Raw genomic sequence first — 56,876 nt, 5'->3', positions numbered from 1 at the left:
GTGACTCCCCGGGTACGGATGCATTGGCCGCTGCCTGCTGCGGCAGGGCACTGGCCAGCAGCGTGTTATGCGTGCCGGTAATGCCAATGCCCTGCGTATCCAGCGTCAGCGTGGCCGGGGCGCTACCGCTTGCGGCACCCGCCAGATGCAGGTGCGCGCGACGGAAGGACAGTTTTGTCTGACCACTGGTCAGCAGGCCGCCCTGCCATGTCAGGTCATAACTGTGGCCCGCACGCAGCCCTTCCATGATCGGGGTGGCGGCGGATACGAAATAATCCTGCGAACATCCCTGTGAATGATGACCCGTCAGCGTCGCCAGCATGACGAGAGAGGCCACATCCTCCATATCCCGCAGCGCCTGCGGGGGCAGCCCGGTGCCACTGGCCGCAATGTCGGTGGCATGGAATGTCTGGTCCGCATCCCCAGCCAGCGACAGGTCGTAGCCGTGCCCCGCAAGGGCACCATTGCCATGGGGCTGACTGCTGCCCACCTGCACATGGCCGCATGTGGCTGGCAGGGCCGTGGCCCCGGCCGGCCCGATGCAGGACAGGACGGCGAGGGCGGTAGTGATGAATAATGTCTTCATTTGCGGCACAAGTTGGCGTGATTACGCGCCGGATGCAATCGGGTATGATATGCCCACCGCCATGATGAAACAGCCATGCCCACGCCGCCATGCTGCGCCGGATTGATTCCTTCCTTGCCTGCCTGCTGACCACCGTAGCGCTGGCAAGCGTGCTGCCCTGTCGCGGGGATGGGGTCAGGGTCTTCAATATCCTTGCCATCATCATGATCGCGAACATGTTTTTCCTGCAGGGCGCGCGCCTGTCCCGTCGCGCGGTCATGGAGGGAATGCTGGGGTGGCGACTCCATCTTGCCATCCTGTCATGCACGTTTGTCATGTTTCCCCTGCTGGGCATGGCGCTGCATGCGGCACTGCCGGGCATGCTGGATGCGCCCATGTGGACGGGCGTGCTGTTCCTGTGCTGCCTGCCATCAACAGTGCAGTCCTCCATCGCCTTTACCTCGATTGCACGGGGCAATGTGGCCGCCGCCATCTGTTCGGCCACCCTGTCCAACATACTGGGCATTTTCCTGACGCCACTTCTGGTAGGGATCGTGTTTGGCCGGCATGGCACGGGTAGTGGCGGCGGGATCATGCCCATCGTGCTGCAGCTGCTGGTCCCCTTCATCGCGGGGCAGGTGGCCCAGCCATGGATCGGGGCATGGGCGCACAGGCACAAAAAGCTGCTGTCCTTTTCCGACAGGGGATCGATCCTCGTGGTGGTCTATACCGCCTTCAGCGAAGCCGTGACGCAAGGACTGTGGCACCGACTGCCGCCGCTGCAGCTTGGTCGGGTGGGAGTGGTGGATGCCGGACTGCTGGCAATCGTGCTGGGGCTGACCATGATGGCGGGGCGACTGTGCCGTTTTCCCCGCGCCGACCGGATTGCCATCATATTCTGCGGGTCCAAGAAATCGCTGGCATCGGGCGTGCCGATTGCCAGCGTGCTGTTTTCACCCCGCGATGTCGGGCTGATTGTCATGCCGCTCATGATCTACCATCAGGTCCAGCTTTTCGTATGCGCCACCCTGGCGCGACGCACGGGTGCGGAAGGGGATGGAGACTGATTGCATCCTTTCCCCCTCGCGCCCACACGCGCGGCCCGGTATGTAGGGCACGCCAGACAGGCCAGACGGGCCTTGCAACCGCAGGATATGGTGGAGAGAGATGACAGGACTGGATCCGGACAACTGGGATGGGCTGCGCGCCCTGGGCCATCAGATGGTGGATGATATGATCGACCGCCTGTCCACCCTGCGCGACCGCCCGGTCTGGCAGCCTATGCCCGACGCCCTGCGTGCGCGGCTTCGCACCGGTCTGCCGCATGATCCGACCCCGCCGGAAGAGCTGTACGCCCGTTTTCGCGAACTGGTCGAACCCTATTCCACCGGCAATGTGCATCCCGGTTTCATGGGCTGGGTGCATGGCGGCGGCACTGCGGTCGGCATGCTGTCGGAACTGCTGGTTGGCGGGCTGAACGCGAATTGCGGTGGCCGCGACCACGCCCCGATCGAGGTCGAGCGCGAAGTCATCCGCTGGGCTGCGGAAATGTGCGGCTTTCCCGACACCACCACGGGACTGCTGGTGACCGGGTCATCCATGGCGAACATGATTGCCGTCATTACCGCCAGCCGTGCCGTGCCCGACGGGCTGGACATGCGCGCCAAGGGCGTGGGCACGCGCAGGCTGGTGGGATATGCCGCCGCGACCGCACATGGCTGTATTTCACGGGCGTTCGACCTGACCGGCCTTGGCACCGATGCCCTGCGCGTCATTCCGGTGGATGCGGACAACTGCATGATCCTGCCCGAACTGGAGCGCGCCATTGCCCGCGACCGCGCGGCGGGGCTGGAACCGTTCATGGTGATCGGCACGGCAGGCACTGTGGATACCGGGGCGATCGACGACCTGAACACCCTGGCCGATATCGCGGCACGTGAAAACATCTGGTTCCATGTCGATGGCGCATTCGGCGCGCTGGCCATGCTGTCCGATACGCTGCGGCCCGGCCTGCGGGGACTGGAACGCGCGGACAGCGTGGCCTTCGATTTCCATAAATGGGCGCAGGTGCAGTACGACGCGGGCTGCATCCTTGTCCGTCGCCCCGGTGCGCAGGCCGCAGCCTTCGCGCAGTCGCGCGCCTACCTTGCGCGTGAGGACCGCGGACTTGCCACCAATGCGCCATGGTACTGCGACCTTGGCCCCGACCTGTCACGCGGGTTCCGCGCGCTGAAGGTGTGGATGACGCTGGGCACCTATGGTGCGGATGGCATGGGCCGGATGATCGCCAACTGCTGCGCCATCGCCCGGCACCTTGCCGCACGTGTCGAGGCCAATGCGCGCCTGGAACTGCTGGCCCCGGTTACGCTGAATATCGTGTGCTTCCGCATCATCGCCCCCGTGGAGGACCTTGACCATTTCAACGGGGAGGTGGTGAAGGACCTGCATGAAAGCGGGATCGCGGCCCCTTCGACCACCATCATCAACGGGCGCAAGGCCATCCGTGCGGCCATCGTCAACCACCGCACCACCAATGCTGATGTGGACCATATGCTGGATGCGCTGCTGGACCTTGCGGACCGCAGGCTGACGGCGGACTAAAACGCTGTTGAGAGAAAATTAAAGAAGTTTCTGGGGCCGCTTTTTTCAGGAAGGCGGTGTTTTTTGAAGCTTTTTGCAAAAAAGCTTCACCAAACACTTCTTATGCCGCAGTTAGGTTAAAAAAAGCCCCGCTCCATACGCCGGAGTGGGGCAGGGGCCTAACCGCCGCGCCTGCGACCGCGCGTGGCTTCTTCCTCAAACAGTTCAGACAGCTTCTTCATCATCGTGCCGCCCAGTTCCTCGGGGTCGGTAATGGTCACGGCGCGGCGGTAATACCGCGTCACGTCATGACCGATGCCAATGGCCAGCAGTTCGGTACTGGTGCGGTTTTCGATATGGGCAATGACCTCGCGCAGGTGATTTTCCAGATATGATCCCGGATTGGCCGACAGCGTACTGTCATCCACGGGCGCGCCATCGGAAATCACCATGAGGATACGCCTGCCTTCCGCACGTGTGGCAAGACGCCGCTGCGCCCACAGCAGGGCCTCCCCATCAATGTTTTCCTTCAGCAGCCCCTCGCGCAGCATCAGGCCAAGATTGCGCCGCGCGCGCCGCCACGGCATGTCGGCGGCCTTGTAGATGATATGGCGCAGGTCATTCAGCCGCCCGGGATTTTCGGGCTTGCCTTCCTGCGTCCACAGTTCGCGACTGCGGCCCCCTTTCCATGCACGGGTGGTAAAGCCCAGCACTTCCACTTTCACCGCGCAGCGTTCCAGCGTACGGGCAAGGATGTCACCACACATGGCGGCCACTGAAATCGGCCGCCCGCGCATGGACCCTGAATTGTCGATCAGCAGGGTGACGACCGTATCGCGGAAATCGGTATCGCGTTCGCGCTTGTACGACAGGGACAGCATGGGATTGACCACGATGCGCGACAGGCGACCCGCGTCGAGCATCCCTTCCTCAAGGTCGAATTCCCACGCCCGTGTCTGCTGCGCCATGAGCTTGCGCTGCAACCGGTTGGCCAGCTTGGACACCACACCCTGCATGCTGACAAGCTGCTGGTCCAGCGTCTGCCGCAGGCGGAACAGTTCTTCCGCATCGCACAGATCTTCGGCGGCGATTTCCTCGTCATACACAGTGGTGAATGCGTGATAGGACGGGAGAACATCTTCCTCTTCCGCCGCGTCCTCACCCGGGCCGCCTGCTTCTTCCGACCCGCTGGCCGATCCGCCCTGTTCCCCGTCATCGGGGTCCTCATCACCTGCACCTGTGCCCTGGGACATCTGCATGGGCAGGGAATTGTCATCTTCCTCCGGCCCTTCGTCCTGGGGCTCGGGCGTTGCGTCGTCCGTCTGCTCCTCGTCATCGCTGCTGGCGGCCTCGGCTTCGGCCGTGCCATCGTCGGCCGCCTCATCGGGCGTGGTTTCCTGCTGCATCAGGTCGCACGCCATAAGCAGCCTGCGCGCGGCCTGCGCGAAATCATGCTGGCTGTCCTGCCGCTCCACCATTTCATCCAGCGCGCGCAGGGCGGCTGGTGGCAGATCATCGGACCACGCCTTCATAAGGGTACGCATGGATGCAGGCAGGGGACGGCCGGACATCCGCTCACGCGCCAGCAGGCCAAGGGCAAGCGGCGTTGGCAGCTTTGTATGGCTGGACAGGCGATCCAGCCCCATATCCGCGCATTCCTGCGCCAGACGGGCATCAAGGTTGGCGGCAACACCCGCCATGTGCCGCGCCCCAAGGCTTTCGACACGCGCCTGTTCCAGCGCGTCATATACCTCGCGCGCTTCGCCTGCAGGGGGCATGGCGCTGGCATGCAGCGCCACGTCATGGTGACGCAGGCGCAGGGCAGCGGAATCGGCCGCGCCACGCATGCGGGTCATGTCCGCATCCGTCATCTGCCGCGAGGGCTGGGGCAGGCGGACATGCGTGCCGGTAACCGACGCCCCGGACGGCACCGGCCCGTTGAGGAACGAGACCTCGGCCTGCGCCTGACCGCCCAGCGCGCGTACTGCGCCTACCGTCGCACGCTTGAAGCCTTCGGCCCGACGGGCATCCTGCCCGTCCTGAGGGGTGGGAGGTTTTTTCCGGTTTTCACGCATGCCGTGCCTGCCCTGTCATCAGCCCCTGGGCGCCAGCGGACTGGCGTTGAAGCAGCGCTGGTAATATTCCGCCACCGTCGGGCGTTCCGCCTCGTCACATTTGTTGAGGAAAGTAACGCGGAACGCGAAGGCAAGATCGTTGAAGATACGATAGTTCTCGGCCCAGCTTATGACCGTGCGCGGTGACATGACGGTGGAAATATCCCCCGCGATAAAGCCCGAACGCGTCAGATCCGCCAGTGCGACCATGCTTTCCACCCGCCTGCGCCCGGCTTCGTCCTTTTTGGGATCAATGCCCATCTTGCCCATCACGATGGCCGTTTCCTGCGCATGGGGCAGGTAATTCAGCGTGGTGACGATGTTCCAGCGGTCCATCTGGCCCTGGTTGATCTGCTGCGTGCCATGGTACAGCCCCGTGGTATCGCCCAGACCGACCGTATTGGCAGTCGCGAACAGGCGGAAGAACGGATGGGGACGGATCACGCGGTTCTGGTCCAGAAGGGTCAGGTGCCCCTCGATTTCCAGAACGCGCTGGATCACGAACATCACGTCGGGACGGCCGGCATCGTATTCGTCAAACACCAGCGCGCAGGGGTGCTGCAGGCCCCACGGCAGCAGACCTTCGCGGAATTCGGTGATCTGCTGGCCATCCTTCAGCACGATCGCGTCCTTGCCGATCAGGTCGATACGCGAGATGTGGCTGTCGAGGTTGATGCGCACGCTGGGCCAGTTCAGCCGGGCCGCAACCTGCTCGATATGGGACGACTTGCCCGTGCCGTGATAACCCTGAACCATGACGCGGCGGTTAAAGGCAAACCCTGCGAGGATGGCCAGCGTGGTGTCATGGTCGAATTTGTAGGACGGGTCGATATCGGGCACATGATCGGTCCGGACCGAGAAGGCGGGAACCTTCATGTCGCTGTCGATACCGAACACGTCCCGCGCCGAAACCTGCAGGTCGGGTGCGGACACGGCCGAAATATCGGGAAGCGGCGTGCCATTGGCGTCCGCTGCGGCGGTTATCAGGTCTGCGGGTTCGTTCATCTGCTTTTTCTCGTCCGTCGCTTCATCTGTTCTGGCCCGCCATGACAGCGCAGGGCGCGGCATATCGGGTCATGGAGTTATAGGCTGACATGTAACGATCAGCCAGTGCACGGTTTCCGTGGGCAGCCCGTCAGGCGCTGCGGGCCATGCCATCGCGCCCGGCAGTGGCGACAAGATGGGCGCGCACCGTGGCATAGGCGATATTGATGCCCTTGAACCGTTCTTCCGCCTTGCGGTCCCCCCCATTGGTGTCGGGGTGATGTCGGCGCGCAAGGTCCTTGTACCGGGACTTGAGTTCATCCATGGATACCGGCCAGCCAAGGTCCAGCACGCCCAGCGGGTATTTCAGCGCCTGTGGTGCCTCCGCCCGGCTGTCTTCTTCGCGCCGCTGGCGCGCGCGGCTTCGTGCACGCGCCTTTGCAGCCCCCTTCAGCAGGTCGAGCGGGTCAAGCACCTCCTCCTCGCTGAAGGCATGGGCGGCGTTGCCCTGTCCCAGTTTCCATGACGGCCGGTTCCAGGACGCATCGGCACGGATATGCGCCTCGATCTGGCCGGGGGTCATGCCGCGGTAGAAGTCCCAGTTTGCGTTGTATTCCCGGACATGCTGAAGGCAGAACCAGAAATACTTGTTCAACGCATCGCGCGAACGCGGGGCGCGGTAACCCGCCGGCTGGTCGCAGCCATGCATGTCACAGCAGCGATCAGGCGCGTCGGGTTCGGGGTCAAAGGCGCGGTGCCGGGTGTTCCTTCTCTTCATCATTGTCGTTATGTGCGCCTGTTCATGCTTCGTGCAAGAGCGAAGCTGTGCAATGAATGATCCCGCTATCATGGAGCCGCCAATGGAACAGCAAGCAACCGGCCGGGCCGGACGGATCGAACGCATCATACGCGAACATCTCGCCCCCGTGGAACTGCGCATACATGACGACAGCGCCCGCCACGCCCATCACGTCCACGTGCGCGATAATGGCGTACAGGCAGGGGAAAGCCACTACAACGTGCTGATTGTCAGCCCTGCATTCGACCAGATGGGCCGGGTGCAGCGATCGCGCGTGGTGCATGACCTGCTGGCGGACGAGTTCGCGGGCGGCATGCATGCCCTGTCGCTCGTGCTGCGCACGCCACAGGAACAGGCGCGGATGGACGCGGCATGAAGCCCGCCTTTCCCTTCGCCACGCGGCGGTTGATGATGGGCGGCCTGCTGACCCTGCTGGCCGCATGCGCCGGAACGCCCGTCCAGCAGGCACCCGACCAGCAGGCGGACATCGCGCGGGTCGAGGCCTATCTCAATACATCAAACGGGCTGCAGGCCAATTTCGTGCAGACCTGGCCCGATGGCGGAAAGGGGCAGGGGGTCATGCATTACGATCCGGGCCGCCTGCGGCTGGATTACGAAACACCGGGATCAATGAAGCTGGTTGCGGCCAGTGGGCACCTTCTGTTCGTGGACCACCGCCGCGAATCGGTCACCCGCATGTCGCTAGGCCACCAGCCGCTTGGCCTGCTGCTGGAACAGCCCGTGCACCTGTCGGGACAGATCGCGGTAACAGCGGTGCAGCATGGGCAGAACAGCCTGCAGGTTTCGCTGGCGCGACGCGACAGCGAATCACAAGGGATTCTGACGCTTGGCTTTTCCGATATCGGCGGCAGGCTGTCGCTGCTGGTGATCGAGATGACGGATGTGGAACGCCAGCACATCCGCCTCGACCTGACGGACACCACCGTCAGCGGCCAGCCATGGCCTGACGCAATGTTTACCCTGTTGGCCAGCAACTAGACGTTACCCGGCGCGTGGGGCGCCCTCCTGCGTGCCGGGAATCGGGCCGAAGCATTCGGGCCACGTGGCCGCAAGGGCCGCGTCCACTTCGTCCATACTGACAGCCTTGCCCAGCTTCGCCAGGCTGGTGACACCGTATTCGCTAATGCCGCAGGGCACGATTCCACCAAAATCGCTGAGGTCTGGGGCGACGTTGATCGCGATTCCATGCCAGCTGACCCAGCGCGAGACACGTACGCCAATGGCCGCGATCTTTTCCTCGCGCCCCGTGGCGGGATCGACCACCCAGACCCCGATGCGGTCCGCGCGGCGTTCGCCCACCACGTCAAAATGGCGCAATGTGCGGATGATCCATTCCTCCAGCGTATGGACATAGGCCCGCAGGTCACGCGCTGGCGCCATGCCGTGCGCCCGGGTCAGGTCCAGCATGGCATAGGCCACCCGCTGCCCCGGCCCGTGATACGTCCACTGCCCGCCGCGCCCGGCAGGATAGGTAGGATAGCCGCGCGGATTGAACAGGTCCGAATCCTTTGCTGATGTCCCGGCGGTATAGGTGGGGGGATGTTCCAGCAGCCAGACGCGTTCAGGTGCGCTGCCGGCGCGTATGCCACGGGCCTGGGCCTCCATTTCCGCAAGCGCGGTGGGGTAGGGCACCAGATTTGCCGCCCTATGCCATAAAAACTCGTTTTCAGTCATTGCCCACGCGCCCTCCATCGGTTATACGCCCCTTCATCGTCATGACGGTATCGCCCAGTCGATCATCGTTGTCACGTTGCGGCCATGGCGGAATGGTAGACGCGCAAGCTTGAGGTGCTTGTGGGGGAAACCCCGTGGAAGTTCGAGTCTTCTTGGCCGCACCAACCTGATTTTCCTGAAAACTGACGAAACGCTCCACATCTCCCCATCGGGGTAGGGTGTCTGCACGCGCCTGCGTCCGTGGACGGCAGGTATCCCGCGGCCGAAATTGGCCTGTTTCGCACATGTGGCATGCAGGGGCGGCATGGAGCGGGATGCTTCATGTCATAAAAAAGTCACAATATTTCCGCACAAACGGCAGGTATTTATCTCAGATGGTATGAACATCCACAGGCAACCTGACGCGCCGCGCGAATGGTTACAAAAGGTGTCATATCGGCAGCGGGTGCTGGCGTGCTGGAGGAATCGTGATTTAAATCATGTTTGGTCCTGATAAAGCACGCTACATCATTGCCATCTGGTAACACCCTGTTACCTGTTTTCATTATGGAAACGGGGCATCAGTCGGTATTGCCTGTTTCTGTCATGCATCTTGAGGTAAATATTAGTGATTAAGCCCCTTAAAAAAGCCGTATTGCCGGTTGCCGGTCTTGGAACGCGCTTTCTGCCCGCAACCAAGTGCGTGCCCAAGGAAATGCTGACCGTCGTCGACCGTCCGCTGATCCAGTATGCAATCGATGAAGCACGCGAAGCAGGGATCGAGGAATTCTGCCTCGTTTCCAGCCGGGGCAAGGATTCCCTGATCGACTATTTCGATATCTCCTACGAGCTGGAAGACACGCTGAAGGCCCGCAAGAAGGCCTCCGCGCTGAAGGCGCTGGAAGCCACCCGCGTCACCCCGGGCTCCATGCTGTCCGTGCGCCAGCAGGAACCGCTGGGCCTGGGCCATGCCATCTGGTGCGCGCGCGAATTCATTGGCAACGACCCGTTCGCCATCCTGCTGCCTGATGACGTGGTGCAGAGCAAGAAGTCGTGCATCGGCCAGCTGGTTGAAGTCTACAACAAGACCGGCGGCAACGTTCTGGCCGTGACCGAAGTCCCGCGTGAACAGACCGGCAGCTACGGTATCCTTGACGTTGGCAAGGATGATGGCAAGACCGTCGAGGTCAAGGGCCTGGTTGAAAAGCCCGACCCGAAGGACGCACCGTCCACCCTGTCCGTCATTGGCCGTTACGTGCTGACCGCCGACGTGCTGAAGCACCTTGCCAAGCTGGAAAAGGGTGCCGGTGGCGAAGTGCAGCTGACCGATGCCATGGCCAAGACAATCGGCCACGTGCCGTTCCACGGCTATCGCTACGAAGGCAAGCGTTTCGACTGCGGCAGCAAGATCGGCTTCCTGGAAGCGCAGATCGCATTCGCGCTGGAGCGTGAAGAACTGGCGCCGGGCGTGCGTGAATTCCTTACGAAATACAAGTGATCTTCCGGCACCGTTTTGATCCGACCAGCCTGCGGGAATATGACATCCGCGGGACGGTCGGCAGGACGATCGGCCCGGAAGACGCCTATGCCATCGGCCGCACGTTCGGTAACGTCGTGGCCGGTGATGGCGGCAGCACTGTCGTCATCGGATATGACGGACGCCTCTCGTCCCCCTCTCTCGAACGTGCCCTGGTGGAGGGGGCCATGGCGTCCGGCATGGACGTGGTCCGCATTGGCTGCGGTCCCACACCCATGCTGTATTTTGCCTCTGCCCAGCTAAATGCGGACGGGGCGATCATGGTTACGGGCAGCCATAACCCGCCTGATCATAACGGTTTCAAGCTCGTCCTGGCCAACAGGCCATTCTTCGGCCCGCAGATCCAGATGCTGGGGCAGATGGCCGCCACGGGCAATATCGGGGCACATAAGCCCGGCACGACCCGCACGCTGGAAGTAAAAGGCGCGTATATCGACCGGCTGCTGCGCGACCGTAGGGGCGATACCCGCCCGCTAAATGTCATATGGGATTGTGGCAACGGGGCCGCGGGCGATGTGCTGTCGCTTCTGGTAAGGCGCCTGCCGGGACGCCACCGCGTGCTGAATGCCGCGATTGACGGCCATTTCCCTGCCCATCATCCTGACCCGACCATCCCCGCAAACCTGCAGCAGATGATTGCGGCCGTCCGTCAGGACAGGGCCGACCTTGGCATTGCCTTTGACGGGGATGCGGACCGTCTGGGCGTGGTGGACGATACGGGCGAAATCCTGTTGGCGGACCAGCTTCTGATGATCCTCGCACGCGACATGCTGCGTGACCACCCCGGTGCAACCATCATTGCCGACATCAAGACCAGTCAGGTGGTGTTTGATGAAATCACGCGTAGCGGCGGCCAGCCCTGCATGTGGAAATCCGGCCATTCGCAGATGAAGACAAGGATGGCCGAAACCGGCGCATTGCTGGCAGGCGAGATGTCGGGGCATATTTTCTTTGCCGACAGGTGGTACGGATTTGACGACGCGCTATATGCCGCGCTCCGGCTGCTGGATGTCGTCTCCCGGCTGGACGGTCCGCTATCGGCAGTACGGCGTGCATTACCCCATACCGTTTCCACCCCCGAACTGCGTTTTCCCTGTCCCGATATGCGCAAATTCGACGTGATTGCGGAAGTCGCCACCCGGCTGGAACAGGCTGGCGCCACTGTATGCGATATTGATGGCGTGCGTGTCAGCACGCCGGATGGCTGGTGGCTGCTACGCGCGTCCAATACGCAGGCATCCCTTGTCGCACGGGCGGAAGGAACGACACAGGCCGCGCTGGACCGGCTGACGGCAGCACTTTCGGCGCAACTGGCGCGATCTGGCGTGACGCTGCCCGATTTTTCCCACCACGCCACTCCCCATTGAAACTGCCCTGACCAGAAACGTCCGTCTTATACGCTTGATGCTCCGTGGCCGGGCTGGGTATGTCCAGCGCAGGCGGTTTTTTTGTTGAATGCCGGGCCATGGGGTTTAATAAGACCCGCACCGGTCCGATATGCCGGTCATGACCCCCATGCAGGAACCGCGCGATATAATGGCCACCCCTTCCTTCCGTTCATTTCTTGTGCCGGGGCAACTCGTAAGCCACCCCGATCACCCGGAATGGGGCGAAGGGCAGGTGCAGTCCGCCATCGGGCACCGGGTAACGGTCATGTTTCCCCATGCCGGCAAGATTTTGGTTGATGCCACGGTCGTGCAACTGACCGTGCTATCGTAAGGGAGGGCTGCATGAATCCCGCATTGCTGGCTGCCCCGTTACCTGATTCCTACGGTCGCCTGCTGACCTACCTGCGCGTATCGGTCACGGACCGGTGCGACATGCGCTGCATCTACTGCATGTCCGAAGACATGACATTCCTGCCAAAGGCCGAGATCCTGTCGCTGGATGAACTGGCCCGGCTGTGCGCATCCTTCATCCGGCACGGCGTGCGCAGGCTGCGCGTGACGGGGGGCGAGCCGCTGGTGCGGCGCGATGTCATGGGTTTTTTCCGTGAAATGGGTGGATGGCTGGGCCGGCCGGACGGGCAGGCGGGGCTGGATGAACTGACCCTGACCACAAATGCCAGCCGCCTGGCCGGATTTGCCGACGGGCTGCGCGCATGCGGCGTGCGGCGGGTCAATGTCAGCCTGGATTCCCTTGATCCCGACCGGTTCGCGCGCATTACCCGACGCGGCAACCTTGCCCGTACGCTGGACGGTATTCGCGCCGCACGGGAGGCGGGACTGGATATCCGCATCAATACCGTGGCCATGGCGGGGATAAACGCGGATGAATTTGACACCCTGATTGCATGGTGTGGCGAAATCGGCGCGGATCTGTGCCTGATCGAAACCATGCCCATGGGCGAGACGGGCGAGGACCGGACCGACCATTACCTGCCTTTGTCAGATGTGCGTCGCGACCTGCAGCAGCGCTGGACGCTGGAACCGCTGTCCTACCGCACCGGCGGCCCCGCACGGTATGCCCGCATTGCCGAAACGGGGCGCAGGATCGGCTTCATCACGCCCATGACCCACAATTTCTGCGAAAGCTGCAACCGTGTCCGCCTGTCCTGCACGGGGCGGCTGTATACCTGCCTCGGGCATGAGGGCTCGACCGACCTGCGCGCGCCGCTCCGCGCCGGGGCGGATGACGTGGACATGATGGATCACGTCCGCGCCGCCATCCTGCGCAAGCCGCGCGGGCATGATTTCCTGATCGGCCGCAATGCCGATGATCCCGCCCGGGTCACACGGCACATGAGTGTCACGGGCGGATAAGGGCACACGCCATGTCACGGCGTCCCGCGCAGCGCATCCTCCAGGCTTACGCTAAACTGCCCCGGGCGCAGGGGCTGTGGCTGCGTCGGGGCAGGGGACCAGCCCGTCATGACCGCCATATGCAGGTCCTGCTCCAGGTTCCCGTCCTCATCCACAGGCAGGTGCTCCAGCGCCCTGGCCAGCAGGGCCGGATGCGTCAGCCCGCGCGTGCGTTCGCGCAGGGCGTTCGTCTCCCCACCGTGGCGCAGGTCGTGCAGCAGACCCAGTGGCGTGCGATAGGACAGATGGATCACATCAGCGTCCACCACGGGCAGGGCAAACCCCGCGCGCTGCAGCAGCCCCGCGCAGTCACGTACCCCCGGAAAGGGGGAAACGCGCGGCGAAACCCCGCCACGCTGTGCCATTTCGGCGTCCATCAGCGTACGCCGCAGGCCAGCCAGCGTAGGCAGTACCGGCATGCAGGCCAGAAACAGTCCGTCCGGGGCCAGTATGCTGCGCACCTGCGCCAGCAGGCCCGGCAGGTCATTGACCCAGTGCAGCGACAGGCAGGCCACCACAAGGTCGAAGCTGTCAGGAGCGAAAGGCAGCCATTCCGCATCCATGCATACCGCGGGCCCACTGTCTTCCGCGCACATGGACCACGACAGGTCGGTGGTGACGGTGGGGATGTGACGTGCCCGCAGGGCGGGTGCGACAACGCCCCGCCCGCCAATGTCCAGCGCCGCGCCAAAATGACGTGTGACATCATCCAGCCGGTCCAGCAGCCGGTCCGCCGCTTCCGCCAGCACGGGCCGGACATGGCCGACAGTGGCGGCCGCGCGGTCGCGGTGCAGGCGCACGGCATGACGGTCAAATATCTGCGGCACATCCATCGTTCCGATGTGCCCTCATGCCCTGCCGCTGCCAAGCCCACGATCGTGTGAAGGCATGAACCACCGCGCATCCCCCTGGTGGCGACGGGCCGGCACGCGCATGCTGGACACGCTGTTTCCGCCCCGTTGCCTTGGCTGCGGGGCCGATGTCATGCAGGCAGGGCTGTTATGTGGGACATGCGTCAGCCAGCTGCACCTGATCACATCCCCGTATTGCCACCGCTGCGCGCTGCCGTTTCCCTCCCGCGCCGCAGGCGGACCGACGCTGACCTGCACCACATGCGCCGAAACCCCGCCGCCATGGCACGAAGGGCGCGCCGCAATGGTCTATGACGACGTGCCACGTCGCCTGATCCTGCCGCTGAAATATGCAGACCGGACGGAAAACGCAGTGCTGCTGGCGCGTTACATGGCGGCAGCAGCCACCGGTCTGGTGCACAAGGATAGCATTTTCATACCCGTGCCCCTGCACCGGCTGCGCCTGTTTGCCCGGCGGTACAACCAGGCGGCGCTACTGGCATGCGCGCTGGCGCGACGGACAGGGGCCATGGCCCTGCCCGACGGGCTGGAACGCCTGCGGGCCACGCCCACGCTGAAGGGGAAGGGCAGGGCGCGGCGGCAGGACATCATGCAGGGCGCGATTGGCGTGCGCGCCCACAGGGGTCGTGACATTGCGGGACGGCATGTCATCGTGGTGGATGATGTCATGACCACGGGCGCAACCCTTGCGGCATGCGCCCGCAGCCTGCGCGACGCAGGTGCGGCACGGGTTGATGTGCTGGCCGCCGCCCGTGCCTGTGGCCAGCATGAACAACAATAGGGTAAACTGCACACCCAGACCCACCCGCCACAATGGTGGCGGACACACACCAGACCAAGCGAAGGTTCAATGCCGTCTATTGACATCTATACCCAGCCCGGCTGCCCATACTGCATCCGCGCGGTCCGTCTGCTGGCGCACAAGGGCGTGCCCTTCAACGAGATCAATGCCCCGCACGGCACGCCGGAACGCGCGGATTCGATCCGCCGTTCGGGTGGGCGTACCACCGTGCCGCAGATATTCATCGACAATACGCCCCTTGGTGGCTGTGATGACCTGATGGCGCTGGACCGGTCGGGCAAACTCGATACCCTTCTGGGCAAGGGCTGACACAGGGCACACGGACGGAGAGGGCATGATCCGGTACCAGCTACGATGTCGTGCAGGCCATGAATTTGAAGGATGGTTTCCCGGCAGCAGCGCATTCGAACACCAGGCGGCGCACGGCCTTCTGTCGTGCCCGCAGTGTGGAACAGCGGATATCAGCCGCGCGCTCATGGCGCCAGCGGTCCATACCGCAGCCCCCCGGCAGGAGACGGAAGCGCCACAGCCTCCCGCTGTCACGCCACCCGGCCATGCGTCAGCGGGAGTGCCCGATGCCGTGATCGCTCTGTTACAGAAAATACGCCACACGGTAGAGGAACATTGTGACGACGTGGGGGACCGCTTTGCCAGCGAGGCCTTGGACATGCACCGGGGCAAGAGCGAGGCCCGTGGCATCTATGGCAGCATGACGCCACAGGAACAGGCCGAACTTGATGAGGAAGGGGTGGACGTCCATGCCATCCCATGGGTCCGCCGGGCCGACAGCTAGAGGGAACACGCAAGCGCGCGGCATGCACCGCCGTGCCACGCGCCATGTGGGGGAACGATTGGAAATGCACGACAGCAAAAGCCACACAGGTACGCGCCAGACCGGACACCGCATGGGGGGCGGCCTTGCGCGCTGGCTGGCCAGGGGCGCCATTGCCGCCTTATGCGCGGTGGCGGTCGGGGCCACCGACCTGCCCACGGCCCATGCCGAGGGGAGCGAGCCGAACATTATCGGCCGGTGGATGACGAAGGACCACGATGGCGTGTTTGAGATTTCCCATTGCGGGAATGAAATCTGCGGACGGCTGGCTGGCGTGCGCTACACGACCGAAATGCCGCGCGACAAGCGTGGTGAGCCGGAATGCAACCTGCCCATGCTGAACGGGTTTACGCCTGACCCGAAGGAAGCAGGACACTGGAACGGCCACGTGACCGATCCCGACACGGGGCATGTCTATCATGCCAAGCTATGGGTGTCCCAGTCGGGGGATCTCAAGCTGCGTGGTTTCGTCGCCGTGCCTTTATTTGGTGAAACCGAAACGTGGAGCCGCTATACTGGTACGATCGGCCCGGCGTGCAAACTGCCCTGAAGGCCCCAGAAAACAATTCTCAACCAATGGGGATGACCCTTATTCCATGAGCTGCAATATTTCCCGCCGTGCCTTTGCCACCGCACTGGCCGCCGCCGGCGTGCCCGCCCTGTCGCGCCGCGCCGTGGCACAGGTCGCGACCAAGCCGCGCACCATCTGCTATATCGGTGGCTATACCCAGCATGGACCGCCCGGCGGGGCAGGCAACGGGCAGGGCATTTCCGTGTTCGAGATGAACCCCGACACCAGCAGCCTGTCGCCGCTCATGACCTATGTGGACATCGCCAGCCCCTCGTTCATGGCCATATCCGCTGACTTCAAGCACCTCTATGCCCTCAGCGAAATCAATGACTTCAACGCCAATGGTGAAGGCTGCGTCACCGCGTTTTCCGTCAACCGTTCCAGCGGGGAACTGACCAAGCTCAACGTCGTGCGGTCAGGCGGCGCGGTGCCCGCGCATCTCAGCGTGCATGCATCGGGCAAATACGTCCTGGTGGCGAATTACATGGGTGGCACGGTGGGCGTTCTGCCCATTCACCCCGATGGCAGCCTGGGCGACCCGACGGACGTGGTGCACAATACCGGCCCGCGCATGCCCGACCGTGCTGCAGACAATCCACCGGGCAACTTCGCCATAAGCGACCATTCCAGCGCGCATGTCCACATGGTGGCATCCGACCCGTCAGGCCGGTATGTGCTGGCGTGCGATGCGGGGCTGGACCGGGTATATGTCTGGACGCTGGACCTGCATACCGGCAGGCTGGTCCCCGCCAAGACGCCATTCATCACCATGACGCCGGGTTCCGCGCCGCGCCACTTCTCCTTCAACGAGAAGGGGACGATGATCTACATCCTGGGCGAACAGGATTCGAAAGTGGTTGCCGCCACTTTCAATCCCCAGACCGGCGAAATCGTGCCCCAGCAGACCGTCAGCACCGTAACCCCGCATTTCCGGGGCAGCACGCTGGCGGCGGGCATCCTGCTCTCACCCAACGGCAAATACCTGTACGTATCGAACCGGCTGGGTGATTCGCTGGCCAGCTTCCATGTGAATGACGACGGTACGCTTAACCTGGTCGAAGAAATCTGGATGCATGCCGATTATGGCCGCGCGATGATGTTCGACCCTAGCGGCACATACCTGTTCTGCGCCAACCAGCGCAGCGATTCCGTCACGTCATTCAAGGTCAATGCCCAGACCGGCGTGCTGGACTTCACATGGAACTTCACCCCGGTGGGCAGCCCGACGACATTCGCGTTCATGAACACGATCTGACGCCGGACGGCGCCCTTCCGGGGCGCCATTGCTCAGTCGCGCACCATCGCCGCAATATAGTTCACCGCCATGTCGCGGCTTTCACGCCAGCCACCGGGAGCGGGTACCATACCCGCGATATCGGTTATGCGCAGGCCCGCGCGGGCTGCGTACTGCCCCATTTCGGCCGGGGTAATGAACTTGCGCCAGTCATGCGTGCCAACCGGCAGCAGGCGCAGGACGTATTCCGCCCCGATCTTGGCCATGGCCATGGACCGCCACGTGCGGTTCATGGTCGAAACCACCATGGCGCCGCCCGGCCGCAGCATGCCGCCAAGCATGCGCAGGAAGGCCGCGGGATCGGTTACGTGCTCGATCACTTCCAGCGCGGAAATCGCGTCAAAGCGCGCGCCTTCGGCCACCAGTTCCTCGGCGCTGCCACAACGGTAGGACAGCGGGCCAGCAGATGCGGGCAGGGGGTGCTGGCGCATGTGCAGCCGACCTGCCGTAATCGCCGCCTGCGACGCATCCAGGCCGGTCACGTCGAATCCGGCGCGGGCAAATGCCTCGCTGGCCAGTCCCGCGCCACAGCCAATGTCCAGCAGCGTGCGGCGCTCGTCATCATCCGCCACCGGGGCGGGCAGGTGACGCAGGCTCCAGCCCGTGCGCAGGTCATTCATGGCGTGCAGGGGGCGCATCGGGCCGACGGGATCCCACCACCGGGCAGCCAGATCGCTGAAATGGGCGATCTCCTCCGGGGCGACGGAATCTGCCGACAGAACGGGCGAATCGTGATGCTGCATGGGTGCACCGCCTTTCATTTGGCTTTCTCCCGCTGGACGCGGAAGCTGGGGAGATGTATGTGACGCGGCTTGCGCATAACCGCAATGCCCCGGATTGGCCAACAGGCCCACACTCCGGATATGCTGAAGCCCGAGCCATAATGGAGCCACTATTCCGATGTCCCCTACCGTACCGCGGATCGTGATGAAATTCGGCGGCACGTCCGTCGCCGATCTTGACCGGATTCGTGCCGTCGCGGAAAAAGTCCGGAAACAGGTCGAGGCCGGGTGCGAGGTTGCCGTTGTCGTCTCCGCCATGTCCGGCGTGACCAACCGCCTTGTCGGCTACTGCCGTGATCTCTCGCCCCAGCACGATGAACGCGAATACGACACCGTCGTTGCAACGGGGGAACAGGTCACCAGTGGCCTGCTGGCCATCGCGCTGCAGAACCTTGGCGTCAACGCCCGGTCATGGCTGGGCTGGCAGATCCCGCTGCGTACGGATGATGCGCATGGCAAGGCCCGCATCGCCTCGATTGATGGCGCGAATCTGATCAGCAGCATGCAGGCGGGGCAGGTGCCGGTCGTGGCGGGATTCCAGGGGATCGGCCCGGACGGGCGGATCACGACGCTGGGGCGCGGGGGGTCCGATACCTCGGCCGTGGCGCTGGCGGCGGCGCTGAAGGCGGACCGGTGCGATATCTACACGGATGTGGACGGAATCTATACAACCGACCCCCGTATTGTTACCAAGGCACGGAAGCTGGACAAGATTACCTATGAGGAAATGCTTGAGCTGGCATCCGTAGGGGCCAAGGTGCTGCAGACCCGTAGCGTGGAACTGGCAATGAAGGAGCGCGTGCGGGTGCAGGTGCTGTCCAGTTTCACCGACGGTCCCGCACCGTCAGAGGGGCATCTGCCCGGTTCATTAGTCGTGGATGAGGACGAAATCGTGGAACAGGAACAGGTCGCCGGAATTGCCTACTCCCGGGACGAGGCAAAGATTTCCGTCCGCCAGCTCCCTGACCGCCCGGGTATTGCGGCGGCGGTGTTCGGCCCGCTGGCCGATGCCAACGTGAATGTGGACATGATCGTCCAGAGCACGGGCGACGACGGGACGACCAACATGACGTTCACGGTCGGCAAGACCGACCTTACGCGTGCGATTTCGGTTCTGGAAGCCAACCATGGCGCCACCCGGTACACCGAACTGCAGACCGATGATGACGTGGTGAAGATCAGCGTCGTGGGTGTCGGCATGCGTTCGCATGCAGGCGTGGCCAGCACGATGTTCCGCACGCTGGCGGAGCGCAACATCAACGTGCAGGTCATTTCCACCAGCGAGATCAAGGTCTCGGTGCTGATCGCGTCCGAATATACCGAACTGGCAGTGCGCGCCCTGCACACCGCCTACGGTCTGGACGCGGCGTGAGCGGAAACCAGATGTCAGACGCCACCGACACCGCCTCCGCCCTGACGGACCCCACGCGCCGGGCGGAAGCCCGCGCCCGGCTTGACCGGCTGTGGGGGCGTGGCACGCGCTTCCTTGGCAGCGAATACGCGCTGCTGGCGGGGGCCATGTCATGGGTCAGCGAGCGGAACCTTGTATCCGCCATTTCCAATGCCGGTGGCTTTGGCGTGCTGGCCTGTGGCGCGATGGAACCCGCGCGTCTGGCCGAGGAAATCGCGGCGACGCAGGCGCTGACCACGCGCCCGTTCGGCGTCAACCTGATCACCATGCACCCGCAGCTTGATGAACTTGTGCGCGTCTGCATCGACGCGGGCATCACGCATGTGGTGCTGGCTGGCGGCATTCCCTCCGGCCCGGTCATCCGCGCCATCAAGGAAGGGGGCGCCAGGGTCATCGCCTTCGCGCCCGCGCTGGTCCTGGCCAAGCGGCTGGTGCGTCTTGGCGTCGATGCGCTGGTGATCGAGGGATCAGAAGCAGGCGGCCATGTCGGTCCGGTTTCGCTGACCGTGCTGGCACAGGAAATCCTGCCCCATATCCATGACGTGCCGGTATTCGTCGCCGGTGGTCTGGGCCGAGGCGACGCGATCCTGTCCTACCTGGAACAGGGGGCTTCGGGCGCACAGCTTGGCACGCGCTTTGCCGCATCGCGTGAGAGCATCGCACATGAAAACTTCAAGAAAGCCTTCATCCGCGCCAATGCGCGCGATGCGGTCACGTCCGTGCAGCTTGATGAACGCTTCCCCGTCATACCGGTCCGCGGGCTGAACAACGCGGGCACACGGCGTTTCGTGCAGCACCAGGCGGAAACGCTGCGTCGTTTCCAGGCCGGTGAACTGACCAAGGAAGCGGCCCAGCTGGATATCGAACACTTCTGGGCTGGTGCGCTGCGCCGTGCCGTGGTGGATGGCGACGTGGAAAACGGCTCCGTCATGGCGGGACAGTCGGTCGGCATGATCACGGGCGAACAGTCTGTCGGTGAGATCATCAAGGAACTGGTCGATCAGGCCATTGATGCCCTGATCCGTCAGGAGGAGAGGGCCCGCTACGGATGAGCGACGGCAAACGCATTTTCCGCCCAAAAACCGCGTCAGGCACGACAGCCCCGGCACCCGGTACGACACCCATCGCATCGGTAGGGGACATGTTGCGTGCGCGGCGCGAGGAATTGGGGTGGAAACTGCCCGATGTCGCGGCATGGCTGCGCATCCGCCTGCCGTATCTGGAGGCGCTGGAAGCCGGCCGCCCCGGCGAACTGCCCGGCAGCGCCTATGCCGTAGGTTTCCTGCGCACCTATGCCAAGGCGCTGGGACTGGAAGCCGAACAACTGGTCGAACGCTTCAAGGTTGAAAGCCGTGGCGCGTTCACCCGCCGGTCCGAACTGTCCTTTCCCGTACCGCTGCCCGACCGTGGACTGCCCATGGGGGTACTCCTGTTATGCGGTATCGTCATTCTGGTGGGGGCCTATATCGGCTGGTACAGACTGACCGGCACGGACGGGCTGGGCCATGACCTTCCGGGCAAGCTGACCCTGCCGGGAATTTCCTCATCTGCCACCACGGCATCGCCGCAGGTGGCGTCCGTCCTGCCCCCGGCTGATGAACGGCCCGAACCGCCGCCGCAGCCGCTTCCCCAGCAGGAGCGCGAAGCCCTGACCGGCAGCACGCCCGCACCCGTGCAGCAGGCAGCACCACCAATGCCCGAACCCGCCCCGGCTGCCCCCACGCAGCCGCTGGAGAAAATGGGCGAGGACCGTAATGTGCTGGCGCAGCAGGCCGCCGCGGCGGCACAGCCCACCGCATCCACCGATGGCGTAACCCTGAACGCCACCGCCGCAACATGGGTGCAGGTCCGCAAACCCGGCGGGTCCGTGCTATATGATCACGTCATGCAGCCCGGGGAGACATGGCAGACGCCACAGGACCAGTCCGGCCTTGTGCTGACGGTTGGCAATGCGGGCGGCCTGACACTGGTTGCGGGCGGCGTCACGACGCAGCCGCTGGGCCGGAATGGGGAGGTGCGGCGTAACATTCCGCTCAGCCCCGCAGCGGTGGCGGACGGGTCGGTCATGCATGCCAGCCCGGCGCCCGTCATCCATCCGTCCGCGCCGTCACCCACGGCCAGCACGCAGGTCCCCGGCGCATCATCCATAACGGGAAGTGGCAATAATCTTTCGCCGCCCCTCCCGCAGCACATCGATCCGGAGTAGAATGGTCTCCATACGGCATGGTCCCCTGAGGGTCACCATGCCGGAAACCGGCATGTAACAGATCCACGGGCCGTGCCACGCCCCGCCACGGCGGGCCGGAGCACAAACCGCCGCCTTATCTGGAGGGCACATAATGAGCAGCTATCGTCCTTATCAGCACATCGAGCGCCGCAAGTCGCGGCAGATCCATGTCGGCAACGTGCCGGTCGGTGGTGATGCCCCGGTTTCGGTCCAGACCATGACCAACACCCTGACCACGGACGCCGAGGCCACGATCGCACAGATCCGCCGTGCCGAACTGGCGGGCGTGGATATCGTGCGCGTTTCCTGCCCCGATGAGGAAAGCACGAAGGCGCTGGCCGAAATCGTGCGCGAAGTGAACGTCCCCATCGTGGCGGACATCCACTTCCACTACAAACGTGCCATCGAGGCCGCAAAGGCCGGTGCGGCCTGCCTACGCATCAACCCTGGCAACATCGGCAGCGCCGAGCGCGTGCGCGAGGTCGTGAACGCGGCGAAGGACCACAACTGTTCCATCCGCATCGGCGTCAATGCCGGTTCGCTGGAAAAGCACCTGCTGGAAAAATATGGCGAGCCGAACCCCGACGCGCTGGTGGAAAGCGCGCTGGAACACGCCAAGATCCTTGAAGATCATGATTTCCATGAATTCAAGATCAGCGTGAAGGCATCGGACGTATTCATGGCGGTCGCGGCCTACCAGCAGCTGGCCGATGTATGCGACCACCCGCTGCATATCGGCATTACCGAAGCGGGCAGCAAGCGCGCCGGCACGGTCAAGTCCTCCATCGGGCTGGGCAACCTGTTGTGGGCGGGCGTGGGTGACACCATGCGCGTTTCCCTGTCGGCAGAGCCGGAAGAGGAAGTGCTGGTCGGCTGGGATATCCTGAAGTCGCTTGGCCTGCGCCACCGTGGCGTGAAGATCATTTCCTGTCCGTCCTGCGCGCGTCAGGGCTTCAACGTGATCCAGACCGTGCAGACGCTGGAAGACCGGCTGGCGCACATCAAGACGCCCATGACGCTGTCGATCATCGGCTGCGTGGTCAACGGCCCTGGTGAGGCGCTGATGACCGATATCGGCGTGACCGGCGGCGGTTCGGGCCGTCACATGGTCTATTCCGCGGGCAAGCAGGACCACACCATGCCGGCTGGCGACATGATCGAGCACATTGTCGATCTGGTCGAAAAGAAGGTGGCCACGCTGGAAGCAGCCGACGCCAACAACACTCCGGCTGAAGAAATGGCCCGTGAGGCCAGCATGTCCACCACGGACTGAATGATACGCCGCGCGCCGTAAATGGCGCGCGGCCTGACCGGCGGCCCATATGCGGACAGGGCCGGATTGAATGCAGGAATATCGCGTAGTGAGCAGCTTACAACCCGTTCGTGGCACCCATGACCTGATTGGGGAGGACCGCAGGCGTTTCAACCATGTTGTGGAAACCGCGCGCCGAATTGTCAGCCTGTACGGGTTTGACGAATGGGCGACCCCGGTTTTTGAAGATACACGGGTCTTTTCACGCTCGCTGGGCGATACATCTGATGTCGTCTCCAAGGAAATGTACACCTTCGAGGACCGGGGCGGTGAATCCCTGACCCTGCGCCCCGAGGGCACGGCCGCCATCTGCCGCGCGCTGGTCACCAACGGGCTGACGCAGTCCCTGCCGCAGAAGGTGTTCTATGCCGGGCCGATGTTCCGCTATGAACGCCCGCAGAAGGGACGGTACCGCCAGTTCCACCAGATCGGGGCGGAACTGCTTGGCGCCGCCGAACCACTGGCCGATGCCGAAGTCATCGCCATGGGGCGTGACGTGCTGCAGGGACTTGGCATTGCGCATGACGTGGTGCTTGAACTCAATACATTGGGCGACATGGCCAGCCGCAATGCGTGGCGCACCGCCCTGATCGCCTATTTCAGCGACCATCGCGCCGACCTGTCACCCGACAGCCAGACCCGACTGGACCGCAATCCGCTGCGTATTCTGGACAGCAAGGCGGCGCAGGACCGCGCATTGCTGGCCGATGCCCCGATGATCGCCGATTTCCTGACGCCGGACGCGCTGGCATTCTGGGATGACCTGCGCCGGACGCTGGATGTGATGGGCGTGCGCTTCCGTGAAAACCCGCGCATCGTCCGCGGGCTGGATTATTACGGGCATACCGCCTTCGAATTCGTGACCGAGCGCCTTGGGGCGCAGGGTACCGTGCTGGCTGGCGGCCGGTATGACGGGCTGGTGGCCGAAATGGGTGGCCCGAAAACCCCCGCGATCGGCTGGGCTGGCGGGATCGAACGCCTGTCCATGCTGCTTGAAGACATTCCCGCCGACCCGCGCCCGGTTGCCATCATTCCCATGGGAACGGATGCACAGGCAGCGGCCATAACCGTCCTGCAGGCGGTGCGTGGGGCTGGCGTGCGGGCCGAAACATCCTATCGTGGCAACATGAAGCGCCGGATGGAGCGCGCCAACCGCATGAACGCCACCCATGCCATCGTGATCGGCAGCGAGGAGATTGCGCGCGGCGTGGTGCAGGTCAAGGATCTGGACAGCGGGCAGCAGACCGAAGTGCCGATGGATGGCGTGGCGGGCTTCCTTCTGTCCGGAACACCCAAAAAGGCCTGATCGTGGCAAAGTTTGACGACCGTCTGGACCGTATTGTCGCCCGCTGCGAGGAACTGCAGGCCCTTCTGGCGGAAGGGATGTCGGGGGCTGATTTCAGCCAGGCCTCACGCGAATACGCGGAACTGGAGCCGATCGTCGCCCGCGTCAGCGCGCTGCGCACGGCGGAACAGGCTGAACATGACGCAACCCAGATGCTGGCCGATCCCGAACTGAAGGAACTGGCAGAAGCCGAACTGGAGACACTGCGCAGGCAGATACCCGAACTGCGTCATGACATCCGCCTTGCCATGCTGCCCCGTGACGAGGCGGACGAACGCAGCGCCATTCTGGAAATTCGTCCCGCAGCGGGCGGGGATGAAGCAGGACTGTTCGCGGCAGAATTGTTCGGCGCGTACCAGCGATATGCCGACCAGCGCGGCTGGCGGTTCGAGGTGCTGGAATATGACCAGTCCGAACTTGGTGGCCTGCGCGAAGGGATCGCAAGCATTACCGGACGCGGCGTGTTCGCGCGGCTGAAATACGAATCCGGCGTACACCGTGTCCAGCGCGTCCCCGCGACCGAAAGCCAGGGCCGCATCCACACCTCCACCGTGACAGTCGCCGTCCTGCCCGAAGCGGAAGAAGTAGATGTGGAGGTGAATGAGACAGACCTGCGCATCGATGTCTACCGGGCATCCGGGGCAGGGGGGCAGCACGTCAATAAAACCGAAAGCGCGGTGCGCATCACCCATCTGCCCACCAACATCGTTGTGGCGATGCAGGAAGAAAAAAGCCAGCACAAGAACCGAGCCAAGGCGATGAAGATCCTGCGCGCGCGCCTGTATGAACGCAATCGCGCCGCAGCCCACGAAACCCGCGCCGCCGATCGCCGCGCGCAGGTTGGCACGGGCGACCGCTCGGAACGCATCCGTACCTACAATTTCCCGCAAGGGCGCGTCACCGATCACCGCATCGGGCTGACACTGTACAAGATTGACCGGGTCATGGCAGGGGAACTGGATGAATTCGTCGATGCACTGACGCAGGAAGAGCAGGCTGCACTTCTTGCGGCGGATGACAGCTGAACGCCCTTACGATGTTGGCGCGGCACATAGGCTGCTGCGGCCGGGATGGCGTTCGACCACATTCGGGTCATCCGGATCAGCCAGATAGAATTCTGTAAAATTCCGCGCGCCAAGGGCAACAAGATGGTGGCCATCGGGTTCATGCAGCACACCTTCGCCACTGACCTGATGGATTTCGATCCTGCCCCCGGGACGGCGGATCGTAATCTCGCCACACAGGGCGTAGCTGTGGTTTACACGGCTGACTGCTGTCTCCACATGGGCGGTCTGGCTGGTATGGTCATGATCAAGACGGAAAGTCGCGACGAGCTGTTCATCGACGTACAGACGCGAAATCTCGGAGACTTCTCCATCACCGTACCCGTCCTCGACATCGAACGACCCCGCGAGGGCAGGCGTGGTAAAGCTGGCGCACACCAAGGTGGCCATGAGGATGTGTGTCAGGCGCAATGGAAAGGCAGGCAGTTGCATGATGCCCCAGTATGACGGAAATCAGCCACGATGAAAGATGCCATGACGCAGGCGCCCGCAAATTTACGCCATCTTCTGTCTGAAGCCACTGCCTGCCTGCGCGCCGCCGGAGTTGACGCCCCCCAGCGCGAGGCCCGGCTTCTGGCAGCCCATGCGGCGGACACCGACCTTGCGGGCCTGCTGCGCATCGATACGCTGCCACCCGCTGCCCATGCGATCTTTGTGCAGACCCTGCACCGCCGCCTGAACCATGAACCGATGGCCTATATTACCGGGCATACGGGGTTCTGGTCGCTGGACATCGCGGTTTCACCCGCAACGCTGATCCCGCGCGCGGATACGGAAACACTGGTAGAGGCAGTTCTGGACCATCTGCCGGACCGTAACGCCCCATTGCGCGTGCTGGATATCGGGACAGGCACAGGCTGCCTGCTGCTGGCAGTACTGGCGGAATATCCGCAGGCCGTCGGAACGGGCACCGATCTCAACCCCAATGCCGCGCGCCTTGCGGCACGTAACGCCGCGCGCAACAGGCTTGCAGCGCGCGCGGCCATGCTGTGCGGCAACTGGGCCGATGGCATTGCCGGGCCGTTCGACCTGATCCTGAGCAATCCACCCTATATTCCACATGCCGACCTGAACGGGCTCATGCCTGAAGTCGTGCTCCACGAACCGGCGCGCGCACTGGATGGCGGGGCCGATGGACTGGTTGCCTATCGGGCGCTGGCCGCGATACTACCTGACCTGCTGGCGCCCGGCGGAATTGCGGTGCTGGAACTGGGCATTGGCCAGGATAAGAGCGTGCCCGCCATCATGCGCCTGTGCGGGCTGCATGTGCTGGAAATCCGCCCTGATCTGGGGGGAATAGGCCGGGCGCTGGTCGTGAAAAAATAATTTGGCAGACAGAAACAGGCGGGTTATATTGCCAAGGCGCAGGGAACACGAACACCATACCCATTTTGCTGTTCCGTTTCCGCGCGGGCGATCCCGATTGCAAAACAGAAAAGCTGGCGTCATGAACCGGAATGGTTCCGCCATGCGCAGGGATCCGTGTCCGGTATCATACCGGACAACCACTATGGCAACAGACGGGACGGCCAGATCGTCCCACGGTCCAGGGCAGCGCCGGCGACCGGCAACAGGAAAGTGCTGCGACAGCTTATGAACATGAAACGCATGCGAGGTCGTCACAATCGTTCGGGCGGCAGCAATGGCGGAAGCGTGCGCCATAACAATGGCCAGATCCCGTTAAACCGCAACCATGTATTCGACAGCAACGGGCCTGACCTGCGTGTGCGCGGCACGGCGCAGCAACTGTTTGAGAAATATCTGCAGCTGGGCCGCGATGCCAGCAGCACGGGCGACCGCGTGATGGCGGAAGCCTATTTCCAGCATGCCGAACATTACTTCCGCATTCTCAACGCGATGACGCAGGCGGCACAGCAGAGCCAGCAGGAACGTCAGGAACGCATGGCCGCCCGCCAGCAGCGACCCGCTGACAATCGCCAGCCCACTGACGCCACCAGTGACGACAGTGCCGAACAGGCCGCCCCCCAGCCACAGCAGGCAGCCGAACCTGCAGAAACCGCCCCGCAGCCGACCGTGGCCAGCGAACCGGCACCAGCGCCAGCACCGCGTGCGCCCCGCCGGAACAGCCGTGCCAAACCCCCGGTTGAAAAGAAGGAAGAACTGGAATCCACCCCGTCCTGAACGGGAACAGCCCCGTCCGCCCGGTCGGGCGGGGCATTATGGATCAGTCGCGGTTACGTGTGTCGACCAGACGCCAGACCTTGCGCTTGCGCCCATCGCTGGCGTCCGGGGCATCTTCCACCGTGACCAGTCCCTGATTACGCAGCGCCTGCAATGCCAGCCGGGCGTGATAGGTGCCCAGTTCAGGGAACAGATCACCAATTTCCCGCACTGAACGGGCTTTCCCGTCCGACAGGATCTTCAGCACGATCTGCCGTTTGCTGTCATGATTTGTCATGCGCCAGGATCGATGCTGAAAAAAAGTCATGTCTTTTCTATACCAGATCCGTCCCCAATGGCCTAGCGCGGATACGGGGCCCGCTTACACCGGATGCGCCAGCACGGTCCGGATGGCGGCCGTCAGTTTCCCCAGTTCGGACGCGGTTATGTTAAAAGCTGGCGTCAGATAGACGACATGGCGGAATGGACGTACCCAGACCCCCTGTCCGATCAGGGCGGTCTTCAGGGCATTCATGTCACGTATGCGGTCCAGTTCCACCACGCCGATCGCACCCATCACGCGCACGTCCACCACATGGGGCAGGCTACGACACGGTTCCAGCTCCGTACGCATCTGCCGTGCGATCCGTGCCACCCGCTCCTGCCAGTCCTCTCGTTCAAACAGGTCCAGCGAGGCATTGGCGCAGGCGCAGGCCATGGCGTTGGCCATGAAGGTCGGCCCATGCATGAGCGCATGCATCGGATTATCCGATAGGAACGCGTCGAACACATGCGTGCGCGCAACAGTCGCCGCCAGCGCCATCGTCCCCGCCGTCAGTGCCTTCGACAGGGTAATGATATCCGGCACGATTCCGGCCTGTTCACATGCAAACATGCTGCCCGTGCGACCAAAGCCGGTAAAGATTTCATCCAGTATCAGCAACACGCCATGCCTGTCGGCCAACATGCGCAGGGTGCGCAGCACATCAGGGGAATGAAACAGCATGCCGCCTGCGCCCTGTACCAGTGGCTCGACAATAATCGCGGCAATACTGTCGCCCGATTGCGCCAGTAATGCATCCAGCGCCCGGGTGCTGGATGCATCGACAGGCAGGTCGGCGATGAAGTGCTCCGGTAACGCACCCTGATACAGGGAATGCATGCCTTCCTCCGGATCGCACACGGCCATGGTGGCCATTGTGTCGCCATGGTAGCCGCCACGGAAAGCCACCAGCTTCGTCCGTCCCGTCCGACCACGGTTCAGCCAGTACTGGATGGCCATTTTCATCGCGACCTCGACCGCAACGGAACCGGAATCGGTAAAGAAAACCCGCTCCAGATCCCCCGGCAGCATGGCGGCCAGACGGCTGGCCAGTGTCAGTGCAGGCGCATTGGCCAGACCACCGAACATGACATGCGGCATACGTCCAAGCTGGTCACTGACCGCGGCGCGGATATGAGGATGGTTGTAACCATGGCAGGCCGTCCACCATGATGCGATGCCATCAATCAGTTCCGACCCGTCCGCCAGCGTAATGGTGCGCCCCTGCGTGCTGACGGCAGGCAGGGGGGGAAGGGCTGTCTGCATCTGGGCATAAGGCAGCCAGACATGCGTCATGCCGCGTTCCAGCCATTGGGGTCCATGCATGCGACCACTCCGTGATATTGCGTCGGCGGGATTGACCGGGGCAGCATGCTCCGGCAGGAGAATGCGCTTCATGGCCCGTTTTGATCCAATTTTCCAGACCGCGCTCGACCATATGGCAGATACGCATACCCGTCGTGTGCTGCGTCCCGTCCAGCATGTGGGGGCAGCCACCGTCATCCGCGACGGGCGGGAACTGGTCAATTTCTCATCCAATGACTATCTGGGCCTGTCCCACCATCCTGCACTGGTGGCGCGGGCTTCCGAATGGCTGCGACTTGATGGCACCGGGTCTGGCGCATCGCGCCTGGTCACCGGAACCAGCCCGCGCCATATGCACGTCGAGACACGGCTGGCGGCATTCAAGGGGTGCGAAGCTGCGGTTATCCTGGCCAGCGGATGGCAGGCCAATGCGTCGGTCCTGTCGGCGCTGCTGCGGCTGGCAGCAGAGCAGGGCGCGCCGCCGCAGGTTTTCACTGACCGGCTGAACCATGCCAGCCTGCATCAGGGCTGCATGGCCGCCGGGGTGCGGCAGATCCGTTTCCGCCATAACGACCTGGACCATCTGGACAGCCTGCTGGACCGCCATGCCGGCGACGATCACGCCATGCGGGTGATCGTGACCGAAAGCGTGTTCAGCATGGATGGCGACCGCACCGACATTGCACGGCTGGCGGCGATTGCCCGGCGGCATGGCGCGTTTACCTATGTTGATGAAGCCCATGCCACCGGCGTACTTGGCCCGCAGGGACGCGGGCTGTGCGCGGAACATGAAATTGATCTGGTGATGGGGACGTTCAGTAAGGCGCTGGGCAGCTTCGGGGCATATGTGGCCGGATCGCGGGCATTATGTGACTGGCTGGTCAATGCATGTTCGGGGTTCGTGTTCACGACTGCCCCGCCACCCGCGGTTCTGGGGGCAATGGACGCGGCGCTGGAACTTGTACCCACACTGGACGACGCGCGGGCACGGCTTGCGCGCAATGCCACCCATATCCGCAATGTCATTCAAAGGTGTGGCCTGACGTCCGGCCCGTCCACCACGCAGATCATACCGATCATGATGGGGGAGGCGACACGCGCGCTGGCGTTCGCGGCCCGGCTTGAATCCTGTGGCATTCTGGCTACCGCCATACGTCCCCCCACAGTACCCCCCAATGGCAGTCGCATACGGCTGGCGCTGAGTGCGGCCCATTCCGACAGCATGATTGACCAGCTGGCTACTGCCATCACCCATGCCGCGCGGGAGAGTGCGTGAGCATGCAGGCCCCATCGCTGCCCGTCGTACTCGTGCACGGCTGGGCCTTCGATCCGTCATTCTGGGATACGATCCGTGCCGCCCTTGGCCCGATACAAAGCCGGTGTCTGGATTTCGGCTTTTTCGGTCCACGTCCCGCCATGGACCTGCCACAGGTTCCCTATGTTGCCGTGGGGCATTCCCTTGGCGCGCTCTGGCTGCTGCGCCATCATGGCCCCCTGTGTCGTGGGCTGGTGCTAATAAACGGTTTCAGCCGGTTCGGGTCGGCAACGGACTTCCCCCGTGGTATTCCACGGCGCGTCATCGAACGCATGCGTGCCGGACTGCTGCGGGAGCCCGAAGGCCTGCTGCACAGCTTCCGCCTGCGGGCCGGCATTGATACCCCACTGCCACCCCACATTGAACGCGATCGGCTGGAGCAGGGACTACAGGCCCTGATGGACATGGATTGCAGGAATGACCTGAAACAGGCCACGTGCCCGGTTCACGTCATTGCCGGGACAGAAGACGCCATTGCGCCCCCGACCCTGACCCGTGCCTGCTTTACGCCGGGAAGCGGTGTGGACACTCCCCAATGGCTGGATGGGGGGCACCTGCTGCCCCTGACCCATGCCACCACCTGCGCCCGGGCCATTACGGGCATGACCCGACGGATAACCGCATGATGACCAGCAAGGACCGCATCGCCACCCGCTTTGGCGCGGCACGGGGATATGATCAGGCCGCCCGCATCCAGCGCATTGCCGCAACCGAACTGGCACGCCGCATTGCCTCCCGGCATGCCGATACGCCGCCCGCGCGCATTCTGGAAGTCGGCTGCGGAACAGGATTCCTGACCGGGGAGCTCCGCAGACTGTTCCCTGCCGCCCATATCACCGCCACCGATATAGCGCCCGCCATGCTGGACCGTGTGGCCGGGCATATGCCCGATGACGCGCGGCTGGTGCTGCACCACATGGATGCCGAAGCCCCGGATGTAAAGGGACCGTTTGACCTGATCTGTTCCAGCATGGCCATGCAGTGGTTCCCGGATCGCACGCGCACACTGCGCGGTCTGGCGGACCTGCTGGCGCCGGGAGGACTGATGGCGATGACCACGCTATGCGTGGGCAGCTTCAGGCAATGGCGGGAAGCATATGCACGGGCAGGGGTGATGTGCCCCATGCCAGAGTATCCGAGCGCAGACCAGCTACAGGCCGAATGGCCCGCATGTGGCGCAGGGCTGTGGCAGGATGCCGAAATTGTGGATACCCCGACCTCCCCACTGACGTTCGTGCGGGAACTGCGTGCCATCGGGGCCACGCATGTGGAGCATCCCCCCGCGACGGGCACACAGTTGCGCCATGTGCTGGAGGCGGCGGGAACAGGTGGCCCGTTCGCCGTTTCATACCATGTTGGCTACGGGCTGTTCCGCCGGGCGGCGTGGCCGGGCGTGTTCGTCACCGGAACGGATACGGATGTAGGCAAGACGGTGACATCCGCCGCACTGGTACGTGCCTGGAACGCCTCATACTGGAAACCATTGCAGAGCGGTACGGACGACGCCCCGTCCGACAGCACGGGCGTGCAGCATCTGGCAGGTCTGGAACCCGCGCGTATCCATCCGCCCGCCGCCACATTCGGGGCCTCCCTTTCGCCCGAGGACGCAGCATCCGTAGCCCATACCCGCATTGACCCCGCCATGATCACATTGCCACGCCATACGGCCAGTGACAGGCCGCTGGTTGTGGAAGGGGCGGGCGGCGTGTTTGTGCCGATTGCCGAAAATTACCTGATGATCGACCTCATGGTCCGGCTGGCCCTGCCGGTGGTGCTGGTGGCCCGCAGCCAGCTTGGAACGATCAACCATACGCTGCTTAGCCTTGCGGCACTGCGCGCGCGGGGGCTGCATGTGGCGGGTGTGATCCTGAACGGTCCACCCGAACCTCACGGGCGCAGCGCCATTGAACGCCATGGCCAGGTGCGCATACTGGCCGAATTTCCAACAGTTGTCCCCATGGGGCCGGAAGCAATAGCGCAACTGGCCGCCCGACTGCCCACATGGGATCAGATGGTGCGGGACGTGCCCTAGTAACGGCGGATCAGGCCCGCAAGCGTACCCTGTACACTGACCCGGCCGGCCGGCAGTACCCGGGTTTCATACAGGCTGTTGGCGGGGATCAGCGCAATATCGCCGCCTTCACGCCGCAGGCGCTTGAGCGTGACTTCCTCCCCATCAATCAGGGCGACGACGATCTGCCCGTCACTGGCCTGCGCGCCTTCACGGATGATGACCATGTCACCATCCAGAATGCCCGCTTCCTGCATGGAATCGCCCGTGACCTCCAGTGCATAATGGCTGGCCTTGCCCAGCATGTCGGCCGGGACGGTAATGCGGGTGGTTTCCGGCGTAATCGCCTCAATGGGGTTGCCTGCGGCGATGCGCCCCACAAAGGGCACGTCCACCACGCCCGCCAGTATCGCAGGGGCAGGCACGTTGTCCGGTACAGGCGTGGGCGAATCGGACGGGGTAGGCGGGGGCGGCACATCGATATCAGGCAGGCGCAGGATTTCCAGCGCACGGGCGCGATGATGCCTGCGGTGCAGGAAGCCCCGTTCCTCCAGCGCCGAGATCAGGCGGTGAATCCCGGATTTGGAGCGCAGGCCCAGCGCATCCTTCATCTCATCAAACGATGGGGAAAAACCCGTCCTGCGCAGATGGCCGTCAATAAACAGCAAAAGCTCATGTTGTTTCTTTGTGAGCATGCCACATGTCCTTTTGCCGCCGGCGCTGTCGCCGGGTCCGAAACGCGATGGAACAAATCAAAAACCTGTCTCGTGTTCTATATTGGTTCCACACGCTCCGTCAACCGGCATCCAACACCTATTCCAGAACGCGGTCGATACGGATGATCTCGCACGGATCGCCAGCCTTCGCCGGTGGCGCATTGGGTGCACGCAGGACAAGCGCCGCACTTTCGGCCAGCACATGCAACATGGCCGAATCCTGCACAGGGAAGGGCGTGGCCACCAGCCGCCCGTTCCCGTCATGGTCCAGACGCGCACGCAGATGGTCCATGCGCCGGTCGTTTTCCGGCACATCCGCCCCCAGGACTGCATGCTCCGGCGGCATGACCGGCATGGCAAGCCCTGCCATGCGACGCAGGGCAGGCAGGACAAACACGACCGAACAGACAAACGCCGCCACGGGATTGCCCGGCAGGCCGATAAAAGGCAGGCGCCCCAGATGGCCATACATAAGCGGACGGCCCGGCCGCATGGCGATTTTCCAGAAATCTGTTTTCAGCCCGACCTGTTCCAGCCCACGCCGTACAAGATCATGGCTGCCCACACTGGCGCCGCCCGCGGTCAGCAGCATGTCCACCCCATCAACCATGCGTTCCAGCGTGGCAAGGTCGGCCATGTCATCGCGCAGGACCGGCAGCATGACCGGTTCGGCGGCCGCCGCACGCAGCAGGGCGGCCAGCATGGGGGTATTGGAGTTGGCGATCTGTCCCGTTCCGAGCCCGCTACCGGGCAGCAGCAGTTCGTCCCCTGTCGCGGCAATGGCCACGCGCGGGCGGCGGGTTACCTGCAGCCAGGGACGGTTTGCAGCAGCAGCAAGGCCGATGTCACGCGCGGACAGCCTGCGACCTGCGGGAATGATGTCCTGACCTTCGGCAAAGTCCTGCCCCTTCCGCCGGATATAGGTGCCGGACGCAAGGGTGGTGGTGGTGGTCACGGACTTCCCTTCGGCCTGTGCGTTTTCCTGTATCAGGATCGCATCCGCACCAGTCGGCACGACCGCGCCGGTGAATATGCGCACGCATTCCCCCGGTCCGACCTGCCCTGCAAAAGGATGACCCGCAGGCGCCGACCCGATACAGGTGAGGCGCGTGCCCTGTGCCGACAGGTCCGCCGCGCGCACGGCATACCCGTCCATGGACGAGACATCGGCCGGGGGATTGGACAGCCGTGAGATGACGGGGGCCGCGCTGACACGCCCGCAGGCATCGGTCAGGGCCACGACCTCGGCAGGGAGGGGAAACACCCCGTCCAGAATCCGTTCGCGCGCTTCCGGGACGCTCAACATCGTGCTCTGCACTCCTTTTTTACCCATTATGGGCGAATTTAATCAGAAATATCGGTTGGGGTGCTTGACCTGCGCCTTGTGTATGCGCATTTTCCGCCCACTTGAACCACTGCTGTACCTGAATGTTCCAGCAGCGGCAAAGCAGTGCTGAGGATATCATGGCCAAGACCAACACCATCCAGATCAAACTCGTCTCCACGGCGGACACCGGCTACTTCTATGTGACCAAGAAGAATGCCCGCGCCCAGACCGGCAAGATGGAAATGCGCAAATACGACCCCGTCGCCCGCAAGCACGTGGCCTTCCGCGAAGCGAAGATCAAATAATCTTCCGCGCAGACGGATACAAAAAAACCCCGGGACGTTCCCGGGTTTTTTTTTGTGCCTGCCACGCGGGCGGTCAGTACAAATGGTCGTGCTCACCATAGGGGACGACAATTTCGTCCTGCCGGGCAAGGTTCTGCATGGAGCGCGCGCGTTCATCCAGCAGGTCGGTATCCAGCGCGCCCTCCTTCAGCCCGCGCACGCGGCGCAACCATACTTCCTGTTCCGCAGCCGCATCCTTCTGCGCGGAACGCGCTTCATCCAGCAGGTGCAGCTGTGCAGCATAGCTGTGCAGCCCATGTTCACCCCGCATGACATTCCAGCCGAAATAGGCCGTAAGCCCGATAAACAGGGCAGGGGGAATGGTGGCGCCCATCACGCGCCGTATGATCTTACCCAGCTGCATCGTATTCCTTTCCCTGCCGTGCCCTGTTGCCGGACGGAATTACCCCGTCCGGCATGGCGTGTCACCCGTTCTTCAGGATCGTACGCCCGGCATAGCGGGCCGCCGTGGCCAGTTCGTTCTCGATACGGATCAGCTGGTTGTATTTCGCGGTCCGGTCCGAACGCGACAGGGAACCGGTCTTGATCTGCCCGCAATTGGTCGCCACCGCCAGATCGGCAATGGTGCTGTCTTCCGTCTCCCCGGAGCGGTGGCTCATCACCGCCGTGTAACCGGCATGCTGAGCCATCTGCACGGCTTCCAGCGTCTCGCTCAGCGTGCCGATCTGGTTGACCTTGACCAGAAGCGAATTGGCAACACCCGCCTTGATGCCCCGACGCAGGCGGTCGGGATTGGTCACGAACAGATCGTCACCCACGAGCTGCAGCTTATGCCCCAGGTTGGCAGTCAGTTCAGCCCAGCCTTCCCAGTCATCTTCCGCCAGACCATCCTCGATCGAGATGATGGGATAGCGTGCAGACAGGTCGGCCAGATAGGCGATCATGCCAGCGGCGTCGAGGCTCCTGTCCTCGCCCTTCAGTTCATAGCGGCCATTCCTGTAAAACTCGGTCGCGGCGCAATCGAGTGCGAAGGTCACGTCATCGCCGGGCCTGTAGCCTGCGGCCTCGACCGCACGCATCATGAAGCCCAGTGCCTCATCGGCGGATTTCAGCGCGGGCGCAAACCCGCCTTCATCACCAACATTGGTGTTGTACCCCGCACCTGACAGGCTTTTCTTGAGCTGGGCAAAGATTTCCGATCCCATGCGGATCGCATCGGTCACCGTGGGAGCGCCCACCGGCTGGATCATGAATTCCTGGATGTCGATGGGGTTATCGGCATGCTGGCCACCGTTGATGATGTTCATCATCGGCACCGGCAGGGTGCGGGCGTACACGCCGCCGACATAGCGGTACAGCGGGGTCTGCAGTTCCTCGGCCGAGGCCTTGGCCACGGCCACGGCCAGGGATACGCCCAGAATCGCGTTCGCACCCAGACGGGACTTGTTGGGTGTGCCATCGAGGTCGATCATCGCCTCGTCAATGGCGACCTGATCGGTCGACTCCACACCCTGCAGGGCTTCAAGGATCTCATGCTCGACATGGCTTGCCGCCTTGAGCTCGCCCTTGCCGCCATAGCGCTTGGGGTCGCCATCACGCAGTTCAACAGCTTCATGCGCGCCGGTGGACGCGCCCGAAGGGACGGCAGCCCGGCCTTTTGCGCCAGACGCCAGTTCGACATCCACCTCGATGGTGGGGTTGCCGCGGCTGTCAAGTATTTCACGGGCGATGATATCGATAATGGCGCTCATGGTATCTGTTTCCTCAGATTTGACATTATGGGGATACGGCATACGACCGCATGCATATCCTGCCCCACGATAACAGATGCGACGCATCATGCCAGAGCAGGCTATGCACAACATGACAAGATAGGAGAGACCCGCCGTGAAACGCCTGCCACTGCTTGCCATCGTCACCGCGCTGGCAAGCCTGCTGCCACTGGTTGGCTGCACATGCGCGATCCTGTTCCTCACACCCGACCATACGCCCCGCCTGCTGACGGCGGCAGTAGGATATGGCGCGGTCATGCTGTCCTTCCTTGGCGCGGTCCACTGGGGGCTGGCGCTGGAACGGCCGGACATCATTCCCGCCGGCGGCACGCAGCGCCTGACCAACCTGCGCCTTGCCATGGGGGGCGCACCTGCCGTCACTGGCTGGGTGGGGCTGTGCTTTGCCACGGTGCACGAACTGATCGGACTGCTGATCCTGATCGCAGGATTCGCCGCCACCGCCGTGGTGGAACGCATGGCCTGGCAGCGCGGGGCCATGCCGCGAGGGTACATGACGCTGCAGTGGTTTATCATCTGTCTGGCGGAGCTGTGTTTCCTGACCATACTGGCCGCCTGCATGGGCATGCGGCCCCATTGACCGCCTGGGGAGGGACAGCGCGCACCTAGGAACGGACATAGACCCGTGGGCATAGGGCAGGGATGCGCGATACGCCCCCACTGTCGCATCTGTCCAGATAACAAAAAACCCCGGCATGCGAGGCATGCCGGGGTTTTTCGTATTCAGGCCATGACAGCCTAGCTGTTCTGCAGGCCCCGCAGAACATCCGCCGGGCGGACCGGCATGTGACGCAGGCGTACGCCCACGGCGTTGAAGATGGCATTGCCAATGGCAGGCCCGACCACCGTCGTGCCAGGTTCACCCAGACCCATCGGCTTTTCGGTGCTGGGCAGGAACTCAATGTCCATTTCCGGCGTGTCGGCAATACGCAGTGGCGTGTAGGTGTTCAGGTTACGGTCAACCGGCATGCCGTTCACGATTTCCGTATTTTCGAACAGGGCCATGCTCAGACCCCACAGTGCAGCACCTTCGGTCTGGGCCTTCGCGCCATCGGGATCGACGACGGTACCGGCATCGACGACGATGGTCAGCTTCTGGCAGGTCACCACGCCGGTGCTGCGGTCCACATGCACCTGCGCCACGCAGCCGATCCATGTCGGCATGCCACGTTCCTGTCCCGCCGTGGTGGCGAGGCCCATCGCCGTGTCCTTGGGCAGGGTGGTCTTGCCCCAGTTCACCTTTTCCATAAGCCTGCGCACGACAGCGGCCTGACGCAGCGCGCCACCAACGGAATCAGGTGCCTGACCCTTGTTCCGGCCCTGCGCGGTCAGCAGTTCAAGGCGGAACTGGGCAGGATCCTTTTTCTGGCGATGCGCGACCTCATCAAGGAAGCACTCGACCCCCCAGCTGGTCCAGCCGGGGCTGACCGAACGCAGCCAGCCGGGACGGAAGGTCTTTTCCGCCAGGTCGTTGCGCAGCGCACGCACCCGGAAGGCGCCAACTTCATACCAGTGATCACCACCAGCGATGGCGAACTGGTCATACGGCTTGCCATCCACGCCCTTTTCCATGAACGCTTCGGCCATCACACCCGTGGGCCAGCCCGCGGCGGCCTGGTAATCCATGGAGGTGATCTTATCGCTGCTGTCAAAGGCCATGCGCACACGCTGGACCGAAGGCGAACGGAAGGAATCGAACTGCATGTCGTCCGACCGGGTCAGGATCAGCTTGACCGGCTTGCCACCCAGCGCCTTGGACGCAAGGGCGGCCGGGATCATGTAATCCCCGTTCAGACGGCGGCCAAACCCGCCACCCAGCAGGTAGCTGCGCAGGATGACCTTGGATTCCGGCACCTGCAGCGACTTGGCCAGCGTGGGCAGGATCAGGCTCTGCCACTGGTTGCCCGCATGGATTTCGTACACGCCGTCCTTTTCAAAGGCCAGCGCATTGGTCGGTTCCAGCTGGTAATGCAGCACGGATGCGCAGGTATATTCCTGCTCCATGACCGTATGCGCACTGCTGAAGGCCTGGTCCACGCCATCATCATTGAAGATGTAGACGCCGCCTTCCTTGTTGCTGATCAACTCGCGCCCGCGGTCCTGAATGTCGCGTTCGGACGTGTGGATCGTCTCGCCCGGCGTCCAGTCAACCTTCAGCGCGTCCGTCGCGCGGATGGCGGCGCTGTAGCTTTCGGCCAGCACCACAACCCAGCCCTGAACGACCTCGGACGGATCCTCGATCAGCAGGTAACGGACATAGCCCTTGATCTTCTTGGCGTCGGTATCGTCAACCGACCGCACCTTGGAGCCATAGCGCGTGGGTGGCATCTTGGGGCGGGCATACAGCATGCCCTCCACCTTGGCGTCGATCCCGTAGATGGCCGTGCCGTTGGTCTTGGCGGGAATGTCCAGCGCCTTGAGCTCGGCATTGCCGATCAGCCTGCGCTCGCTGGCGGGCTTGAGCGGCAGCTTGGCCATTTCCTCCGGCGTGAAGGAATGGGACGGATGTCCCTTGGCCACGATGTCGCCAAAGCTGATCTGCTTGCCACCGGCACTGACAATGCTGTTGGCGACGGTGCACTTGTCCGGCGTGGTGCCCAGCAGGCGGGCACCTTCCTCCACCATGGCCGTGCGCGTTGCGGCACCGGCCTGGCGGAAGACATCCCATGTCATCCACACCGACCAGCTGCCACCGGTGACCATCAGGCCCCACTTGGGGTCGGTGTCCACATAGTTGATGCGGACCTTGCTCCAGTCGGCTTCCATTTCATCCGCGATGATGCGGGCGAGGGCGGTGCCGATATGCTGGCCCATTTCCGCGCGGATGATGTTGACCGTAATTTCCCCATCGGGTGCGATCGAACACCAGATGGTGGGCTCGAACGCCCCGTCATCCGGCAGCGACCGGTCGAGCGGGAAAATCTGGTTGGCGGATGACGGACGCGCGAAGCCAAACATGACGCCGGCGCCCAGAGAGGTGACAAGGAAGCCGCGACGTGACAGGGAAGCCTGCTCACGGCGTCCGTCCTTGCCAAGGCGGAAGCGGTTTAATCTACCCATTTGATGCATCTCCGCGTGCGGTGGCCGCGGCCTTCTTGATGGCCTCACGAATGCGAATGTAGGTCATGCACCGGCACAGGCTGCCAGCCATGACGGCATCGATTTCCTCATCCGTGGGAGAGGGGTAATCCTTCAGCAGGCTTATGGCCTGCATGATCTGCCCGGACTGGCAGTAGCCGCACTGCGGCACCTGGATTTCACGCCAGACCTGCTGCACGGGGTGGTTACCCTCGGGATCGATGCCTTCGATCGTGGTGATGTCAGCGCCTTCGGCAGCACTGATAGGGGTCACGCAGGAACGGGTGGCCCGGCCACCGATATGGATGGTGCACGCACCACACATGCCGATGCCGCAACCGAATTTCGTTCCGGTCAGGCCAACTTCGTCACGGATGACCCACAGCAGGGGGGTATCACCCGGTACGTCAACGGTTACTTCCCGTCCATTGAGGCGAAAGGTCGTCATGTTCTAGCTCCGTCTTTCAGCTCAATGGGACGACGCGACTGGGGGGACGGGCAGGGTCTTGCGAACCTCGGCCGCCTTCTTCTCCAGATCGGTCCACGGTGGCAGGGTCGTGCGGGTCGCACGCAGGTAGGCTGCCAGGCGGGCCAGATCCGCATCCGAGAAGGAATGGTAGAAACTGGGCATGGAAACGGTGGAAATGCCTTCTGTCGTCCCGATCCCGCGCAGGATGACCTGGAACAGGTTGGTCGGCTCATCCAGCCACAGCGCGTTGTTCAGCGCCAGGTCGGGACGGCCTTCAACCGGCTGCGGACCGGCATTGGCGTGGCATGCGGCGCAGGCGCCGGCATACAGCTTCGCGTTCGGGTTCACCTGCGGCCCGACCAGATCCTTCATGGAAGCCTGCATGGCCCATGCGATGGCCTTGGGATCCTGGCTTACGCGGGAGGAGGCGTGGTCGATATCAGCCAGATAATGCGCGATCGCGTGCACATCGGATTCCGGCATTTCGCTCAGGCCACCGTGAACCACGGGCGACATGGGACCGGCAGCACTGCCATGCAGCGGGGCGGAGCCAAAGCGCAGGTATTTGAAATACTCGTCCTCGGTCCACACGACCGGAGTGGGATTGTGCTCGTTAAGCGGCGGTGCGATCCAGTTGTCCACCGGGGCGCCATCATACGGCGCGCTGGCCTTCTCCGCACCCATGAGGTTACGCGGGGTGTGACAGGCGGAACAGTGGCTCAGGCCTTCGGCCAGATAGGCGCCACGGTTCCATTCGGCATCATGCGACGGATCGTTTTTCAGCGGCCCTTCATGCAGGAACAGAAGCTTCCAGCCCGCCTGTTCCAGACGGATGTTGAAGGGGAAGCCCACCGTGTTGTCGCGCTTGACCGAATGCACCGGTTCGCGCGTCATGAGGAAAGCATAGACATCATCGATGTCCTGATCCGTCATGTGCGTGAAGTGGTCAAACGGGAAGGCCGGGAAAAGCTGCGTGCCGTCACGCGAAATGCCCTTGCGCATGGCGCGCTTGAAGGCGGCTTCCGACCAGTGGCCGATACCCGTTTCGGGGTCCGGCGTGATGTTGGAGGAGAAGATGGCACCAAAGGGCGTGTCCATCTTGTAATCGCCCGCCAGCTCGACACCGCGCTTGCCATCCGTGCGGGTGTGGCATTCGGCGCAGTAGCCGCCAGCGGCCAGCACGCGCCCGCGCTCGATCTGCGCTGCGGAGAAAGAGGAAGGAGGAGGCGGAGCAACCGGCGCAATGGCCGGATACCACGCATAGGCAAGGAACCCGACGCCGCCGGCGACACCGATTCCCACAATCGCTGCTGCAATACGTTTAATCACGATGTTCTCGCGGTTGTGAAAGTCATCATATCACCCCGTATCATCCGCCCGGTTCCAGTGCCGATATGGCGCGAAACACACGAAACAGCGCATTGTTGCGCCATTCAGAAGGCACCGGAACTGCCGGATGTGCGGGAACATCGGCGCCACGGCGGAAACTTTTGTATTACCGTTTCCTAATCAAGCCGTTTGGGGGCGCGTAAGATCAAAGCTGTAATAAGACTTATTTATTTATGATCTAAATACGACAGAACCACCGCAAACCCTTGAATAAATGGGTCTGCAGTGTCCTGTTACAGCAATATCTATATACAGATGAATATAGATAGAGCCGGTCATGTCAAGCCGGGAAAGGAAAAAATCCTTCCCCGGCTTCCAATGCTCAGTTCTGGTCCGGCAGGCTGTAGGCGACGATATAGTCACCCAGCTTCGTGCCGAACGACCCGTGGCCGCCATCCGCGGTCACGATGTACTGCTTGCCATCCACCGCGTAGGTCATGGGGGTGGACTGACCACCAGCAGGCAGGCGGTCCTGCCACAGGACGCGGCCATTGGTGACGTCATACGCACGGATGTAATAATCCAGCGTCGAGGTCAGGAAGGCCACGCCCCCCGCCGTGGTCAGGGGGCCGCCCAGGCTGGGCACGCCCATCTTGATCGGCAGCGGCAGCGGCGCGCTGTCACGGATCGTGCCGTTGCGGTGCTTCCACACGATCTTGTTGGTGCGCAGATCAATGCCGGACATGTAGCCCCAGGCCGGCTGCTTGCACGGCAGGCCCAGCGGCGACAGGAACGGATGCAGGTCCACGCCATACGGCACGCCGAACTGCGGCTGCACGCCACTTTCGCTGCCCGAGGGCAGGGACTTGTCAGGTGTTGCGGGATTGTTCGGGCCGCGGGGGATCAGCTTGGACACGAACGGGATGGCAATGGGATTGGCGATCGCGATCTGCCGCACGGGATCAACCGCAAGGCCACCCCATTCAAACATGCCAAGGTTACCCGGGAACACCAGCGTGCCCTGCAGCGAAGGCGGCGTGAACGTACCTTCGTAACGCAGGCGATGGAACATGATCCGGCAGATCAGCTGGTCATACATCGTCCCACCCCACATATCGGCATCCGTCAGCAGCTTGCTGGGACGGAACGTCAGCTGGGAGAAGGGCTGCGTGGGCGATAGGTGATCACCGGGGGCAGCCCCCTGCGGCACGGGGCGTTCGGGTGCCGGCACGACCAGATGGCCGTTACGACGGTCCAGCACGAAGATGTTGCCGGTCTTGGCCGGGGCATACAGCGTGGGAATGACCTCGCCCTGTTCGTTGCGGATATCGACCAGGCTGGGCTGGGCCGGAATGTCCATGTCCCACAGGTCATGGTGAACGGTCTGGTAGCTCCATACCAGCTTGCCGGTAGACGCATTCAGCGCCACGATCGAGCTGGCATAGCGTTCGGCATCCGCGCCGCGGTTACCGCCCCAGATATCGGGCGTCTGCACGCCCATCGGGATGTAGATCAGGTCCAGGTTGGCGTCATAGGACGACGTGATCCATGAATTGGGGGAATTGGGCACGAAGGTGTGATGTTCGGACGGCATTTCGTTCGGGTCGGGATTACCGGGGTCGAACGCCCATTTCAGCGCGCCGGTATGCACATCGAAGCCGCGCGTCACGCCAGAGGGTTCATGCGTGGAATAGTTGTCGGTCACGGCGCCGGACACGATCACGGTGGTGTCGGTCACGACCGGGGGAGACGTCGGTTCATAAAAGCCCAGCGTCTTGACCGGCATGCCATCGCGCAGGTCCACCACGCCATTGTTGCCAAAGGCGGCACAGCGCGCACCGGTTTCGGCATCCAGCGCAAACAGCTGGCCATCATTGGTAGGCAGGAAGATGCGGCGCGCGCATTCCACCGGCGCGGTCGCGCCATCCGCAGCCTGCGTGTCGGCCTTGTCCTCATGGTAGGACACGCCACGGCAGGTCAGGTGCTGGAACGTGGGGTTGTAAGCCAGCTTGGGATCGAACTTCCACCGCTGCTTACCCGTTTTCGCATCCAGGGCGAACAGGATCTGGTGGGGGGTACACAGGTAAAGCGTATCACGGATCTTGATGGGGGTGACCTCATCGGTGATCTCACCGGGGTCATTGGGGCCACGCAGGTCGCCGGTGCGGAACGTCCATGCCACCTTCAGCCTGCTGACGTTGTCCGCATTGATCTGCCGGAGCGGGGAGAAACGGTCCCCGAACTGCGTGCGGCCATATGCCTGCCAGTCGCCATCGGGCATCTGGTGGGCATCACCCGGTTCGGGGGCGTCACTGGCCACCGGTGGCAGGTTGCCCGCAATATCCTGCGGGTCGCCGGTCAGGGCGATGCCCACCACGACGACAGCTGCAACAATCGCGCCCAGCAGCGGCGCGCGCGCAGCCATGCCCGCAGGCTGAAGGTGCCGTGTCACCCACGGCAGGGCCAGCACGATACCGATGGGAACAAGAATATCCCCACGCGGCGCAAGGGCCCAGAAGTCAAACCCGGCTTCGTTGACGGCCCATGCCATGGTGCCAAGCAGTAGCACCGCATAGACCGTCAGTGCGGATGCCTGCCGCCGGAACAGCAGGAATGCCGTGACCAGCAGCAGAAGCCCCGCGACAACGTAGTAAAATGAACCCCCGATAAGGCACAGCCACAGGCCGCCGCCCAGCAGGTACAGACCTGTCAGCGCACAGACGGCTATGGCAGCCACCAGAAGGGGAGCCGAGCGTATAAGGCTATTCATAAGTTTTCCTGATTACCGTGATACAGTCCGAACATTCTCCCATGAGAAAACGTAGGACTTACCGCCGGGTCAAGCCTAACTTGATGAATAAATCGTGTGTCTCAACATTTCAGAGGGCATGAACGCCCCCTGAAACGTCTATTTCCCACCAGATATAACCGTTGCCAGCGTCGCCCGCGTGCCGTTGGCACGAATGGACTGGCGCAAGGCAAGGTAGGTCTGGACGAATCCGGAATTCTCCGCCAGTTCCCACCCGGCAAAGGCACTCATGTCCAGCGCGTCCTCCAGACGGGGCGAGGCCGCCTTCACCCGGTCATCATCGGTCAGGTGCGGCTCGACAATGTCATAGGCCTGTCCCCTGTCATCATGCCCGCGCAGGTATTCGGCATAACAGGCGACGACAAAGGCGATGCGCTCCACGGGCCGCCCGTGCGCGATCACACCCATGGCTGTGCTCTTGACGAACATGGGCAGCTTGGACGTGCTGTCAGATGCAATGCGCAGGAGCTGGTCGCTGATCGCCCGGTTGCGGAAGCGGTGCAGCAGGCGCCTGCCGTATTCGGTCAGCGCCATGCCTGGCGGAGCGTGCAGCAGCGGCTCGGCATCAAAGGCGAGATACTGCTCGACCAGCGTGACCTCGTTCAGGTCTTCCATGATCTCACTGACCACCCGATAGCCCGACAGCACGCCGGACAGGCCCAGCAGCGAATGGGAGGCGTTGAGCATGTGCAGCTTCACCTCCTCATATGGCTGGACATTATCGGTGAACTGTACGCCCACGGCGTCAAGTTCGGGACGGCCGGCACAGAATTTATCCTCGACCACCCACTGGATGAAATCCTCGCAGAAGACGGGAATACGGTCATCCAGCCCGCTTTCCGCATCCAGGCGGCGGACATCATCGGGGTGGACGGCCGGGGTGATGCGATCGACCATGGTGCAGGGGAAGGTGACGTTTTCCTCCATCCACCGCGCAAGGTCCGCGTCACGCGCGCGCGCCCAGCCAAGAAAGGCCGTGCGGGCGACATGGCCGTTCTGGGGCAGGTTGTCACACGACAGGATGGTGAAGGGGCCGGCACCGCTTTCCCGACGCCTGCGCAGCGCCTCGGTCAGCAGGCCGAACACGGTATGCGGCACCTCGCGCTTCAGGTCCTCGGCAATCACGGGATGATCGATGGGGAAAACGCCGTTTTCATCCACGTAATACCCGCCTTCGGTCACGGTCATGCTGACAATGCGGATCGCGGGATCAGCCAGGCGCGCAATGGTGGCCGCGCGGTCGGCGGGGGCATACATATATTCCGTAATGGACCCGATCACACGCACCACGTTGGGCACGTCGGGGGCGCATTCGGTCAGGGAATACAGGCAGTCCTGCGCTTCCATGTCCTCTGCCTTCCGGGCTTCATGCGGGTTTTCCATCAACCCGATGCCCAGCAGGCCCCAGCCGGCCTGACCGGGGCGGGCCAGGACGCGATCCATGTAAACCGCCTGATGGGCGCGATGGAAATTACCCACGCTGATATGCGCGATGCCGGGTGTGACCTTGCTACGGTCATAGGCAGGCACCACGATATTGGCCGGCAGGTGGGGCAGAGACGTATTATTGAGTACGGTCATGAACCATTTTCCACGGGAAAGTATCCACGACGCGTAATCAGAAACGCCAGCGCACACAACCCGTCAATGCAACGTATCTGTGACCGGTCCTGATCAGGGCAGGGGCCATGCCCGCACGATTTACCACCGATATTGCCGGTCATGCTGTTTTCTAATGGGTAAAACTGCCCTATTAAGCCTTCTTGCCGTTGCATATCCGGTGTTCCGGTTCCGAAAAATGACGGCAGGAACGACCCTGACCGGATCAGTTGTTGGTAATGAATGCGTATCCTCTATCTTATTAACAGCCTGAACGGCGGCGGCGCCGAACGACCACTGCCGGCTGTGATCGGGATGATGCGCGCCTGCGGGCATGAGGTCCGCGTCGTGGCGCTGGCGCGCAAGGCGGGCAACGCCATTGCCTGGCTGGAAGGTGCGGGTATCGATTACCACATCGTCAATGACCGTGATCCCGACCTGTTCGCATCCCTGCCTGAGGTGTTGCGTTATGTCCGCGCCAACCGGCCCGACCTGTTATGGACATCGCTGACGCGCGCGACCCTGTTCGGTCAGGTTATCGGCAGGCTGCTGCGCATTCCCGTCGTCAGCTGGCAGCACAGTGCGTTTCTCAAGCCCGCCAACCGCTTCCTGCTGCGCCGATCGCGTGACATGAGCGCATTCTGGGTGGCGGATTCCGAATATGTGGCGCGCACCACCCGTACCCAGCTAGGCCTGCCGCCAGAGCGGATCTGTACCTGGCCGCTGTTCATGGCCAGCGCCAGCGTCCCGCCCGCCACGCCATGGAACGGGCAGCCGGGCGCGACCTTCCATGTCGGGTCACTGGGCCGGCTGGAACCCGAAAAGAACATGCAGCTGCTTGTGCAGGCCATGGGCATCATCCGCGCCACGCGCCCCGATGCGCGCATTCACCTGTCGCTGTGTGGCAGCGGATCGCAGATGGTGGCCCTGCAGGCGCTGGCGGCCCGGACGGCCGCGGACGCCATAAGCTTCGAGGGGTTCCTGCCGGATCCGCTGGAATTCTGCCGCGGGCTGCACGTGTATGTCCAGCCGTCCCATTTCGAAGGGCTGTGCATTGCCGTGCATGAAGCCATGCAGGCGGGACTGCCGGTCATTGCAACACCAGTGGGCGCCATTCCCGATATCATCCGTGATGGGCAGAACGGTTTCCTGCTGCCGGCATCGACACCGGACGCGCTCGCGGCACAGATCCTGCACCTTTACACACGTCCCGACCTGTGCGCGCGGATCGGCCAGGTGGCCCGCAGCGATATCCTGCAACGCTACGGGACGGATACGGTCCACGCCATGGCGCATGCCGTCATCCGACGCGCGGAATCGCTGGTGCAGGCGCGGCGGGGCTGACGCCCCGGCCATCATGCCCCTTCCTGTCACGTGGGGGGATCAGGTAGGATGGGGATGTGAATACGATCCAGAATCCTCCCTCCGCAGAGTCCGGGCAAAAGGACTCACTTCTTGGTGTCTCGCAACGCCTACCGCCTGCCAACCTGCAGGCGGAACAGGCGCTGCTGGGTGCATTGCTGACCAATAACCGCGCCTATGACCGCGTATCCGACTTCCTGACCGGCGCGCATTTCGCCGATGAGGTCAATGGCCGCATCTATGACGCCATTTCCCGCCGTATCGAAGGCGGGCAGCTGGCCGACCCGGTCACGCTGCGGGCCGAGTTCGAAAATACCGGCGTGCTGGATTCCGTGGGCGGCACGGCTTACCTGGCCAAGCTGCTGACCTCCATGGTGGGCATCATCAACGCGGCCGACTATGGTCGCGTGATCCATGATGCGTGGATACGCCGCCAGTTGATCGACATCGGTCAGGACGTGGTCAACAACGCCTTCGGCGCGCGGCCTGACCTTGATGGCCCCAACCAGATTGCCGCCAGCGAGGAAGCCCTGTTCAAGCTGGCGACGGAAAAGGGGCAGGATGGCGGGTTCCAGTCCTTTGACCGCGCGCTGGCCGATGCGCTGGAAATTGCGCAGCAGGCCTTCAACCGCAGCGGCGACGTGGTCGGCCTGACCACCGGGCTGCGTGACCTGGACAAGAAAACCGGTGGCCTGCATCCGTCCGACCTGCTGATCCTTGCCGGCCGTCCGGCCATGGGCAAGACGGCGCTGGCAACCAAGATCGCCTTTTCCGCCGCGCGCGCGATCATGGAGGAAGCGCGGGAGGCCCCGGCCGATGCCAAGCCCAAGGGGTCGGTGGCCATCTTCTCGCTGGAAATGTCGTCCGAACAGCTGGCCACCCGTATCCTGTCCGAACAGGCCAGCGTATCGGGTGAAAAGATCCGCCGGGGCGATCTGGGGCAGAAGGAATTCGACCGCTTCGTACAGGTCAGCCGCGAGCTGGCACAACTGCCGCTGCATATTGATGATACGCCCGCCATCACGCTTTCGGCCATGCGTACGCGCTGCCGCCGACTGGCGCGCACCAAGGGGCTGAGCCTGGTGGTGGTCGATTACCTGCAGCTCATGCGGCCATCAGTCGGGTCCAAGGCAGAAAACCGCGTGCTGGAAATCTCCATGATCACGCAGGGCCTCAAGGCGCTGGCCAAGGAGCTGTCGGTGCCGGTCATAGCCCTGTCACAGCTGTCGCGTCAGGTGGAGAGCAGGGAAGACAAGCGCCCCATGCTGTCGGACCTGCGTGAATCGGGATCGATCGAGCAGGACGCCGATGCGGTGATGTTCGTCTACCGTGACCAGTACTACCTGCAGCAGCGCCAGCCCAAGGAAACGTCCTATGACTCACAGGACAAGTACCAGACCGCGATGGAGGAATGGCAGCGCAAGATGGACCTTGCCCACAACCGTGCGGAACTGATCCTGGAAAAGCAGCGTCATGGGCCGACAGGGACGGTGCATCTGTTCTTCGAAGGGGAGTTCACGCGCTTTGCCGATCTGGACATGGTCCACGACGCGTAGGATCAGCAGGATATCGCAACGGCAGGCGTTCCGGAGCATCCGTTAAAGACCGTACGTAAGTGACGCGCGATGTAGCTGTCGCGCGTCACTGTATCATATCCGCCACAATGATCCGGAACACATGAATGGAATCCCGGATTGATCCGGTTGGGATCATGATGTGCAGGAAAGCGCACAGGGGATTGGGACGGACAGGATGTGAGGCAGCCGGACATGTCCCCTCCCGTCCACATATAAAAGTTTTATAAGAAATATTATGCCAACAAATTAAGGTGTCCGGATTGGTCTGCGCCGGAATCCGGTTCGCTCATCCATGTTCCATCATGGCCAAGCCGTCCGCAATCCGGCATCATCATGTCATGACTGATACGGCCCTTGCATCCATCTGTGGCTTTGCCTTTTCCGGCATCGAAGCCGTTCCTGTCAAAGTTGAAGTCCAGCTTTCCATCGGTCTGCCGTCCTTTCTGGTCGTGGGCCTGCCGGACAAGGCTGTCAATGAATCCCGCGAACGCGTGCGCGCGGCGCTGTCCGCCATGGGGCTGGCCCTGCCGGCCAAGCGGATCGTGGTCAATCTGGTGCCCGCCAGCCTGATGAAGGAAGGATCGCATTTCGACCTGCCCATCGCGCTGGCGCTGCTGGTGGTCATGGGCCTGCTGTCGGGCGATATGGCGCAGCGTTATGCCGCGCTGGGCGAACTGTCGCTGGATGGCGGCGTAAACCCGGTCTGCGGCGTGCTGCCTGCCGCCATGACGGCGGCCGGACTGTCGCTTGGGCTGATCTGTCCCGCCAGTCAGGGCGTGGAAGCCCGCTGGGCCAGCGAGGACATGGACATCCTTGCCGTCCGTTCCCTGCCCGAACTGCTGAACCATTTCCGTGGGCAGCAGGTCATTGACCCCGTTGAACTGCCTGCCCGCATGGATGACGGCCTGACCGCCCTGCCCGATCTGGCTGATATCCGGGGCATGGAAACCGCACGTCGCGCGCTGGAAATTGCCGCGGCCGGTCGTCACTCGCTACTTATGGTCGGGCCACCGGGCGCGGGAAAATCCATGCTGGCCGCGCGCCTGCCGGGTATCATGCCCGACCTTACTCCCGTCGAGATGCTGGAAATCAGCCGCATCCACAGCATTGGTGGCCTGCTGAAGGATGGGCAGCCGGTGTCCCGACCGCCATTCCGCGATCCACACCATTCCAGCAGCCCCACGGCCCTGAGCGGTGGCGGCGCGCGTGCCCGCCCCGGTGAGGTCAGCCTGGCGCATCGTGGCGTCCTGTTTCTGGATGAATTGCCAGAATTCTCCCGCTCGGCACTGGAAATCCTACGCCAGCCCATGGAAACGGGGTCCATATCCATTGCCCGCGCCGCAGCCCATGTCACCTACCCTGCCCGCTTCCAGCTGATCGCGGCCATGAACCCGTGCAAATGCGGCTATCTGGGCGATGCGGCGCAGGAATGTCGCAAGGCCCCACGCTGTGGCGAGGATTATCAGGCACGCCTGTCCGGTCCGTTGCTGGACCGTGTGGACATGGCCGTCCATGTCGAACCGATGCCCCTGACCCGCATTGCCGAAACCACCGGCGGCGAACCCAGCGCCACCGTGGCGGCACGCGTCCGGGAAGCTGTCGCGCGCCAGCATGACAGACAGGGTGAAGCCCGGAATGCCGAAGCCCCCATAGATGATTTCCGCATCACGGCCACGGCGCGTGATTTTGCAGTACAGGCATCTGAAAAGATGCATCTTTCCGCCCGTGGCTTTACCCGCCTGCTGCGGGTTGCCCGGACGGTTGCCGACCTGGCGGCAGCCGAGGATGTGGAACGCCCCCACATTGCCGAAGCCCTGGCCTATCGCATCCGCCGGCCGGGTCGAAAATAGCATTCCCTGCGTCTTTTTCCCCTTGCGCACCCTGCGCGGCTGGATTATTAAGGCCCCACCGAAGCGGATGGGTGCGTAGCTCAGCGGTAGAGCATCGCCTTCACACGGCGGGGGTCACAGGTTCAATCCCTGTCGCACCCACCATCCGGTCTTTCCCTTAATTTGATGAATAGCGATTAATCAGCTGGATCGGGCTGCCTATGGCTGCGTCCGGTCATGTGTCATGTACACCTGCCGGCATCCTGTTACTCGCTGTTATTCATGGGCACCATTACCGTATTCCGGTCGAACCGCCCAGAACGGCGTTTCCCCGTTCCTTTCTGATGAAAATGGCGAAAATCCCGGCATACTTTCCATCCCCCAAAATAACGGCCCTGCCCTGACGCTTTATGAAAAGAGCTTCACCAAAAACTTTTCATAATCTGCAGGGTATCAAAGTAATGTTGGCAGTCGGCGCAAGACCCATCCGGCCCTTATGACGGCAGTTCGTCCAGCGCGTCGCGGCACCTGACATAGGACAGTTTGTCCTGAAACAGGAACAGCACATAATAATCCAGCGTGCGCCGCCGCCTGCGGGTGGGGTTGGTATAGAATGGAAAAACGTCAAACGGCCCGTCATACCCCTCTGGCACCGGGTCATGTTCGGTTATGCAGCGCACCTGGAACAGAGGGGCATAGACGGTGGCGTCCGCATCCGTCCGCCGGACGTGGAACAGGTTCTTCCGGAACTTGCGCAGCCGCTGCGGCAGGACAAATATCATGTTCTGTTCAAGGAAATTCTGCGGCGGGTTACGATCGCGCAGGTATTTCATGTCGGCAGGCATGTCACAGAAAAAATTGGTATCCTGTACGATCATGGTCCAGTCGGGTTCCCTTCCGCTCGGTTCGGCATGACAGGATGGGTGTGCTGTTTCCCGCCGGGGGAAGTTACATCACGGCCATGCCGGGTTGTCTGTCGTCATATGGGGGCAGACTGTGCGTATGTCAGGGTCAGAAACCAAACATATGATCGACTGAAAACCGCCCTTCTCCCTCCGCCATGCGGCCATGATACCCGAACAGGCGACAGGTCGTATCCCGGATGATGACATAGGCCCCCGCACCCGCGCGCGCCAGCGTGGACAGGCCAAATATCCGGTGGGGCCAGATTTCACGCGACCCGGACATGGGAATGGCTATTTTCTCATGACCAATCTGCGTGCCATCCGCCGCGTGCAGGTACAGCGACGTATCCGACCGCGCATGCCACGTAGCTGAAACCGGATAGATCAGCCTGCAGAAACTGAACGGTTCACTTCCCGCCGCCGTCAGGAACAGCCGCGTGCTCAGCCCTGGGGGCGCACCGACATAGGATTGTGGCTCCCCACGATAGGTCATGATCGTATTGAAGATGTGCGAGCCGAAGCTGGTTTCTGATGCGTGGCCGGTCTGCCTGTCCTCATACCGGATCAGGGCATGCAGCCAGCCATCCGCCTGCCCTCCGTCACGGAAGTCATACAGCAGTTCTCCATGTCCCGGTCCGGTTGCCAGCGCGCTGACATCCAGCACCGTCCCATGGTCACGCGGCAGGCAGCCCATGAAGCGCGACGGTCCGGCCGCCCCTTCCACGTCGAAGCAGTCCACCCTTACCGGTAGGGTGGTCAGGCTTTCCGCCATGGGCGATGGCAGAAGCAGCGTCCGGTAGCGCGCCGGATCAGGTACCGGGAACGGCAGGAGGTAGCCACGCCCGAAAAAACGCGGGTTCAGCCGGGTGATCCCCGCATCGGGCTGCAGGTCAGCGCGCTGCACGTTCAGATGGGCGATGCGCGTGCGGTTGTGCTGCGTGATTTCGTAGCGCGAGCGCACGACGTGACCACCGGCGCGGAATTCGATCTGTTCCGGCCATGACAGCCCGGGCAGGATATCGCGCATGTGCACGGCCATGGTCTGGTACGGGGCCAGTTCGGGCAGGATGGGCATATGCACGTCCTGTCCCATGCGGTTGAGCGTCATGCTGCCTGACGGAATGGGCAGGGCATGACTGTTCTGGACCCATAGCACCACGTCCTCCCCCTCCGCCGGGGCGGGCAGGTTGGCGTAACGGTTGGCGGGCCAGGCATTGGCATCATGCGTGACTGACAGGCTGGCGTTCGTACCCTTCCCGCGCGTCTCCAGCGCGTATTTGACCACGTCGTGGCCTGCTATGCCCTGCGCGTGGATGAACAGCTGGCCCGTGAACTCCGGCAGGTTGAACCTGCGGCGGATGTCCGCACTGTCGATGATGATGGCCTGACCATCGCCCGGTACGTCATAATCCCATGTCCGCAGCACCTGCCCGTCCTGATCGAACAGCCGCAGCCACAGCCGGACGGCCCGCGCGCCATACCGCGCCCAGTAATTGGCGGTGACCAGGCGGGTGGATAGCGCAGCCGTATCCCGGAAAAAGGCAAGGTTGGTGGCAAAATTAAGCCGGTCCAGATAGTTATGCCCGACCGACAGCATGTGCCCTGGCAGACACACGGACCCCAGCGTATGCAGCACGCCCCCTGCGGGCAGCAGGCCGGACAGGCGGCTTTCCATAGCAGCATGGTTGAAATCCAGCGCCCATATGGTCCGTGCGACACCCTGCCCCATGTCTACTACGGGCCGCAGGGGCTGGCCCGCGCGCATCTGCCCGACCTTCAGCGAATCATGGGTATGGACCGCCGCCACAGTGACCGGCACGGGCAGCAGCGCCATGACGGTGTCCACCATGTCATGCGGATCATAGATCGCAACCGGCCCCGCATCCTTCAGGCTGTCGGCCAGAAGGGCCAGCTTTTCCGCTGCCAGAGGATGGGTCAGGGCCTTGTAGGCCATATTGCCGCCTGAACGCGGGTCAAAGGTACGAATGCCTAGCATGTGCCTGTTTTATTCCACTTCTGGCGCAAGCGGGAGAATTATTGTTGCTCCACTGACGCAAGCCCCAGATGATGCCGCACCGCTTCCGCTGCCATGACGGTATCATCAAGTGGTGCCACAGACCATGTTTCCAGCCGCCCGGCAAAGGGGCGGATGCGCCCCGCCTGCATCAGGTCCTGCAGGAAATGCCCGATCCGCCGCGACCGCCCCGGCAGGCTGGCGACCATGACGGGTGCCGAGGTCGCCACGGCTTCCGAAATCATGGACACGCTGTCCACCGTCACGACAATGGCGTCCGCGCAGGCCAGCAGACCCAGATACGGATTGGCCCCCGTCTGGTCCCACACCCACGCATCCGGCACGGCCAGGGCGCGTTGCAGTTCCCCGCACACCTCCGGATCCGTCCGGCGCGACGGTGTCAGCGCAATGCCCACCCGGTCACGCCGCATCATGGCGGCCAACTGCGTGGCAAGGCTCGCCCCCTCGGCCCGTCCCAGCCGGAAACGGCCATTCCCCCCGCCAACCATTACGGCAACCAGCGGGCGCGGCAGACGGGCGAAAAATGGCGCCCACTCCCGCCGCGCCTGATCCAGCAGCGCCGGTGTCACGCCATGCAGCGCCGTGCGCGTCAGGACGACATTGGGACCGGATATCCGGTCATGCCGGTTGGCAATGACCAGATCGAAACGGGCGGGCGACAGACGCGGGTTCTGCACCTGTATCACGCGCGCACCCTGCCGGCGCAGCGCCGCCCCCACCGCCCCGCCACTACCACCGATGCTGATGATCGGGTGGTCGCGATAATCGGCATCCAGATGAAGCGGCATGACCGCACGCAGGGGCGCAGGCCACCACGCGGCGGGTACATGCTGCCATATGCCACGCACGGTCAGCGCATGCAGATGGGGGTCCAGTCCCGCGCGCCGCGCCAGCCCGAAGGTCTGGGACCGCATGCCGGCGAGGTCCGCCGCGATGACGCTGGCGGTAGGTAAGGAAGCTGCCATACCCCCATGTGGCGGGACATGAACCGGGGCGTCAATGCCCTGCCCCTTTTGTCCATCGCCCAGCCGCGCTAAGTGGCAGGAATGAGCGAGACAGAACCGACATTCTCCGGCATGGGGCTGGATGGCCGCGTGGTGGCCGCCCTGACACGCATGGGGCTGCACCAGCCGTCCCTGATCCAGCGCGAGGTCATTCCCCCCGTCATGGCCGGACGGGATGTGGAGGCACGCGCAGGCACCGGCAGCGGCAAGACGGTGGCCTTTGTCGCCCCCATCCTGTCCGCCCTCATGCAGCCTGATGATGCGGGCAATACCTGCGTACGCTGCCTGATCCTGTCGCCCACGCGCGAACTGGCGGGCCAGACGGCGGGCGTGCTGCGCGGCCTTGTGCGTGGCAGCGGCCTGCGCATCCTGCAGGCCACCGGCGGCACGGCACGGGCGGTGCAGGCCAGAACGCTGACCGAAGGGGTCGCGATCGTGGTCGGCACGCCGGGCCGGGTGACTGACCTGGTGCATGGGGGGGAACTGGACCTGTCCACCGTCGGGCAGTTCGTGCTGGATGAAGCCGACCGCATGCTGGACCCCGGTTTCGCGGAAGAAATGCTCGCCCTTGCCGCAGCCCTGCCCGCGCGACACCAGACATTGCTGTTTTCCGCCACCATTCCCCCGGCCATGGCCGAACTGGCCGCCCGTCTGCTGCACCGTCCGGTGCGTATCAGCATGGAGGTGGAAAACGCCCCCGCGCCGCGCATCGCGCAATACGCCATTTTCGTTCCCATGCGCCACAAGACGGAGGCAACACTGGCCTGCCTGCGGCAGTACGGGATGCAGCGCGTGATGGTGTTCGTCCGCACCCGGAGCGAAGCCGATACCCTTGCACGGGCCATAAGCCCGCTTGCACCCGCCGTAGCGATTCATGGCGATCATTCACAGGCGCGGCGCGAGCGGATGCTGCGTGATTTCCGGCAGGGCCGCGTGGGCGTGCTGGTGGCGACCGATGTCATGGCGCGGGGAATCGACATTGATGACATTGCCCTTGTCATCAACCACGACATTCCCGCCCAGCCTGAAGCCTATGTCCACCGCATCGGCCGTACCGCACGTGCCGGGCGGCGCGGGGTTGCTGTCGCCCTGTGCGCACCGGAGGAACGTCAGGCGCTGAAGGACATAGAACGCCTGACGGGGCAGCGCATCCGCATTGCCAGCCTGCCGCAGTAACGGACACGGTCATACATTTGTCATGCATCCCCCGCCCCCACGGTCTTGCCGTAGGGTAAAGGGTAGATAAACTGCCTGTCATGATGAACAGCCATGCCATGCAGTCCCATATTCCGGCGCATGACGGGACAGACGCGGCCATCGACCGGGTCGCCCTGACATGACATATGGGCGGGATAACGCGCCCCGGCTGCCGGTTCGCGTGGCGCGGCCCACCACCTTTCTGGAGCGCCTGCCCCCCCCTCCGTCCAGCCTGCCACGCTGGAAGGTCAGCATTACCCCACCCGACCTGTCACCATGGCTTGCAGGAAACTGCGGCATTCCGGGCGTCATGCATTACGAAGGACGCAGGCCGGGTCCGCATGTCGTCTGTGTCAGCCTGATCCATGGAAATGAATTTGCGGGCGCCATCGTGCTGGACCGCCTGCTGCGACGCCGTATCCGTCCGCGCGCGGGGCGGCTGTCGCTGGTATTCGCCAACCCCGAGGCCATGCAGTTATTCGACCCGTGCGACCCGGTGCGCGCGCGCTGCGTGGATGAAGACATGAACCGCGTCTGGCTGCCAGCCATGCTGGACAGCCGCCAGACATCGCATGAACTCGACCGGGCGCGCATGCTGCTGCCGGTCATCGTGACGGCGGACAGGCTGCTGGACCTGCATTCCATGTTATGGCCGGGTGAGCCGCTGGTGCTGTCGGGGCTGTCGCCCACGGGCCGTGCCATGGCGCGGCGTATTCGTGGCGTGGATGTATGCGTGGCCGATCGTGGGCACCGCAGCGGGTGCAGGCTGATCGATCACCCGCGTTTCAGCGGGGGAAATGCCGCTGCCTGCCTGCTGGAAGCCGGCCAGCACTGGCGGGAAGACACCGTCACGCGGGCCATGCATGCCGTCCTGTCCCTGATCGGGCCATGCTGCGGCATTTCGG

Annotated in this window: 53 protein-coding genes and 2 tRNA genes (1 of these 55 running past the window's edge); 34 read left to right on the top strand and 21 right to left on the bottom strand. The window is 63.2% G+C overall.

What is annotated here, in order from left to right; translation table 11 throughout:
• The first annotated feature begins 295 nt into the window (after window positions 1-295).
• The 3 genes from CFR80_RS20125 to CFR80_RS05050 all read left to right on the top strand — a co-directional run bounded on the left by CFR80_RS20125 (window position 296) and on the right by CFR80_RS05050 (window position 3,166).
• A complete protein-coding gene (locus tag CFR80_RS20125) occupies window positions 296-577 on the top strand; it encodes a hypothetical protein (protein WP_373636457.1) in 282 nt (93 codons plus the stop codon).
• Between the two features lie 98 nt (window positions 578-675).
• Complete coding sequence (locus CFR80_RS05055; protein WP_010513434.1) at window positions 676-1,632, top strand: bile acid:sodium symporter family protein; 957 nt, start codon at window positions 676-678, stop codon at window positions 1,630-1,632.
• Window positions 1,633-1,732: 100 nt separating this feature from the next.
• Window positions 1,733-3,166, top strand: a complete 1,434-nt coding sequence (locus tag CFR80_RS05050; protein WP_010513435.1) for a pyridoxal phosphate-dependent decarboxylase family protein — start codon at window positions 1,733-1,735, stop codon at window positions 3,164-3,166.
• A 158-nt stretch (window positions 3,167-3,324) separates the two neighbouring features.
• Here CFR80_RS05050 and CFR80_RS05045 read toward each other — a convergent pair whose 3' ends face one another.
• The 3 genes from CFR80_RS05045 to CFR80_RS05035 all read right to left on the bottom strand — a co-directional run bounded on the left by CFR80_RS05045 (window position 3,325) and on the right by CFR80_RS05035 (window position 7,024).
• Window positions 3,325-5,220, bottom strand: coding sequence for a cobaltochelatase CobT-related protein (locus tag CFR80_RS05045; RefSeq protein WP_110507127.1), 1,896 nt, complete (start codon window positions 5,218-5,220; stop codon window positions 3,325-3,327).
• An 18-nt stretch (window positions 5,221-5,238) separates the two neighbouring features.
• Complete coding sequence (gene cobS / locus CFR80_RS05040) at window positions 5,239-6,264, bottom strand: cobaltochelatase subunit CobS (RefSeq protein ID WP_010513437.1); 1,026 nt, start codon at window positions 6,262-6,264, stop codon at window positions 5,239-5,241.
• 130 nt (window positions 6,265-6,394) lie between these two features.
• Window positions 6,395-7,024, bottom strand: a complete 630-nt coding sequence (locus CFR80_RS05035; protein ID WP_010513438.1) for a J domain-containing protein — start codon at window positions 7,022-7,024, stop codon at window positions 6,395-6,397.
• 79 nt (window positions 7,025-7,103) lie between these two features.
• On the opposite strand from CFR80_RS05035, the gene CFR80_RS05030 reads away from it, so the two are divergent.
• Window positions 7,104-7,418 carry a BolA family protein gene (locus tag CFR80_RS05030; protein ID WP_029329296.1) on the top strand — a complete coding sequence of 105 codons (315 nt, stop codon included), beginning with the start codon at window positions 7,104-7,106 and terminating at the stop codon, window positions 7,416-7,418.
• The gene (locus tag CFR80_RS05025; protein ID WP_110507126.1) at window positions 7,415-8,041 is read left to right on the top strand and encodes a LolA family protein; all 627 of its coding nucleotides are present in this window, start codon (window positions 7,415-7,417) and stop codon (window positions 8,039-8,041) included. Before CFR80_RS05030 ends, CFR80_RS05025 begins: the two co-directional genes overlap by 4 nt.
• 3 nt (window positions 8,042-8,044) lie before the next feature.
• On the opposite strand, the gene lipB is transcribed toward CFR80_RS05025, so the two are convergent.
• Window positions 8,045-8,755, bottom strand: coding sequence for a lipoyl(octanoyl) transferase LipB (gene lipB, locus CFR80_RS05020; protein ID WP_042658774.1), 711 nt, complete (start codon window positions 8,753-8,755; stop codon window positions 8,045-8,047).
• 60 nt (window positions 8,756-8,815) lie between these two features.
• Here lipB and CFR80_RS05015 point away from each other — a divergent pair.
• The 5 genes from CFR80_RS05015 to moaA all read left to right on the top strand — a co-directional run bounded on the left by CFR80_RS05015 (window position 8,816) and on the right by moaA (window position 13,015).
• Window positions 8,816-8,901: transfer RNA gene (locus CFR80_RS05015), tRNA-Leu, on the top strand.
• Window positions 8,902-9,344: 443 nt separating this feature from the next.
• Entirely contained in the window at window positions 9,345-10,214 is an 870-nt protein-coding gene (gene galU / locus CFR80_RS05010) for a UTP--glucose-1-phosphate uridylyltransferase GalU (protein ID WP_029329297.1), read from the top strand.
• Entirely contained in the window at window positions 10,211-11,620 is a 1,410-nt protein-coding gene (gene pgmG / locus CFR80_RS05005) for a phosphoglucomutase/phosphomannomutase PgmG (RefSeq protein WP_010513443.1), read from the top strand. Before galU ends, pgmG begins: the two co-directional genes overlap by 4 nt.
• Before the next feature lie 130 nt (window positions 11,621-11,750).
• Window positions 11,751-11,972, top strand: coding sequence for a DUF3553 domain-containing protein (locus CFR80_RS05000; RefSeq protein ID WP_010513444.1), 222 nt, complete (start codon window positions 11,751-11,753; stop codon window positions 11,970-11,972).
• An 11-nt stretch (window positions 11,973-11,983) separates the two neighbouring features.
• Window positions 11,984-13,015 carry a GTP 3',8-cyclase MoaA gene (gene moaA, locus CFR80_RS04995; protein ID WP_010513445.1) on the top strand — a complete coding sequence of 344 codons (1,032 nt, stop codon included), beginning with the start codon at window positions 11,984-11,986 and terminating at the stop codon, window positions 13,013-13,015.
• A 14-nt stretch (window positions 13,016-13,029) separates the two neighbouring features.
• Here moaA and CFR80_RS04990 read toward each other — a convergent pair whose 3' ends face one another.
• Window positions 13,030-13,887: a methyltransferase domain-containing protein gene (locus CFR80_RS04990; protein ID WP_010513446.1), complete on the bottom strand. Its 858-nt coding sequence runs from the start codon at window positions 13,885-13,887 to the stop codon at window positions 13,030-13,032.
• A gap of 55 nt (window positions 13,888-13,942) precedes the next feature.
• Here CFR80_RS04990 and CFR80_RS04985 point away from each other — a divergent pair, with 55 nt between their 5' ends.
• From CFR80_RS04985 to CFR80_RS04965, 5 genes are all read left to right on the top strand, one after another.
• Window positions 13,943-14,707, top strand: a complete 765-nt coding sequence (locus CFR80_RS04985) for a ComF family protein (RefSeq protein WP_010513447.1) — start codon at window positions 13,943-13,945, stop codon at window positions 14,705-14,707.
• A gap of 69 nt (window positions 14,708-14,776) precedes the next feature.
• Entirely contained in the window at window positions 14,777-15,037 is a 261-nt protein-coding gene (grxC, locus tag CFR80_RS04980; RefSeq protein WP_010513448.1) for a glutaredoxin 3, read from the top strand.
• Window positions 15,038-15,062: 25 nt separating this feature from the next.
• Window positions 15,063-15,521, top strand: a complete 459-nt coding sequence (locus CFR80_RS04975; protein WP_010513449.1) for a DUF1178 family protein — start codon at window positions 15,063-15,065, stop codon at window positions 15,519-15,521.
• A 64-nt stretch (window positions 15,522-15,585) separates the two neighbouring features.
• Entirely contained in the window at window positions 15,586-16,110 is a 525-nt protein-coding gene (locus CFR80_RS04970; protein WP_029329300.1) for a DUF2147 domain-containing protein, read from the top strand.
• A gap of 46 nt (window positions 16,111-16,156) precedes the next feature.
• Window positions 16,157-17,386 (top strand): lactonase family protein, encoded by a 1,230-nt coding sequence (locus CFR80_RS04965; RefSeq protein WP_010513451.1) that lies wholly within the window; start codon window positions 16,157-16,159, stop codon window positions 17,384-17,386.
• A gap of 32 nt (window positions 17,387-17,418) precedes the next feature.
• On the opposite strand, the gene ubiG is transcribed toward CFR80_RS04965, so the two are convergent.
• Entirely contained in the window at window positions 17,419-18,168 is a 750-nt protein-coding gene (gene ubiG, locus CFR80_RS04960; RefSeq protein WP_029329301.1) for a bifunctional 2-polyprenyl-6-hydroxyphenol methylase/3-demethylubiquinol 3-O-methyltransferase UbiG, read from the bottom strand.
• 157 nt (window positions 18,169-18,325) lie between these two features.
• Between ubiG and CFR80_RS04955 the strand changes: the two genes are divergently transcribed.
• From CFR80_RS04955 to prfA, 6 genes are all read left to right on the top strand, one after another.
• A complete protein-coding gene (locus CFR80_RS04955) occupies window positions 18,326-19,579 on the top strand; it encodes an aspartate kinase (protein WP_029329302.1) in 1,254 nt (417 codons plus the stop codon).
• A gap of 11 nt (window positions 19,580-19,590) precedes the next feature.
• Complete coding sequence (locus CFR80_RS04950; RefSeq protein ID WP_010513454.1) at window positions 19,591-20,670, top strand: NAD(P)H-dependent flavin oxidoreductase; 1,080 nt, start codon at window positions 19,591-19,593, stop codon at window positions 20,668-20,670.
• A complete protein-coding gene (locus CFR80_RS04945) occupies window positions 20,667-21,824 on the top strand; it encodes a helix-turn-helix domain-containing protein (RefSeq protein ID WP_010513456.1) in 1,158 nt (385 codons plus the stop codon). The genes CFR80_RS04950 and CFR80_RS04945 overlap by 4 nt, the downstream gene beginning before the upstream one ends.
• A 133-nt stretch (window positions 21,825-21,957) precedes the next feature.
• Window positions 21,958-23,118, top strand: coding sequence for a flavodoxin-dependent (E)-4-hydroxy-3-methylbut-2-enyl-diphosphate synthase (gene ispG / locus CFR80_RS04940; protein ID WP_010513457.1), 1,161 nt, complete (start codon window positions 21,958-21,960; stop codon window positions 23,116-23,118).
• A gap of 88 nt (window positions 23,119-23,206) precedes the next feature.
• Window positions 23,207-24,463, top strand: a complete 1,257-nt coding sequence (gene hisS / locus CFR80_RS04935) for a histidine--tRNA ligase (protein WP_042658780.1) — start codon at window positions 23,207-23,209, stop codon at window positions 24,461-24,463.
• Between the two features lie 2 nt (window positions 24,464-24,465).
• Window positions 24,466-25,527, top strand: a complete 1,062-nt coding sequence (gene prfA / locus CFR80_RS04930) for a peptide chain release factor 1 (protein ID WP_010513459.1) — start codon at window positions 24,466-24,468, stop codon at window positions 25,525-25,527.
• Window positions 25,528-25,533: 6 nt separating this feature from the next.
• Here prfA and CFR80_RS04925 read toward each other — a convergent pair whose 3' ends face one another.
• Entirely contained in the window at window positions 25,534-25,998 is a 465-nt protein-coding gene (locus tag CFR80_RS04925) for a hypothetical protein (protein ID WP_042658775.1), read from the bottom strand.
• A 30-nt stretch (window positions 25,999-26,028) separates the two neighbouring features.
• Here CFR80_RS04925 and prmC point away from each other — a divergent pair, with 30 nt between their 5' ends.
• Together prmC and CFR80_RS04915 are read left to right on the top strand one after the other, a co-directional pair.
• Window positions 26,029-26,892, top strand: a complete 864-nt coding sequence (prmC, locus tag CFR80_RS04920; protein WP_010513461.1) for a peptide chain release factor N(5)-glutamine methyltransferase — start codon at window positions 26,029-26,031, stop codon at window positions 26,890-26,892.
• Window positions 26,893-27,159: 267 nt separating this feature from the next.
• Complete coding sequence (locus tag CFR80_RS04915; protein ID WP_010513462.1) at window positions 27,160-27,708, top strand: DUF4167 domain-containing protein; 549 nt, start codon at window positions 27,160-27,162, stop codon at window positions 27,706-27,708.
• 43 nt (window positions 27,709-27,751) lie between these two features.
• Here CFR80_RS04915 and CFR80_RS04910 read toward each other — a convergent pair whose 3' ends face one another.
• Window positions 27,752-28,015 carry a hypothetical protein gene (locus tag CFR80_RS04910; protein ID WP_010513463.1) on the bottom strand — a complete coding sequence of 88 codons (264 nt, stop codon included), beginning with the start codon at window positions 28,013-28,015 and terminating at the stop codon, window positions 27,752-27,754.
• Window positions 28,016-28,069: 54 nt separating this feature from the next.
• Window positions 28,070-29,335 (bottom strand): adenosylmethionine--8-amino-7-oxononanoate transaminase, encoded by a 1,266-nt coding sequence (locus CFR80_RS04905; protein WP_029329305.1) that lies wholly within the window; start codon window positions 29,333-29,335, stop codon window positions 28,070-28,072.
• 61 nt (window positions 29,336-29,396) lie between these two features.
• On the opposite strand from CFR80_RS04905, the gene CFR80_RS04900 reads away from it, so the two are divergent.
• Genes CFR80_RS04900 through bioD form a run of 3 tightly spaced genes read left to right on the top strand, consistent with a single transcriptional unit; the run spans window position 29,397 to window position 32,661 of the window.
• Window positions 29,397-30,590 carry an aminotransferase class I/II-fold pyridoxal phosphate-dependent enzyme gene (locus CFR80_RS04900; protein WP_042658776.1) on the top strand — a complete coding sequence of 398 codons (1,194 nt, stop codon included), beginning with the start codon at window positions 29,397-29,399 and terminating at the stop codon, window positions 30,588-30,590.
• Window positions 30,591-30,592: 2 nt separating this feature from the next.
• Window positions 30,593-31,255, top strand: coding sequence for an alpha/beta fold hydrolase (locus CFR80_RS04895; RefSeq protein WP_010513466.1), 663 nt, complete (start codon window positions 30,593-30,595; stop codon window positions 31,253-31,255).
• Window positions 31,255-32,661, top strand: coding sequence for a dethiobiotin synthase (bioD, locus tag CFR80_RS04890; protein ID WP_029329306.1), 1,407 nt, complete (start codon window positions 31,255-31,257; stop codon window positions 32,659-32,661). Before CFR80_RS04895 ends, bioD begins: the two co-directional genes overlap by 1 nt.
• Here bioD and lexA read toward each other — a convergent pair.
• On the bottom strand, window positions 32,658-33,335 hold the full coding sequence (lexA, locus tag CFR80_RS04885; RefSeq protein WP_029329307.1) for a transcriptional repressor LexA: 678 nt from the start codon (window positions 33,333-33,335) through the stop codon (window positions 32,658-32,660). The two genes, bioD and lexA, sit on opposite strands and share 4 nt — an antisense overlap.
• A gap of 118 nt (window positions 33,336-33,453) precedes the next feature.
• Window positions 33,454-34,662 (bottom strand): molybdopterin molybdotransferase MoeA, encoded by a 1,209-nt coding sequence (locus tag CFR80_RS04880; RefSeq protein ID WP_110507125.1) that lies wholly within the window; start codon window positions 34,660-34,662, stop codon window positions 33,454-33,456.
• A 158-nt stretch (window positions 34,663-34,820) separates the two neighbouring features.
• Here CFR80_RS04880 and rpmG point away from each other — a divergent pair, with 158 nt between their 5' ends.
• Window positions 34,821-34,988 carry a 50S ribosomal protein L33 gene (gene rpmG / locus CFR80_RS04875; protein WP_003620129.1) on the top strand — a complete coding sequence of 56 codons (168 nt, stop codon included), beginning with the start codon at window positions 34,821-34,823 and terminating at the stop codon, window positions 34,986-34,988.
• A gap of 73 nt (window positions 34,989-35,061) precedes the next feature.
• On the opposite strand, the gene CFR80_RS04870 is transcribed toward rpmG, so the two are convergent.
• Entirely contained in the window at window positions 35,062-35,391 is a 330-nt protein-coding gene (locus tag CFR80_RS04870; protein ID WP_010513470.1) for an FtsB family cell division protein, read from the bottom strand.
• A 61-nt stretch (window positions 35,392-35,452) separates the two neighbouring features.
• Complete coding sequence (eno, locus tag CFR80_RS04865) at window positions 35,453-36,739, bottom strand: phosphopyruvate hydratase (RefSeq protein ID WP_110507138.1); 1,287 nt, start codon at window positions 36,737-36,739, stop codon at window positions 35,453-35,455.
• Between the two features lie 136 nt (window positions 36,740-36,875).
• Here eno and CFR80_RS04860 point away from each other — a divergent pair, with 136 nt between their 5' ends.
• Entirely contained in the window at window positions 36,876-37,358 is a 483-nt protein-coding gene (locus CFR80_RS04860) for a DUF3429 domain-containing protein (protein WP_010513472.1), read from the top strand.
• Window positions 37,359-37,516: 158 nt separating this feature from the next.
• Here CFR80_RS04860 and CFR80_RS04855 read toward each other — a convergent pair whose 3' ends face one another.
• The 5 genes from CFR80_RS04855 to CFR80_RS04835 form a co-directional block, all read right to left on the bottom strand.
• A complete protein-coding gene (locus CFR80_RS04855; RefSeq protein ID WP_010513473.1) occupies window positions 37,517-39,838 on the bottom strand; it encodes a xanthine dehydrogenase family protein molybdopterin-binding subunit in 2,322 nt (773 codons plus the stop codon).
• Entirely contained in the window at window positions 39,831-40,304 is a 474-nt protein-coding gene (locus tag CFR80_RS04850) for a (2Fe-2S)-binding protein (protein WP_010513474.1), read from the bottom strand. The genes CFR80_RS04855 and CFR80_RS04850 overlap by 8 nt, the downstream gene beginning before the upstream one ends.
• 21 nt (window positions 40,305-40,325) lie before the next feature.
• On the bottom strand, window positions 40,326-41,654 hold the full coding sequence (locus CFR80_RS04845) for a cytochrome c (protein ID WP_029329308.1): 1,329 nt from the start codon (window positions 41,652-41,654) through the stop codon (window positions 40,326-40,328).
• 382 nt (window positions 41,655-42,036) lie between these two features.
• The gene (locus CFR80_RS04840; protein WP_010513476.1) at window positions 42,037-44,424 is read right to left on the bottom strand and encodes a glucose/quinate/shikimate family membrane-bound PQQ-dependent dehydrogenase; all 2,388 of its coding nucleotides are present in this window, start codon (window positions 44,422-44,424) and stop codon (window positions 42,037-42,039) included.
• Between the two features lie 138 nt (window positions 44,425-44,562).
• Window positions 44,563-46,044: a mannitol dehydrogenase family protein gene (locus tag CFR80_RS04835; RefSeq protein ID WP_010513477.1), complete on the bottom strand. Its 1,482-nt coding sequence runs from the start codon at window positions 46,042-46,044 to the stop codon at window positions 44,563-44,565.
• A 261-nt stretch (window positions 46,045-46,305) separates the two neighbouring features.
• Here CFR80_RS04835 and CFR80_RS04830 point away from each other — a divergent pair, with 261 nt between their 5' ends.
• The 4 genes from CFR80_RS04830 (at window position 46,306) to CFR80_RS04815 (ending at window position 50,995) form a co-directional block, all read left to right on the top strand.
• Entirely contained in the window at window positions 46,306-47,406 is a 1,101-nt protein-coding gene (locus CFR80_RS04830; protein ID WP_110507124.1) for a glycosyltransferase family 4 protein, read from the top strand.
• Window positions 47,407-47,462: 56 nt separating this feature from the next.
• On the top strand, window positions 47,463-48,980 hold the full coding sequence (locus tag CFR80_RS04825; protein WP_010513480.1) for a replicative DNA helicase: 1,518 nt from the start codon (window positions 47,463-47,465) through the stop codon (window positions 48,978-48,980).
• 359 nt (window positions 48,981-49,339) lie between these two features.
• The gene (locus CFR80_RS04820; RefSeq protein ID WP_029329309.1) at window positions 49,340-50,851 is read left to right on the top strand and encodes a YifB family Mg chelatase-like AAA ATPase; all 1,512 of its coding nucleotides are present in this window, start codon (window positions 49,340-49,342) and stop codon (window positions 50,849-50,851) included.
• 69 nt (window positions 50,852-50,920) lie between these two features.
• Window positions 50,921-50,995, top strand: a tRNA-Val gene (locus tag CFR80_RS04815).
• A 329-nt stretch (window positions 50,996-51,324) separates the two neighbouring features.
• On the opposite strand, the gene CFR80_RS04810 is transcribed toward CFR80_RS04815, so the two are convergent.
• The 3 genes from CFR80_RS04810 to CFR80_RS04800 all read right to left on the bottom strand — a co-directional run bounded on the left by CFR80_RS04810 (window position 51,325) and on the right by CFR80_RS04800 (window position 54,735).
• Entirely contained in the window at window positions 51,325-51,708 is a 384-nt protein-coding gene (locus CFR80_RS04810) for a hypothetical protein (protein ID WP_010513482.1), read from the bottom strand.
• Window positions 51,709-51,841: 133 nt separating this feature from the next.
• Window positions 51,842-53,731 (bottom strand): hypothetical protein, encoded by a 1,890-nt coding sequence (locus tag CFR80_RS04805; RefSeq protein ID WP_010513483.1) that lies wholly within the window; start codon window positions 53,729-53,731, stop codon window positions 51,842-51,844.
• A 38-nt stretch (window positions 53,732-53,769) separates the two neighbouring features.
• The gene (locus tag CFR80_RS04800; RefSeq protein ID WP_029329310.1) at window positions 53,770-54,735 is read right to left on the bottom strand and encodes a mitochondrial fission ELM1 family protein; all 966 of its coding nucleotides are present in this window, start codon (window positions 54,733-54,735) and stop codon (window positions 53,770-53,772) included.
• A 111-nt stretch (window positions 54,736-54,846) separates the two neighbouring features.
• Here CFR80_RS04800 and CFR80_RS04795 point away from each other — a divergent pair, with 111 nt between their 5' ends.
• A complete protein-coding gene (locus tag CFR80_RS04795; protein ID WP_042658781.1) occupies window positions 54,847-55,950 on the top strand; it encodes a DEAD/DEAH box helicase in 1,104 nt (367 codons plus the stop codon).
• Window positions 55,951-56,110: 160 nt separating this feature from the next.
• On the top strand, window positions 56,111-56,876 hold the 5' portion of the coding sequence (locus CFR80_RS04790; RefSeq protein WP_010513486.1) for a M14 family metallopeptidase. 269 nt of this gene lie beyond the right edge of the window; the window shows 766 of its 1,035 coding nt (coding positions 1-766); the start codon lies at window positions 56,111-56,113; its stop codon lies off the right edge, out of view.

It is taken from the genome of Komagataeibacter oboediens (assembly GCF_003207815.1).
In the GTDB taxonomy this organism is placed as follows: domain Bacteria; phylum Pseudomonadota; class Alphaproteobacteria; order Acetobacterales; family Acetobacteraceae; genus Komagataeibacter; species Komagataeibacter oboediens.
The sequence above is the reverse complement of the archived record's forward strand: the minus strand, read 5'-3'. Positions and strand labels throughout refer to the sequence as shown.

Bases quoted from the DNA above. Each gene is read 5' to 3' on its own strand.
- CFR80_RS04990 (WP_010513446.1), bottom strand. From the start codon at position 13,887: ATGGATGTGCCGCAGATATTTGACCGTCATGCCGTGCGCCTGCACCGC.
- CFR80_RS04985 (WP_010513447.1), top strand. From the start codon at position 13,943: ATGAACCACCGCGCATCCCCCTGGTGGCGACGGGCCGGCACGCGCATG.
- ispG (WP_010513457.1), top strand. From the start codon at position 21,958: ATGAGCAGCTATCGTCCTTATCAGCACATCGAGCGCCGCAAGTCGCGG.
- CFR80_RS04840 (WP_010513476.1), bottom strand. From the start codon at position 44,424: ATGAATAGCCTTATACGCTCGGCTCCCCTTCTGGTGGCTGCCATAGCC.
- CFR80_RS04880 (WP_110507125.1), bottom strand. From the start codon at position 34,662: ATGTTGAGCGTCCCGGAAGCGCGCGAACGGATTCTGGACGGGGTGTTT.
- CFR80_RS04805 (WP_010513483.1), bottom strand. From the start codon at position 53,731: ATGCTAGGCATTCGTACCTTTGACCCGCGTTCAGGCGGCAATATGGCC.
- prmC (WP_010513461.1), top strand. From the start codon at position 26,029: ATGAAAGATGCCATGACGCAGGCGCCCGCAAATTTACGCCATCTTCTG.
- CFR80_RS04925 (WP_042658775.1), bottom strand. From the start codon at position 25,998: ATGCAACTGCCTGCCTTTCCATTGCGCCTGACACACATCCTCATGGCC.
- CFR80_RS04950 (WP_010513454.1), top strand. From the start codon at position 19,591: ATGTCAGACGCCACCGACACCGCCTCCGCCCTGACGGACCCCACGCGC.
- CFR80_RS04955 (WP_029329302.1), top strand. From the start codon at position 18,326: ATGTCCCCTACCGTACCGCGGATCGTGATGAAATTCGGCGGCACGTCC.
- cobS (WP_010513437.1), bottom strand. From the start codon at position 6,264: ATGAACGAACCCGCAGACCTGATAACCGCCGCAGCGGACGCCAATGGC.
- CFR80_RS04870 (WP_010513470.1), bottom strand. From the start codon at position 35,391: ATGCAGCTGGGTAAGATCATACGGCGCGTGATGGGCGCCACCATTCCC.
- CFR80_RS04800 (WP_029329310.1), bottom strand. From the start codon at position 54,735: ATGGCAGCTTCCTTACCTACCGCCAGCGTCATCGCGGCGGACCTCGCC.
- lipB (WP_042658774.1), bottom strand. From the start codon at position 8,755: ATGGAGGGCGCGTGGGCAATGACTGAAAACGAGTTTTTATGGCATAGG.
- CFR80_RS04910 (WP_010513463.1), bottom strand. From the start codon at position 28,015: ATGACTTTTTTTCAGCATCGATCCTGGCGCATGACAAATCATGACAGC.
- CFR80_RS04975 (WP_010513449.1), top strand. From the start codon at position 15,063: ATGATCCGGTACCAGCTACGATGTCGTGCAGGCCATGAATTTGAAGGA.
- CFR80_RS04830 (WP_110507124.1), top strand. From the start codon at position 46,306: ATGCGTATCCTCTATCTTATTAACAGCCTGAACGGCGGCGGCGCCGAA.
- rpmG (WP_003620129.1), top strand. From the start codon at position 34,821: ATGGCCAAGACCAACACCATCCAGATCAAACTCGTCTCCACGGCGGAC.
- CFR80_RS05055 (WP_010513434.1), top strand. From the start codon at position 676: ATGCTGCGCCGGATTGATTCCTTCCTTGCCTGCCTGCTGACCACCGTA.
- CFR80_RS04965 (WP_010513451.1), top strand. From the start codon at position 16,157: ATGAGCTGCAATATTTCCCGCCGTGCCTTTGCCACCGCACTGGCCGCC.
- CFR80_RS04900 (WP_042658776.1), top strand. From the start codon at position 29,397: ATGCGCTTCATGGCCCGTTTTGATCCAATTTTCCAGACCGCGCTCGAC.
- grxC (WP_010513448.1), top strand. From the start codon at position 14,777: ATGCCGTCTATTGACATCTATACCCAGCCCGGCTGCCCATACTGCATC.
- CFR80_RS04850 (WP_010513474.1), bottom strand. From the start codon at position 40,304: ATGACGACCTTTCGCCTCAATGGACGGGAAGTAACCGTTGACGTACCG.
- CFR80_RS04835 (WP_010513477.1), bottom strand. From the start codon at position 46,044: ATGACCGTACTCAATAATACGTCTCTGCCCCACCTGCCGGCCAATATC.
- eno (WP_110507138.1), bottom strand. From the start codon at position 36,739: ATGAGCGCCATTATCGATATCATCGCCCGTGAAATACTTGACAGCCGC.
- CFR80_RS04795 (WP_042658781.1), top strand. From the start codon at position 54,847: ATGGGGCTGGATGGCCGCGTGGTGGCCGCCCTGACACGCATGGGGCTG.
- moaA (WP_010513445.1), top strand. From the start codon at position 11,984: ATGAATCCCGCATTGCTGGCTGCCCCGTTACCTGATTCCTACGGTCGC.
- CFR80_RS05045 (WP_110507127.1), bottom strand. From the start codon at position 5,220: ATGCGTGAAAACCGGAAAAAACCTCCCACCCCTCAGGACGGGCAGGAT.
- CFR80_RS04855 (WP_010513473.1), bottom strand. From the start codon at position 39,838: ATGGGTAGATTAAACCGCTTCCGCCTTGGCAAGGACGGACGCCGTGAG.
- CFR80_RS04810 (WP_010513482.1), bottom strand. From the start codon at position 51,708: ATGATCGTACAGGATACCAATTTTTTCTGTGACATGCCTGCCGACATG.
- bioD (WP_029329306.1), top strand. From the start codon at position 31,255: ATGACCAGCAAGGACCGCATCGCCACCCGCTTTGGCGCGGCACGGGGA.
- CFR80_RS04915 (WP_010513462.1), top strand. From the start codon at position 27,160: ATGAACATGAAACGCATGCGAGGTCGTCACAATCGTTCGGGCGGCAGC.
- ubiG (WP_029329301.1), bottom strand. From the start codon at position 18,168: ATGCAGCATCACGATTCGCCCGTTCTGTCGGCAGATTCCGTCGCCCCG.
- lexA (WP_029329307.1), bottom strand. From the start codon at position 33,335: ATGCTCACAAAGAAACAACATGAGCTTTTGCTGTTTATTGACGGCCAT.
- CFR80_RS05030 (WP_029329296.1), top strand. From the start codon at position 7,104: ATGGAACAGCAAGCAACCGGCCGGGCCGGACGGATCGAACGCATCATA.
- CFR80_RS04895 (WP_010513466.1), top strand. From the start codon at position 30,593: ATGCAGGCCCCATCGCTGCCCGTCGTACTCGTGCACGGCTGGGCCTTC.
- CFR80_RS04970 (WP_029329300.1), top strand. From the start codon at position 15,586: ATGCACGACAGCAAAAGCCACACAGGTACGCGCCAGACCGGACACCGC.
- CFR80_RS05050 (WP_010513435.1), top strand. From the start codon at position 1,733: ATGACAGGACTGGATCCGGACAACTGGGATGGGCTGCGCGCCCTGGGC.
- CFR80_RS04820 (WP_029329309.1), top strand. From the start codon at position 49,340: ATGACTGATACGGCCCTTGCATCCATCTGTGGCTTTGCCTTTTCCGGC.
- CFR80_RS05000 (WP_010513444.1), top strand. From the start codon at position 11,751: ATGCCGGTCATGACCCCCATGCAGGAACCGCGCGATATAATGGCCACC.
- CFR80_RS20125 (WP_373636457.1), top strand. From the start codon at position 296: ATGATGACCCGTCAGCGTCGCCAGCATGACGAGAGAGGCCACATCCTC.
- CFR80_RS05025 (WP_110507126.1), top strand. From the start codon at position 7,415: ATGAAGCCCGCCTTTCCCTTCGCCACGCGGCGGTTGATGATGGGCGGC.
- CFR80_RS04945 (WP_010513456.1), top strand. From the start codon at position 20,667: ATGAGCGACGGCAAACGCATTTTCCGCCCAAAAACCGCGTCAGGCACG.
- CFR80_RS04905 (WP_029329305.1), bottom strand. From the start codon at position 29,335: ATGCATGGACCCCAATGGCTGGAACGCGGCATGACGCATGTCTGGCTG.
- CFR80_RS05035 (WP_010513438.1), bottom strand. From the start codon at position 7,024: ATGATGAAGAGAAGGAACACCCGGCACCGCGCCTTTGACCCCGAACCC.